This is a genomic window from Hydrogenophaga electricum (assembly GCF_030160815.1).
Classification (GTDB): domain Bacteria; phylum Pseudomonadota; class Gammaproteobacteria; order Burkholderiales; family Burkholderiaceae_C; genus Hydrogenophaga; species Hydrogenophaga electricum.
Genome location: NZ_BSPB01000012.1, coordinates 1 through 57,075 on the forward strand (window position 1 = coordinate 1; position 57,075 = coordinate 57,075).

The window sequence follows — 57,075 nt, forward strand, 5'->3', positions numbered from 1 at the left end:
CGCCGCCGCCTCGAAGCGCTGGATCACCCCGGCGGCGCCCTGGCGGGCCTGGGCGATGCGGCGCTCGCGCATGCCCTGGGCGTGCCAGCCCGCGCCGATGGGCACGGGGCCGACGTTCTGCAGGCGGGGCAGGTCGATGAGCGCCATGCCGCAGAGTTCCGCGCCCTGTTCGCGGGCGAGCTGCACCGCCTGTGCGATGGCGTGGTCGGCATGCGGGCCTTCGGCCAGCATCAGCACGACCCGGCGCACCGGCGCGCTGGCCGGGGCGATCGAGGGGGTGGGGCTGGCGCGGCCGAGCAGGCCTTGCAAGGCGTCTTCGTGCGTGCCACGCCACAGCGGTGCGCCGCTCACGTAACCGGCGCGCCCGATCAGGTGCCCAGCCACCGGGGTGGTCAGCAGCAGGAACAGCACGGCCAGGCCGGCCTTGATCCAGGTCGATGCGCTGCCATCGAAGGCCGCCACGCCCAGCAGCACCAGGCCGCTGCCGGCCACGCCGGCCTTGGTGGCGGCGTGCATGCGCATGAAGAAATCGGGCAGGCGCAGCACGCCGATGGCGGCGAACAGGCACAACACGGCGCCGCCGAGCAGCAACAGGGTTCCGATCCAGGTGTTCATGGCGTGTCCTCCTGCGGGGTGCCCTCGGTGGAGCGGATGGCACCGCGGGCGATGAAGCCGGCAAAGGCCACCGTGGCCAGAAAGCCGACCAGGGCCACGCCGAGCGCGATGTCGATGAAGGCCGCCGAGCCCGAAACCAGCGCGGCCAGGCCGGCTGCGGCGACGCCGATCAGGCCGAGCATGTCCAGCGCGATCACGCGGTCGGCGGCGCCGGGGCCGCGCACGATGCGCACAGACGCGGCCAGGGTGGCGGCGGCCAGCAGCAGCGCGGCCGCCACCTGGACCAGGGAGAGCAGGGTGTGGTTCATTCCAGGGCCTCCTTCACGCGGCGTTCAAAACCGTCCTGAATCTGGGCCACGGTGTCGTCGCCCAGATTCATCACATGCACATAGAGCCAGCGGCGGTCGTCGCTGACATGCAGGCTGGTGGTGCCCGGCGTCAGCGTGACCAGGTTGGCCAGCAGGGCGATGCCGGTGTCGGTGCGCAGGCTCAGTGGCACGGCGACGATGCCGCTGCGGCGGATGCACCGGGGGTCCAGCACCGCCTGCAGCACGTCGCGCACCGACAGCACCAGTTCCCGGATGAAGAGGCCGGCCAGCACGAGCCAGGCCGGCAGACGGGTCAGGGGTTTCATGGCGCCACTCCCGGGTCGTTGAAGGGGGCGGCCGGCGCTGCGCTGGGGCGGGTGGCGAGCACGGCCTGCACATAGGGTTCGCGGGCCAGCAGCTGTTCGGCCGCCCGCAGCGAAAAGTCGACGAAGGGTTGGGTCCAGAGGCCGATGGTCAGCGTCACCGCCGCCAGCGCGCCGATGGGCACCAGCATGGCCGCCCGCGCCGCCGGGTTGGCGCGCCACTGGCGCGCGGCTTCCTGCGACAGCGGCGGTGCGGCCTTCCAGAACGCCTCGTTCCAGATCTTGAGCATGGAATACAGCGTGAGCGCGCCCACGGCGAGCGCCGCCACCGCCAGGGCGACGTGGCCGGCGTCCAGGCTGGAGCGGATCACCACGAACTTGGCCCAGAACCCCGACAGCGGCGGCAGGCCGGCCAGCGACAGCGCCGGCACCGCGAACAGCAGCGCCAGCACGGGCGCACTGCGGTGCAGGCCGCCGATGCGCTTGAGGTCGTAGGAGCCGCCCGCCAGGCGCACGGCGCCCGCGATCAGGAACAGGTTGGCCTTGACCACGATGTGGTGCAGCACATACAGAATCGCCCCGGCGATGGCCAGCGGCGTGGCCACGGCCAGCCCGACCAGCATGTAGCCGATCTGGCTGATGATGTGGAACGACAGGATGCGCCGGATGTCGTAGTGGCTGGCGGCGCCCAGCACGCCGGTGACCATGGTCAGCACCGCCAGCACGCCGACGATGGGGCCGATGAAGCCGATGTCGGCCCCGAACAGCAGCGTGAAGCAGCGCAGGATGGCGTAGACCCCGACCTTGGTGAGCAGCGCGGCGAAGATCGCGACCACCGGGGCGCTGGCCGTGTGGTAGGCCGCCGGCAGCCAGAAAAACAGCGGGAACACCGCCGCCTTGGCCCCGAAGGCGAGCAGGAACAGCACCGCCAGCGTGGTCACCAGGCCGGTGTTGCCGACGGTCGGCAGCGTGCGCGCGAGGTCGGCCATGTTCAGCGTGCCGGTCAGGCCGTAGAGAAAGCCCACGCCCATCAGGAACAGCGTGGTCACCAGCAGGTTCAGCACCACGTACTTCACCCCGGCGTCGAGCTGGGCGCGCGTGCCGCCCTGCACCAGCAGACCGAAGGAGGCGATCAGCATCACTTCGAACCAGACGTAGAGGTTGAAGATGTCGCCGGTGAGGAAGGCGCCGGTCACGCCCAGCAGCAGCCCGTGGTAGAGCGGGTGGAACCAGGCGCGCTCGCGTTCGCGGGCGCCGTCGGCCAGCGCGTAGATCGAGATCACCACCGCCATCAGGCCGGTGATCACGACCATGGCGGCGCTGAACAGGTCGGCCACGAAGCTGATGCCGAAGGGGGCGGCCCATTGGCCGAACTGCGTGGCCAGCACGGTGCCGCCGTACACGGCCTGCAGCAGCGCCAGGCTGGCGGCCAGCAGCAGCACACTGCCGGCCAGGCTGGCCCAGCGCTGGGCCCGGGGCCAGGGGTGCAGCAGGGCGCCCAGGGCCACGCTGAGCAGCGGCACCGCGATGGGCAGGGTCAAGAGCAGGTGGGCGTTCATGCGCGCTCCTCGGCCCGGACCGGGTGGCCGGCGGGCGCGGCTTCCGGTTCCGCGGCGCCCATGGCGTCGGGGTCCAGCGTGCCCAGGGCGCGGTGCGAGCGTTCGAACAGCACGACCGCGTAGGCCACGAGCGAAAACGAGATCACGATGGCGGTGAGGATCAGCGCCTGCGGCAGCGGGTTGGCGCTCACCACCAGATCCCGAGCGCCCTCGGGCACCAGCGGGGGCACCGCCGACGAGAGCCGGCCGCCGGTGAAGATGGCCAGGTTGACGGCGTTGCCCATGAGCAGCAACCCCAGCACCATGCGCAGCAGGTTGCGCGACATGAGCAGGTACAGGGCGGCTGCCAGCATGGCGCCGAAGGTCAGGGCGTACAGGGTTTCCATGTCAGGCGGTCTCCTCGTCGAGGTAGTAGCTCACGAAGGCGGTCACCGCACCCAGCACCGCCAGGTAGACGCCAACGTCGAAGATCAGCGCCGTGCCCAGGGCCAGGCCGCCCTCGGTCAGCACCCACTGGTGGGTGAGAAACGGCGCCTGCGCCAGCAGGCCGGTTCCGCCCGCCAGCAGCGCGAGCAGCAGGCCGGTGCCGGCCACCGCCGCCGGCGGCCAGCGCAGGGCGGCCAGCAGCGCGGCGCGGCCGCGGGGCAGGGCGTAGACCGTAAACCCGGCCGCCGCCACCAGGCCGCCGACGAAACCGCCACCGGGTTCGTTGTGTCCGCGCCAGAGCAGGTAGAGCGAGAACAGCAGGGCCATGGGCAGCAGGAAGCGGCCGGCCACACGCAGGATCAGGGCATTCATCGGGGAGGCTCCTCGACCGGGGATGACGAAGCGGGACGGGGGCGTGTGCCCGCCAGCACCGCCGCGGCGGCCAGCGCCGCGAGGGCCAGCACGGTGATCTCGCCCAGGGTGTCGAGCGCGCGGAAGTCCACGATGATCACGTTCACCAGGTTGCGGCCGTGCGCCTCGGGCACGCTGGCCGCGCGGAAGAAGTCGGACAGCCGCTGATCGAAGGGGCTGGCCAGCACCGACAGCAGCACGCCGGTGGCGACCGCGCCGAAGCCGGCGGCGATCAGGGCGTCGGTTCGTCGCTGGCCGGGCGAGCGGGCATCGGTGGTGGCAAAGGGCATGCGCCCGACGATGGCCAGCAGCACCACGATGGCCACGGCCTCGACCGAAAACTGCGTGAACGCCAGGTCCGGTGCGCCGTGGAACAGGAACACCAGGGCCAGGCCGAAACCGGCCATGCCGGCGGCCACGATGCCCGGCATGAAGTTCGGCGCCCGCAGCAGCGCGGCGGTGGCCAGCAGCAGCAGCGCCGGCAGCAGCGCGTGCAGCGACAGCGCGCCGTCCAGTGTCGGCCAGGCCAGTCCACCCCGGGCCCAGAGCGTGGTGCCGACGGCCAGGCCGATGACCACCAGCGTGGCGCCGATGTAGCGGCGCAGGCTGCCCGACTGGATGACCCCGGTCTGCCAGGTGGCCAGGCGCTGCAGCCCACGCATCAGGTGGTCGTAGGCCGCATCGGGGCCGTGCCGGTCGATGGCAGGACGGGCCTTCAGCACCCGGTGCAGCCGGTCCCAGCCCTGGTAGATGCCAGCGCCCAGCGCCAGCGTGAGCACGCTCAGCGCCAGCATGGGGGTGAGGCCGTGCCAGAGGGCGAGCGAGGTGGGCGCTGCGTGGCCGGCCACCGCTTCGGCGGCGGCATTCACCAGGCCGCCGGCCAGGCCGGGCGCGACGCCCAGCATCAGGCCGGCGACGGCCAGCAGCACCGGACCCAGCCACATGGCGGCGGGCGGGTCGTGCGGAGTCTGCGGCGTGGGGCGCAGCGGCCCCCAGAACGTGCGCACGGTGACGACGCCGGCCACGGCCACCATCACGCCGTTGGCCAGGATCGCGATGGCCACCGGCAGCCACGAGGCGGCCGCCTCCAGATGGGCTTCGTACACCAGTTCCTTGGCCACGAAGCCCACGAACGGCGGCAGCCCGGCCATCGACAGCCCAGCCAGCAGCGCCACCGCCGCGGTCAGCGGCATGCGGCGTGCCAGGCCGCCCAGCCGGGTGGTGTCGCGCGTGCCCGCTTCGTGGTCGACGATGCCCGCCACCATGAACAAGCAGGCCTTGTACAGCGCGTGCACGATCAGGAAGGTGGCCATGGCCGTGGCAGCCAGCGGATGGGGCAGGGCCAGCAGCAGCACCAGCGTGCCCAGCGACACGACGGTGGAATAGGCCAGCACGCGCTTGAGGTCGGTCTGGCGCAGCGACAGCACCGCGCCGGTGAGCATGGTGGCCAGCCCGGCCGTCACCAGCAGGCTGGTCCACAGGGCGTGGTCGCCGTACACGGGATTGAGCCGGGCCAGCAGATAGACGCCCAGCTTGACCATGGTCGACGAATGCAGGAAGGCCGACACCGGCGTGGGCGCGACCATGGCGTTGGGCAGCCAGGCGTGCAGCGGGACCTGGGCCGATTTGGCAAAGGCTCCGAGCGCCACCAGGGCGATCACCCAGGGCGCGCTGGCGTGGGCGGCCAGCGCCGGGCCCTGGGTCAGGATTTCCGACACCCGGAAGGTGCCGGCCGCCGATCCCAGCACGATGGCGCCGGCCAGCAGCGACAGCCCGCCGCCCACGGTGATCAGCAGCCCCTGTTGCGCGGCGCGGCGCGAGGCGGGGTCTTCCGGCTTGAACCCGATCAGCATGAACGAGGCCAGGCTGGTCAGCTCCCAGAACACCAGCAGGGTGATCAGGTCGTCGGCCAGCACGGCGCCCAGCATGGCGCCCATGAACACGCTCAGCCGGGCAAAAAAGCGCGGCTGGTCCGGGTGGTCGGCCAGATACCGTGCGGCGTACAGGAAGATGAAGCTGCCGATGCCGGTGATCAGCAGCGCCATCAGCAGCGACAGACCGTCCAGCCGCAGCGCCAGCGTCACGCCCAGGCTGGGAATCCAGTGCCAGGCTTCGGTGGGGTGCTGGCCGCCCAGAACCGCCGGCACCTGGCTCGCCAAACCGGCGAACAGCACCGCCGGCAACAGGGCCACCCAGGGCGTCAGGTGGCGCCTGGGGGCGCGCAGCAGCCAGACCAGCCAGGGGCCGATGGCAAAGCTCGAAAAAGTGATCAGGGTCAGCAGCATGTTCCGCTCCGGTGGGCCACGGAAAGTGCAAGCCATGTGCCCGCCCGGGGCGGGGGGAGCTTCCCTTACAAATCAAAGGTTTGCGAGCGGCGGCGCGGTGGGCGTGTTCACCCCGCTGAACAGCGCGGGGGTTCTCTGTTCAGGAAAGTGGACAGCGCAGCGGTGGGCGCAGTCTCAAAATGCCCACACCGCGTTTGCACCCGTGCGCGCTGGCTAGAATGAATCCATGGCCAACAAACCTGTCAAACCCCCGGTCGCGCCGCCACAAAGTGGCAGCGACGACTCGGTCGTGCTCGAGCGTCGCACGCAGCGGGTCCAGCCTCCGCAGATGTACCAGGTGGTGCTGCTCAACGACGACTTCACCCCCATGGAATTCGTCGTCCAGGTCATTCAGGAATTCTTCAGCAAAGACCGTGAAACTGCCACCCAGATCATGCTGAAGATCCACCTGGAAGGCAAAGGCGTGTGCGGCATCTATTCCCGCGATGTCGCCAACACCAAGGTCGACCAGGTCCTGCAGGCGTCGCGGCAGGCCGGACATCCGCTGCAGTGCGCCAGTGAACCCATTGAATAAGCTGGAATCGAACCCATGTGATGGTCTCTTCCCCCGATCCCACCCGGACTCACCGCGTATCCTGACCCACCACCCAAAAGGAAGTGTCCATGATTGCCCAGGAACTTGAAGTCAGCTTGCATATGGCCTTTGTCGAGGCCCGGCAACAGCGACACGAATTCATCACCGTCGAGCACCTGCTGCTGGCGCTGCTGGACAACCCCAGTGCGGCCGAAGTGTTGCGGGCCTGCTCGGCCAACATCGACGACCTGCGCAAGTCCCTGACGAACTTCATCAAGGACAACACGCCGCAGGTCGCGGGCACCGACGAGGTGGACACCCAGCCCACGCTGGGCTTCCAGCGGGTGATCCAGCGCGCCATCATGCACGTGCAGTCCACCGGCAACGGGAAGAAGGAAGTCACTGGCGCCAACGTGCTGGTGGCGATCTTCGGCGAGAAGGACTCCCACGCGGTCTACTACCTGCACCAGCAGGGCGTGACGCGCCTGGACGTGGTCAATTTCATCGCCCATGGCATCCGCAAGAGCGATCCGCCCGAAGCGTCCAAGCCGGGCGATAGCGCGGCCGAAAACGAAGAGGCGGCCGAGTCGGGCGGCAAGGGCAATGAAAAGCAGTCGCCGCTGGAACAGTTCACGCAGAACCTGAACCAGGCCGCAAAGGACGGCAAGATCGACCCGCTGATCGGTCGCGAGTACGAGGTCGAGCGCACGATCCAGATCCTGTGCCGTCGGCGCAAGAACAACCCGCTGCTCGTGGGCGAAGCCGGCGTCGGCAAGACCGCCATCGCGGAAGGCCTGGCGTGGCGCATCACCCAGGGCGATGTGCCCGAAATCCTGGCCGAAGCCAATGTGTACTCGCTCGACATGGGCGCGCTGCTGGCGGGCACCAAGTACCGCGGCGATTTTGAACAGCGCCTCAAGGCCGTGCTCAAGTCGCTCAAGGACAAGCCGCACGCCATCCTGTTCATCGACGAAATCCACACGCTGATCGGCGCGGGCGCCGCCTCGGGCGGCACGCTGGACGCGTCCAACCTGCTCAAGCCGGCGCTCTCCAGCGGCCAGCTCAAGTGCATCGGGGCAACCACCTTCACCGAGTACCGCGGCATCTTCGAGAAGGACGCGGCGCTGTCGCGGCGCTTCCAGAAGGTCGACGTGGTCGAACCCACGGTGCCCGAAACCATCGAGATCCTCAAGGGGCTCAAGAGCCGTTTTGAAGAGCACCACAGCGTCAAGTACGCGAATGCGGCGCTGCAGGCGGCGGCCGAGCTGTCGGCCAAGTACATCAACGACCGGCACCTGCCCGACAAGGCCATCGACGTGATCGACGAGGCCGGCGCGGCCCAGCGCATCCTGGTGGCCAGCAAGCGCAAGAAGACCATCGGCAAGGCCGAGATCGAGGACATCGTGGCCAAGATCGCGCGCATCCCGCCCGCGAACGTCTCCAACGACGACCGCAGCAAGCTGCAGACGCTGGAGCGCGACCTCAAGAGCGTGGTGTTCGGCCAGGACAAGGCCCTCGAAGTGCTGGCCGCCAGCGTGAAGATGGCGCGTTCCGGCCTGGGCAAGGCCGACAAGCCCATCGGTGCCTTCCTGTTCAGCGGCCCGACCGGCGTCGGCAAGACCGAAGCGGCCAAGCAACTGGCCTACATCATGGGCATCGACCTGATCCGCTTCGACATGTCGGAGTACATGGAGCGCCATGCCGTCAGTCGCCTGATCGGTGCGCCTCCGGGCTATGTCGGTTTCGACCAGGGCGGCCTGCTGACCGAAGCGATTACGAAGAAGCCGCACTGCGTGCTGCTGCTCGACGAAATCGAGAAGGCGCACCCGGACATCTTCAATGTGCTGCTGCAGGTCATGGACCACGGCACGCTGACCGACAACAACGGGCGCAAGGCCGACTTCCGCAACGTCATCATCGTGATGACGACCAACGCGGGGGCCGAGACCATGAACAAGTCGACCATCGGGTTCACCAACCCGCGCGTGGCCGGTGACGAGATGGGCGACATCAAGCGCCTGTTCACGCCCGAGTTCCGCAACCGCCTGGACGCCATCGTCAGCTTCAAGCCGCTGGACGAGCAGATCATCCTGCGCGTGGTCGACAAGTTCCTGCTGCAGCTCGAAACACAACTGGCCGAGAAGAAGGTCGAGGTCACGTTCACCGACACGCTGCGCAAGCACCTGGCCAAGAAGGGCTTTGATCCGCTGATGGGCGCCCGCCCGATGCAGCGCCTGATTCAGGACACCATCCGCAAGGCGCTCGCGGACGAACTGCTGTTCGGCCGCCTGACCGAGGGTGGCCGCCTCACGGTGGACCTGGAAACGGTGACCGGCGAAGATGTCCAGGACAAGCAGGAGGTCAAGCTCGACATCCAGCCACTGCCCAAGAAAGAGGGCAAGGCCAAGCCGGAAGAGGCGACCGCCGACTGAGGGCTATCGCGCCCGCCGCCCATACCGCGGGTGGTGTGATTACCTCCGGGGCCCCTGTTCGCAGGGGCCTTTTTTCTGGGGCATGCTCCGCGTGTCCCGTTCGGAAGGCATTGCCTTCGCCGGAGCCAGCCGCCGGATGGGTCATGGTTCACAATCGGGCGCTTTCCGAACCCTGCCGGGACATGGTGCCCGGCCTCGCGAGAATTCCCATGCTGATTGACGCTTCCGAATCCCAACTCGTCCTGATCGATTACCAAGCCCGCCTGATGCCGGCGTTGCACGACGGCGCTGCCGCCCTGGTCAACGCCTTGCGCCTGGCGCAGGCGGCGCAGCAGTTGCGGGTGCCGGTGTTCGGGACCGAGCAGAACCCCGGGAAGCTCGGGACCAACGACGAGGCGCTGAAAGCCCTGTGCCAGAAGACCTTGGCCAAGATGCACTTCAGCGCCGTGGCAGAAGGCCTGGGCGAGTGGTTGCGTCCGCCGGCGCGGCCGGCCGGCAATGCACGCAGCCTGCCCAAGCACCTGCAGAAACCGGCCGCACCGGCGGTCAGCGAGCGCGGGTCCATCGTGGTGGCCGGTTGCGAAACCCATGTCTGCCTGCTGCAGACGGCACTGGAATTGCTGGAAGAGGAGTTCGAAGTCTGGGTGGTCACCGATGCCTGTGCTTCGCGCACCGAGCGCAACCGCGACGCAGCGTTCGACCGGCTGGCCGGTGCCGGCGCCGAACTGGTGACCACCGAGATGGTGGTGTTCGAATGGTTGCGCACAGCGGAGCATCCAGCTTTTCGCGAGGTGCAGGCGCTCATCAAGTGATGCCGTCGCCCGGCGCGTGATGCGGCGCGCAGGCGGGTGCACAAAGCGCAGCTCGGCCGGGCGCTTTGTCAGACTGTCGCAAGTCTGCGATTCATAATTATGAATTCAGTTTCGAGGTGTGCTGGGGCCACCTCGCCGTGACAGACGCATCCGCCACCGCATTGAGGAGACGACCATGAGCCAGGCGCCGGGTTACGCCGAATTCCACCGCCGTTCCATTGAAGACCGTGACGGTTTCTGGCGTGAGCAAGCCCAACTGATCGACTGGCACCGCCCGTTTGACCAGGTTTGCGACTACAGCCAGCCGCCCTTCGCCCGCTGGTTTGCGGGCGGGCAGACCAACCTGTGCCACAACGCGGTGGACCGGCACCTGAAAGACCGGGCCGATCAGAACGCGCTGATCTTCGTGTCCACCGAAACCGATACCGAAAAGGCCTACAGCTTCCGCGAACTGCATGCGGAGGTGAACCGCATGGCGGCCATCCTCCAGGGGTTGGGGGTGAAAAAGGGCGACCGGGTGCTGATCTACATGCCCATGATCGCCGAGGCCTGTTTTGCGATGCTCGCCTGCGTGCGCATCGGGGCCATCCACTCGGTGGTGTTCGGGGGCTTCGCCAGCCATTCACTGGCCAGCCGCATCGACGACGCCAAACCGGTTGCCATCGTCAGTGCCGACGCCGGCATGCGAGGGGGCAAGGTCGTTCCCTACAAGCACCTGCTGGACGATGCGATCAACCTGGCCGTGCACAAGCCTGCCAAGGTGCTGATGGTCAATCGGGGGCTGGCCGATCTGGCGCCGGTGCCGGGCCGCGACGTCGATTACGCCGCCGAGCGCGCCCGGTTCCTGGACGCCCAGGTGCCGTGCGAGTGGGTGGACAGCACCCACCCCAGCTACATCCTCTACACCAGCGGCACCACCGGCAAGCCCAAGGGCGTGCAGCGCGACACGGCGGGCTACGCGGTGGCGCTGGCCGCGTCCATGAAGCACATCTACATGGGCGAGCCGGGCGAAACCTACTTCTCCACCAGCGATATCGGCTGGGTGGTGGGCCACAGCTACATCATCTACGGCCCGCTCATCAATGGCATGGCCACCATCATGTACGAGGGGCTGCCGATCCGTCCCGATGCCGGCATCTGGTGGAGTCTGGTTGAAAAGTACAAGGTGTCGGTGATGTTCAGCGCACCCACGGCGGCGCGCGTGCTCAAGAAGCAGGATCCGGCCTACCTGAGCAAGTACGACCTTTCCAGCCTCAAGGCCTTGTTCCTGGCCGGCGAGCCGCTGGATGAACCGACCGCCACCTGGATTGCCGGTGCCATCAACAAGCCCATCATCGACAACTACTGGCAGACCGAAACCGGCTGGCCCATCATGGCCATCTGCAATGTTGTGGAGAAAGCGCCGACCAAGTTCGGCTCGCCGGGCAAGGCGGTGTACGGCTACGACGTGCGTCTGATCGACGAGAGCACGGGCGAGGAGATCACCGAGCCGAACAAGAAGGGCGTGATCGCCGTCAACGGTCCATTGCCGCCTGGTTGTCTGCAGACGATCTGGGGCGACGACAAGCGCTACGTCAGCACCTATTGGTCGAGCATCCACAACAAGGTGATGTACTCCACGTTCGACTGGGGCATCAAGGATGCGGACGGCTATTTCTTCATTCTGGGGCGCACCGACGACGTGATCAACGTCGCCGGCCACCGTCTGGGCACACGCGAGATTGAAGAGAGCATTTCCAGCCATCCGAACGTCGCCGAGGTGGCTGTGGTGGGGGTGGCCGACCAGCTCAAGGGCCAAGTCGCCGTGGCCTTTGCCGTGCTCAAGGACCCGGCCCTGGCGGGGACGGAGGCCGAAGCGCTCAAACTGGAGGGTGCCATCATGAAGGTGGTGGACGACCAGCTCGGCGCAGTGGCCCGGCCTGCCCGGGTGCGCTTTGTCTCGGTGCTGCCCAAGACCCGCTCCGGCAAGCTGCTGCGGCGGGCCATCCAGGCGGTCTGCGAGGGGCGTGATCCCGGCGATCTGACCACGATGGAAGACCCCGCCGCGCTCCAGCAAGTCAAGGAGCTGGTCGCGCGTTGACCGCGGTCTTGCATCGCCGCACACCGCTGCACCGGTCGGCGGGATCACGGCCGTGATCGTTTTCCCGGACCCGCGCACGCATCCTGTGGTCGTGCGCGGGTGTTCCCAGTATGATCCATGCTTATATTGACAAAGGTGTGGTCAATCATGGAACAGATGATCGGGACGGAATCCAGTGTCGAAAAAGTCCGGGTGTTCGAGTTGGCCGCCGAGCTGTTCGGGGTGTTGGCCACGCCCATGCGCTTGCGCATCCTCAGTGCCCTGTGCGACAAGGAAAAGTCGGTGTCGCAACTGCTGCAGGAAATCGACACCACGCAGCCAAACCTGTCCCAGCACCTGAACCTGCTGTACCGTGCCGGTGTCCTGGCCAAGCGCAAGGAAGGCACGCAAGTGATCTACCGCGTGCAGAGCGAAAAGGCTGTGACGCTGTGCCGCACGGTGTGCACCCAGATCGCGATCGAGATGGACGAGCCCGGCTCCGTGCCCGCATCCGAACGCCTTTCCCCCCGCATCGTTTCCTGAGCCATCCAACCCCGGTGGCGGTACGGCGGCCTCGCCGTACGTCGTGCCGTCGGTACGTTTGCCCTCCTTTTTGTGTCGACGTGCCCGGAAGGGCTATCGGGCCAGGGTGTCTGGTGGCACAATCTTGGGCTGCAGTCAGTTCCTTCCAGTCACTGTCGCATCCGCCAACCGGTTCAGCCGTGTCGCGGGAGGTTTTCTTAACCAGCTAATGCTTCCCGCAGGGAAGCGGAGGTCAGCGGATCAATGAGCGAAGCACAATCCAGCTCGGGCAGCGTGTACGTTGCTTACAAGGGCAACTCCTATCTCTTCGGGGGCAACGGCCCGTACGTCGAAGAGATGTACGAAAAATACCTGGAAAACCCGGGTAGCGTTCCCGACAACTGGCGCAGCTACTTCGACGCGCTCCAGCACGTTCCCGCCTCTGACGGTTCCGACGCCCGCGACATTCCCCACCTGCCGGTCATCAATGCTTTCGCCGAGCGCGCCAAGCAGGGCGGCACCAAGGTTGTCATCGCCGCCGGCGCAGATTCCGATCTTGGCCGCAAGCGTGTGGCGGTGCAGCAGCTCATCGCCGCCTACCGCAACGTCGGTTCCCGCTGGGCCGACCTTGATCCGCTCAAGCGCACCGAGCGCCCCGTGATCCCCGAACTGGAGCCGTCGTTCTACGGTTTCAGCGACGCCGACATGGAAACGGTGTTCAACACCAGCAACACCTTCTTCGGCAAGGAAACGATGAGTCTGCGCGAGCTCATCAATGCCCTGCGTGAAACGTACTGCACCACCATTGGTGCCGAGTACATGTTCATCACTGACCAGGCCCAGAAGCGCTGGTGGCAGGAGAAGCTGGAGTCGATCCGCTCCAAGCCGGCATTCAATGCCGACAAGAAAAAGCACATTCTCGACCGCCTGACGGCTGCCGAAGGCCTGGAGCGCTTCCTGCACACGAAGTACGTGGGCCAGAAGCGCTTTTCGCTCGAAGGGGGCGAAAGCTTTATCGCCGCCATGGACGAGCTGATCCAGCAGGCCGGCTCGCAAGGTGTGCAGGAAATCGTGATCGGCATGGCCCACCGGGGCCGCCTGAACGTGCTGGTCAACACCCTGGGCAAGATGCCCAAGGACCTGTTTGCCGAGTTCGACCACACCGCGCCCGAAGACCTGCCCGCCGGTGACGTGAAGTACCACCAGGGCTTCAGCTCCGACGTGACCACCGCCGGTGGCCCTGTTCACCTGTCGCTGGCGTTCAACCCCTCGCACCTGGAAATCGTGAACCCGGTGGTCGAAGGTTCGGCCCGCGCCCGCATGGATCGCCGCGGCGACCCGCTGGGCATGCAGGTGCTGCCCGTGCTGGTGCACGGCGACGCGGCCTTTGCCGGCCAGGGCGTGAACCAGGAAACCCTGGCGCTGGCCCAGACCCGTGGCTACACCACAGGCGGCACGGTGCACCTGATCATCAACAACCAGATCGGTTTCACCACCTCCGATCCGCGCGATCTGCGTTCCACGCTGTACTGCACGGACATCGTGAAGGGCGTGGAATCGCCGGTGCTGCACGTCAACGGCGATGACCCCGAAGCCGTGGTGCTCGCGGCCCAGCTCGCGCTGGAATTCCGCATGACCTTCCGCAAGGACGTGGTCGTCGACATCGTCTGCTTCCGCAAGCTGGGCCACAACGAGCAGGACACCCCCAGCCTGACCCAGCCGCTGATGTACAAGAAGATCGCGGCCCATCCCGGCACGCGCCGCCTGTACGCCGACAAGCTGGCCGCGCAAGGCCTGGGTGAGACCCTGGGCGACGACATGGTCAAGGCCTACCGCGCCGCCATGGACGCGGGTAAGCACACGGTCGATCCGGTGCTGACCAACTTCAAGAGCAAGTACGCGGTCGACTGGTCGCCCTTCCTGGGCAAAAAGTGGACCGACTCGGCCGAAACCGCCATTCCGCTGGCCGAGTGGAAGCGTCTGGCCGAGAAGATCACCACCATTCCCGCCAACGTCAACGCCCACCCGCTGGTCAAGAAGGTCCTCGACGACCGTGCCGCCATGGGCCGTGGCGAGATCAACGTGGACTGGGGCATGGGCGAACACATGGCGTTCGCCTCGCTGGTGTCGAGCGGCTATCCGGTGCGCCTGTCGGGCGAGGACAGCGGCCGCGGTACCTTCACCCACCGTCACGCGGTGATCCACGACCAGAACCGCGAGCGTTTCGACGAAGGCACCTATGTGCCGCTGCAGAACGTGGGCGAGGGCCAGGCCCCGTTCGTGGTGATCGACTCGATCCTGTCCGAAGAGGCGGTGCTCGCCTTCGAATACGGCTACGCGTCGAACGACCCGAACACGCTGGTGATCTGGGAAGCCCAGTTCGGCGACTTCGTGAACGGTGCCCAGGTCGTGATCGACCAGTTCATCGCCTCGGGCGAAGTGAAGTGGGGTCGGGTCAACGGCATCACCCTGATGCTGCCGCACGGCTACGAAGGCCAGGGCCCCGAGCACAGCTCGGCCCGCCTGGAGCGCTTCATGCAGCTGGCGGCCGACACCAACATGCAGGTCTGCCAGCCCACCACGGCCAGCCAGATCTTCCACCTGCTGCGCCGCCAGATGATCCGCCACCTGCGCAAGCCGCTGGTGATCATGACGCCCAAGTCGTTGCTGCGCAACAAGGACGCCACCTCGCCGGTGTCCGATTTCACCAAGGGCGCCTTCCAGACGGTGATTCCGGAAAACAAGGAAGCGGTGGTCAAGAAGGCCGACAAGGTCAAGCGTGTGATCTGCTGCTCGGGCAAGGTCTACTACGACCTGGTCAAGAAGCGCGAGGAAAAAGAGTCGGACGACGTGGCCATCATCCGCGTGGAACAGCTCTATCCCTTCCCGCACAAGGCGTTTGCTGCCGAGCTGAAGAAGTACCCCAACGCCACCGACGTGGTGTGGTGCCAGGACGAGCCCCAGAACCAGGGCGCCTGGTTCTTCGTACAGCACCAGATCCACGAAAACATGCTGGATGGCCAGCGCCTGGGTTACGCCGGCCGCGCTGCCTCGGCTTCGCCGGCCGTGGGTTATGCCCATCTCCACCAGGAGCAGCAGAAGGCTTTGATCGAAGGCGCTTTCGGCAAGCTCAAGGGCTTCATCCTCACCAAGTAATCCCCTGAGGCGCCCGCCCCGTGCCCTTTCCCCGGTGATGATCCGGGGCTGCACGGGGCCCGCGCCAACCGCATCACCAAGGTAGAACACACATGGCAATCGTAGAAGTCAAGGTTCCGCAGCTCTCCGAGTCCGTGGCCGAAGCCACCCTGCTGCAATGGAAGAAGAAGGCCGGCGAAGCCGTCGCCGTCGACGAAATCCTGATCGAAATCGAGACCGACAAGGTCGTTCTGGAATGCCCGGCGCCTGCTGGCGGCGTGCTGGTGGAAATTGTGCAGGGCGACGGCGCGACCGTCACCGCCGACCAGGTGATCGCCAAGATTGACACCGAAGCCGTGGCCGGCGCTGCCGCCCCGGCAGCGGCAGCCGCTCCTGCCGCCGTGGCCGCCGCCCCGGCTGTGGCCGCCGCACCGGCGTCCGACAGCAAGGCCGGCGTGGCCATGCCCGCTGCCGCCAAGCTGCTGGCCGACAACAACCTGTCTGCCAGCGCCGTGGCCGGCACCGGCAAGGACGGCCGCATCACCAAGGGCGACGTGCTGGCCGCGGCCGCTGCGCCGAAGGCGCCCGCTGCCGCCGCCATCCCCACCGGTGCGCCGACCAAGGTGCTGCCGCAGGTGGCCGTGGCCACGCCGGATCTGGGCGACCGCCCGGAAGAGCGCGTGCCCATGACCCGCCTGCGCGCCCGTATCGCCGAGCGCCTGCTGCAATCGCAATCGACCAACGCCATCCTGACCACGTTCAACGAAGTGAACATGGCTCCTGTGATGGACCTGCGCAAGAAGTTCCAGGACGCCTTCACCAAGGAACACGGTACGAAGCTGGGCTTCATGAGCTTCTTCGTCAAGGCCGCCGTGCACGCGCTGAAGAAGTACCCGGTGCTCAACGCCTCGGTGGATGGCAACGACATCGTCTACCACGGCTACTTCGACATCGGCATCGCCGTGGGCTCGCCGCGCGGCCTGGTGGTGCCCATCCTGCGCAATGCAGACCAGATGAGCTTCGCCGACATCGAGAAGAAGATCGCCGAGTTCGGCAAGAAGGCGCAGGACGGCAAGCTGGGCATTGAAGAAATGACCGGTGGCACCTTCTCCATCTCCAACGGTGGCACCTTCGGTTCGATGCTGTCGACACCCATCATCAACCCGCCGCAGTCGGCCATCCTGGGCGTGCACGCGACCAAGGACCGTGCCGTGGTGGAAAACGGCCAGATCGTGATCCGCCCGATGAACTACCTGGCCATGAGCTACGACCACCGCATCATCGACGGCCGCGAAGCCGTGCTGGGCCTGGTCGCGATGAAGGACGCGCTGGAAGACCCGTCGCGCCTGCTCTTCGACATCTGATCGACCCGCTCATTGCGAACAACGCCCCTTCGGGGGCGTTTGTCCAACCTCACAGGAAACAACATGTCCCAAGCATTTGACGTCGTCGTCATCGGCGCCGGTCCCGGCGGCTACATCGCGGCCATCCGTGCTGCCCAGCTCGGCTTCAAGGTCGCCTGCATCGACGAATGGAAGAACGCTGCTGGCGGCCCGGCCCCGGGCGGCACCTGCACCAACGTGGGCTGCATTCCCTCCAAGGCGCTGCTGCAGTCGTCCGAACACTTTGATCACGCCAGCCACCACTTCGCCGAACATGGCATCAGCACCGGCACGGTGAAGATGGATGTGGCCAAGATGGTCGCCCGCAAGGACGGCGTCGTGAAGCAGAACAACGACGGCATCCTCTACCTGTTCAAGAAGAACAAGGTGACCTTCTTCCATGGCCGTGGTTCCTTCGTGGCCGCCAAGGACGGTGTCTACGAGATCAAGGTCGCTGGTGCCCAGGAAGAGGTCATCTCCGGCAAGCAGGTTGTGGTGGCCACGGGTTCCAACCCGCGCGCGCTGCCCGGTGTGGCCTTCGATGAAGAGAACATCCTGTCCAACGACGGTGCACTGCGCATCGGCGCCGTGCCCAAGAAACTGGGCGTGATCGGCTCCGGCGTGATCGGCCTCGAAATGGGCTCGGTCTGGCGCCGCCTGGGCGCCGAGGTCACGATTCTGGAAGGCCTGCCCACGTTCCTGGGCGCGGCCGACGAGGGCGTGGCCAAGGAGGCCGCCAAGGTCTTTGCCAAGCAGGGCCTGAAGATCGAGCTGGGCGCCAAGGTGGGCGAGGTCAAGAGCGCCAAGAAGGGCGTGACCGTGGCCTACACCAACGCCAAGGGCGAAGCCCAGGAACTGGCGGTGGACAAGCTCATCGTGTCCATCGGCCGTGTGGCCAACACCATCGGCCTGAACCCCGAAGCGGTGGGCCTGCAGCTCGACGAGCGTGGCGCCATCGTGGTCGATGCCGAGTGCAAGACCAATCTGCCGGGCGTGTGGGCCGTGGGCGACGTGGTCCGGGGTCCGATGCTGGCGCACAAGGCGGAAGAAGAGGGCGTGGCTGTGGCCGAGCGCATCGCCGGCCAGCACGGGCACGTCAACTTCAACACCATCCCCTACGTCATCTACACCAGCCCCGAGATCGCCTGGGTCGGCAAGACCGAGCAGCAGCTCAAGGCCGAAGGCGTGGCCTACAAGGCGGGCCAGTTCCCGTTCCTGGCCAATGGCCGCGCCCGTGCGCTGGGTGACACCACCGGTTTCGTGAAGATCGTGGCCGACGCCAAGACCGACGAAATCCTGGGCGTGCACATCATCGGCCCGATGGCTTCCGAGTTGATCGCCGAAGCCGTGATGGCGATGGAGTTCAAGGCCAGCAGCGAAGACATCGCCCGCATCTGCCATGCGCACCCGTCCCTGAGCGAAAGCACGAAGGAAGCCGCGCTGGCGGTGGACAAGCGCACGCTGAACTTCTGATTGCCGCGCCACGCATGTCCGTCAAGGCGACCTACGAAGCCGCGCTCGCCGAGCGCGGCTTTTCTTCCGACCCGGCCCAGCTGCGGGCCATCGAGGCGCTGGAGCGCTGCGCCGCCGAATGGGCGGTCTACAGGCAGCGCCGCTCCAACGCGCTGAAGAAGCTGTTTGTCAACCCTGACATTCCGCGCGGCGTCTACATGTTCGGGGGAGTTGGGCGCGGCAAGTCCTTCCTGATGGACTGCTTCTACAACGCGGTGCCCATCCGGCGCAAGACGCGCCTGCACTTCCACGAGTTCATGCGCGAGGTGCACCGCGAACTGGCGGCATTGCAAGGCACGGTGAACCCGCTCGATGAACTGGGCGCACGCATCGCCAAGCGCTACAAGCTGATCTGCTTCGATGAGTTCCACGTGGCCGATGTGACCGACGCCATGATCCTGCACCGCCTGCTGGATGCGTTGTTCAAGGCGGGCGTGGGGTTTGTCACCACCTCGAACTTCCACCCGGACGGGCTTTACCCGGACGGGCTGCATCGAGACCGCATCCTGCCGGCCATCGAACTGCTCAAGCAGAAGCTGGAAGTGATCAACGTCGACAACGGCACCGATTACCGCCAGCGCACGCTCACGCACATCCAGCTCTACCACTGCCCGCTCGGTGAAGTGGCCGACGCGGCCATGGCCGAGGCATTCGGGCAACTGGCCGAAATGGCCGATGAGAACCCGGTGATGCAGATCGAATCGCGGGAAATCCAGGCCCTGCGGCGCGCGGGTGGGGTGATCTGGTTCGACTTCCGAACCTTGTGCGGGGGGCCGCGCTCGCAGAACGACTACCTGGAAATCGCCAGCCAGTTCCACACCCTGCTGCTGTCGAACGTGCCGCAGATGGCGGTGCGGCAGGCTTCCGAAGCGCGGCGCTTCACCTGGCTGATCGACGTGCTCTACGACCGCCGGGTCAAGCTCATCATGTCCGCCGAAGTGCCGCCGGAGCAACTCTATCTGGAGGGCCCCATGTCGCACGAGTTTCCGAGAACGGTATCGCGGCTGGGTGAAATGCAATCGGCCGAATACCTGGCGCTGGAACACCGCACCGTCGATACAGGACTGACCTGAAGCCGGGTCTTCAGGGCTCACCGGGGCCCCGCCGTCGCACAGGGTGTGGCGGGGGCGGGTGTCCCGATCACTCCAGCGGATCGAGCCGCACGATGACCAGAGAGAGGTTGTCGCCCATGCCCTTGCCGCGAGCGCGGGCCTTCTGGATCAGGAATTCGCAGGCTTCCCGGGGCGAGAGCATCGACACCGAACTGGCCAATTCTTCCGGGGTGAAGTAGTGCCAGATGCCATCGCTGCAGGCCAGCAGGGCGTCACCAATGGCCAACTGGGGGACCACATGCAGGTCGACCGGCGGATCGTTGTCGGTGCCGAGGCACCCCATCAGGATGTTGGAGTGCGGGTGTTCCAGGGCCTCCTGCTCGCTGATCTCGCCCTGGTTCACCAGGGTCTGCACGTAGGAATGGTCCATGGTGCGGAAGATCATGCGGCCACCCCGGAAATGGTAGATCCGCGAGTCGCCGGCGTGGATCCAGTGGCTGCCGCCATCGGGGTTGAGCACGAAAGCGGCCACTGTGCTGTGGGGTTCCTGCTCGGCCGAGACCGCGGTGAGCTTGATCACCAGATGCGACTCCTCCACGATCTGCCGCAGCAACGCGGAGGCGTCGTCGGTCTCGGGGTCATACCGTTCGAAAAGCTGGCGCGCGGTCAGCATGACCTGATCCGAGGCCTTGCGTCCCCCGCTGCGGCCGCCCATGCCGTCGGCGATCACCGCCAGAAGGCATCCGGACTGGCGCGGGTGATGCAGCAGACAGACCTGGTCCTGCTGGTAGTCACGATCCCCCCGGTGGATGCCGGTGGATGCTTGGATGCGATAGCCTTTGGACATGGTGGCGGAAAAGGTGACAAACGGCAGAGATGTTAACCATTTGTTGACAGCTTTCCGCCCGCGGCGACCAGGTGTCGCCGCTGACCGACAGGGCCGACACCGTTTGCCCCGGGGCCGGACTCTGTCTTAGCCGGTTACCAGAGTTTCCACCAGGAGGTGCTCGGGCGCGCGAAGCCGCTGCTCAGGTAGGTGCTCTGCGGGTAGTTGGCGACCAGCACACGCTGGGCGTCATCGCGCAACTGCGTCATGCCCAGGGCGTCGTAGGAACGCACCAGAATGAACAGCGCCTCTTCCAGCGCGGGCGCATCGGTGTAGTCGGTCAGCGCGGTCTGCGCACGGTTGACGGCGGCCAGATAGGCGCCGCGCTGGTAGTAGTACCGGGCCACATGGACCTCGTACTGCGCCAGGGAGTTGACGATGTACGTCATGCGCGAACGTGAGTCCGCGGCGTACTTGGAGTCCGGGAAGCGGGTGACGAGGTCACGGAACGACTCGAACGACTCCTTGGCTGCTTTCTGATCGCGTTCGGACAGGTCCTGCTGCGACAGCCAACCGAACAGGCCTAGGTTGTCGTTGAAGTTGATCAGGCCTTTGAGGTACAGCGCGTAGTCCAGCGCAGGGCTGGCCGGGTGCAGCCGCATGAAACGGTCTACCGTGGCCAGAGCCTGTGCCTTGTCGCCTGCCCGGAACTGGGTGTAGGCCTTTTCAAGCTGGGCCTGCTGGGCCAGCGGCGTGCCGGCGGCGCGGCCTTCGAGTTTTTCGTACAGGGTGACGGCGGCCTCGAAGTTGCCGGCGGTGCTTTCGTCCTTGGCTTCGCTGTAAAGCCGGTTGGGGCTCCAGCCGGCGGTCTTGTCCACCGGCTTGGACGAGCATCCCTGAAGCGCGGCGGCCAAGGCCAATGCACCCAACGACACCATCGATAATCTGCTTGAAATCGTCACGCGTGCACCTATAGCTGTAGCTTCGGGAATCAGGTTTTGCCAGCAAAAATTATATCGACCGGGGGGGATGCCGACCCGGTCGAGGCCGATGAAGGTCTGACGGGCGGTGAAAGCCTGACCGAGGCGGAGGTGCGCGCCTGCGATGTGCCGGCCGAATTGCATGGCTGGCGTGTCGACAAGGCGCTGGCGACCCTGATCCCGGAGTTCTCCCGATCCTATCTGCAGCAGTTGCTGGCGGAAGGCGAGGTGCAACTGCGTGGCAGCCCGCTGCGCAAGAGCGCGATCAAGGTGTCCGCCGGGGATCGGCTGGAGGTGGTGCTGAGGCCGACGCCCCAGGCCATGGCTTTTGTGGCCCAGCCGATGGCGCTGCAGGTGGTTTACGAGGACGCCCATCTGCTGGTGATCGACAAGCCGGTGGGTTTGGTGGTGCACCCGGCGGCGGGCCACTGGAGCGGGACCTTGCTCAACGGTTTGCTGGCCCACCATGCGGCGGCAGCCCAGTTGCCCCGCGCCGGCATCGTGCACCGGCTGGACAAGGACACCTCCGGCCTGATGCTGGTGGGCAAGAGCCGCCAGGCGATGGAGGCGCTGGTGCGCGCGATCGCTGCGCGCGAGGTGCAGCGCTCCTATGTGGCGCTGGGGCAGGGGGGCTGGCGCGGCAGCGATGAGGTGCAGGTCGACCAGGCGGTCGGGCGCGACCCGGTCAACCGTTTGCGCATGGCCGTGTTGCGGGGCGATGCCACGGGTGCCAAGCCGGCACGGACCACGGTGCTCCGCCTCGATGGTCATGACCAGGCCACACTGGTCATGTGCCGTCTGCACACGGGGCGCACCCATCAGATCCGGGTGCACATGGCCTGGTTGGGGCATCCGCTGGTGGGGGATGTCTTGTACGGAGGCCGGCCGCAGTGGGGGCTGTCCCGCCAGGCCTTGCATGCCACCCGCCTTTGTCTGGCGCACCCGGTGACCGGTGAACCCTTGGCGTTCGAAACGCCGCTGCCCGATGATCTGGCGCAGGCTGTTCAGGCCTCGGGGCTCCATTACAATGGCTTGCCTCCGGCCTGAGCGGCCGGGCGGTTGCCGGCAGGGCGGCCGCTTTCATCAGGGCCGGGCAGTTTGCCGGCCCGGTTTCCAATGATGACCTCAGACCGTGGCAGGCATCGCCGACGCGGCGACCGACAGGCCTGACAGCCGGGTGGACCCCGGTTGGCACGGTGGACCGCCTCCACCCCTTCCGATAGATCGACACCAAGACACATGAACACCACGGATGCGCGCCGTGTGCTCGAAACGGCCTTGATTTGTGCCCAGCAACCGCTGACCGTGCGCGACATGGGGGTGCTGTTCGACGGCGAGGTCGCCGCCGACACCCTCAAGCGGCTGCTGGCCGATCTCCAGTTCGAGTGGGCGGGCAAAGGGGTCGAGCTGGTTCAGGTGGCCAGTGGCTGGCGCTTTCAGAGCCGCCCCGAATTGCGTCCGTACCTGGATCGCCTGCACCCGGAGAAGCCGCCCCGGTACACCCGTGCCACGCTGGAGACGCTGGCCATCATCGCGTACCGGCAGCCCGTGACCCGTGGGGACATGGAAGACATCCGGGGCGTGACCATCAATTCGCTGCTGCTCAAACAGCTGGAGGACCGGGGCTGGATCGAAGTGATCGGACACCGCGAGACCGTGGGCCGTCCGGCGCTGTTTGCCACCACCCGGCAGTTTCTGGATGATCTGGGCCTGGCTTCGCTCGACCAGTTGCCGCCCCTGGAAGACAGTGGCGTGCAGGAGTCTGCGCTGGAGCGCCTGGACTTTGATGCGCTCTCGGCCAGTCTGCCCTTTGGTGATGAGACCGCCGACGCCGTTGAATCTGCCCATCCCGCAGCCCCCTTACCTGAAGCCGGGGTCGAATCACCGTCCGCCCCTGCTGGTGCTGATGACCCTCAGGCCGCCGCCCCCGCGACACCCAACCCGACACCCGAAAACCCCACATGACACCGGAACACACGCCTTCTCCCGCCGATGATGCGGACCAGCCTCAGGCACCCGAGGCCAAGCCGGCGCACGCGGCCGATGCGGCGCTGCAGGCACTGAGCTTTGATGCGGTGGTCAGTGGCGATTTCGACGCCGAACAGGCCTCGGACCTGCCGCTACCGGTCAAACGCGTGCTGGCGCCGGAAACCGAGTCGCCCAAGCTGCACAAGGTGCTCGCTCAGGCCGGTATGGGTTCGCGCCTGGAGATGGAGCAGCTCATCCTGGAAGGGCGCATCTCCGTCAACGGCGAGCCGGCCCATATCGGCCAGCGCATCCGTCATGGCGACAGCATCAAGGTCAATGGCAAGCCGGTGCGGGTGCGTATTGCCCCGCCACCGCCGCGGGTGCTCGCCTATCACAAGCCGGCCGGCGAGGTGGTCACCCACGACGATCCGCAGAACCGCCCGACCGTGTTCCGCCGCCTGCCGCGCCTGCCGCAGGGCAAGTGGCAGTCGGTGGGGCGGCTCGACCTCAACACCGAGGGCTTGTTGTTGCTGACCAATTCGGGCGATCTGGCCAACCGGTTGATGCACCCGCGTTTTGGCCTGGAGCGCGAGTACGCGGTGCGTGTGCTCGGGGCGCTGAGCAATGAAGAAAAGCAGCGCCTGCTCGGGGGCGTGCAGCTTGACGACGGCGTCGCCCAGTTCGGCAGCATCGATGACGGTGGTGGTGATGGGGCCAACTGCTGGTACCGCGTGACCATTGCCGAAGGGCGCAATCGCGAGGTGCGGCGCATGTTCGAGGCGGTGGGACACGCTGTCAGTCGCCTGATCCGCATCCGCTACGGCGCCATGGTGCTGCCGCGCGGTCTGCGCCGCGGTGTCTGGATGGAACTGGATGCACGGGATATCGACCGCCTGATGTCGGTGGCTGGCATGCCCGCGCCCGACGCCACGCCCCGGCCGGCGGGTCGCCACCCGGCGCAACGGGGGCGGCGCGGGACGGGGGGACCCCGTCCTTCCCGTCCGTCGATGCCTGACGAGGCGCCACCGCCAGCAGCCCGTCGGCCTGCCGCTCCGGGCAAGGCGCGGGGGCCGGGCGGGGCAGCGCCCGGCAAGGGTGGCAAGGCGGGGAAAGGCCCTTCCGGCCAGCCCGACCCGATGCGCACGTCCTACGGCTACATCGGTCAGGACGCCATGGGTCGACGCGGCAAGCCTTCTGGTGGGCAAGGGCAAGGGCAAGGGCAAGGGCAAGGGCAAGGGCAAGGGCAAGGGCAGGGGCAAGGGCAGGGGCAGGGGCAGGGGCCGCGGTCCGGTGGGCCACGCCGCCGCAGCGGTCGCTGAGCGACGCCCCCGGCGTTGTAGAATCAAAGGCTTTTCGGAACCGCCCGCGCGCTTTCGAATCCATTCAAAAACCCAAGGAAAATCATGGCCATCGAACGCACCCTGTCCATCATCAAGCCCGACGCCGTCGCCAAGAACGTTATCGGCCAGATCTACGCCCGTTTCGAAGCCGCCGGCCTGAAGATTGCCGCTGCCAAGCTGGTGCAACTCTCGCGCGGCGAAGCCGAGCAGTTCTATGGCGTGCACAAAGAGCGCCCCTTCTTCAAGGATCTGGTCGATTTCATGATCTCCGGCCCCGTGATGATTCAGGTGCTGGAAGGTGAAAACGCCATCGCCAAGAACCGCGAACTGATGGGCGCCACCGATCCGAAGAAGGCCGAAAAGGGCACCATCCGTGCCGACTTCGCCGACAGCATCGATGCCAACGCCGTGCACGGCTCCGACGCTCCCGAAACCGCTGCCGTGGAAGTGGCTTTCTTCTTCCCCGGTCTGAACATCTACACGCGCTGAGCGCGCGTAAGCCGTGACATGACGGTCAACCTGCTCGACTTCGATCTCGAGGGCTTGACCGCCTTTTGCGAACAGCTGGGCGAAAAGCGCTTTCGCGCCGTTCAGCTGTTCCGCTGGATTCATCAGAAGGGCGCTTCCCGGTTCGACGAGATGACCGATCTCGCCAAGAGCCTGCGCGAGAAGCTGCCCTCGGTCTGCACCATCACCCCGCTGCCCGTGTTGTCGCGCCAGGATTCGGCCGATGGCACCATCAAGTGGCTGTTCGATGTGGGCGACGGCAACGCCGTCGAAACCGTTTTCATTCCCGAGGACGACCGCGGCACTTTGTGCGTGTCGTCGCAGGCCGGTTGCGCCGTCGGCTGCCGTTTCTGCTCTACGGGCCATCAGGGTTTTTCGCGCAACCTGTCGACCGGTGAGATCCTGGCGCAGCTGTGGTACGCCGAGCATTTCCTGCGCCGTCATCTGAACAGCCCAGAGAGGGTCATCACCAACGTGGTGATGATGGGCATGGGCGAACCGCTGCAGAACTACGGTGCACTGCTGCCGGCCCTGCGCACCATGCTCGACGACCACGCTTACGGACTGTCGCGACGCCGGCTGACGGTGTCCACCTCCGGGGTGGTGCCCTTCATGGACCGTCTGGCGCAAGATTGTCCGGTGGCGCTGGCCGTGTCGCTGCACGCGCCCAACGACGCGCTGCGTGACAGCCTCGTCCCGCTCAACCGCAAGTACCCGATCGCCGAGTTGCTGGACGCCTGCCTGCGCTACCTGCCGGCGGCCCCGCGTGACTTCATCACTTTCGAGTACTGCATGCTCGATGGGGTCAATGATCAGCCCGAACACGCACAGCAACTGCTCGACCTGGTGCGCCGCCATGGCGGGCGCGGCGTGCCCTGCAAAATCAACCTGATACCCTTCAATCCGTTTCCGGATTCCGGTCTGCGCTGCTCGCCGCGTGCGGCGGTGCTGCGCTTTGGCCAGATGCTCAACGAAGGGGGCGTGGTGACCACGGTGCGCAAGACCCGCGGCGACGATATCGACGCCGCCTGCGGCCAGCTGGCCGGAGACGTGCTGGACCGGACCAACGCCGCCAAGCGGCTGGCGCAGCGCCGCCAGATCATTGAACAACCCGTTCGTGTCGTGGGCCGTGGCCCGGCACCCGTCAAGGAAGGACAGGCATGACATCGACTCCCCTGCACACCGTTTTCCTGACACCATCCGGCGCCGGTCGCCGGATGGTGCCTCGCTGGATCTGGTGTCTGGGGGCCGTGGTGGTGCTGGCGGGGTGCGCTGGTACGCCCTCGGCGCCCGATACCACCGGCAGCGGTGTGGTGCCGATCACGGCATCCGACGAGCCCGAAGCCCGCAAGCGGGCGCGCATCCGCCTTGAACTGGCGTCGGGCTATTTCGAGCAGGGCCAGACCGAGGTGGCGCTGGACGAGGTCAAGCAGTCGCTGGCAACCGATCCCGGTTTCGGGCAGGCCTATGTGCTGCGCGGCCTGATCTTCATGCGGCTCAACGATCCCCGTCTGGCCGAAGAGAGTTTTCAGCGGGCGCTGCAGATCAACCCGCGCGACCCGGATGCGTTGCACAACTACGGTTGGTTTGCGTGCCAGACCGAGCGCTACCGCGAAGCGATCGACATGTTCCAACGCGCGCTGGCCAGCCCGGTCTATGGCGGGCAAGCCCGCACCCTGATGGCCAAGGGCGTCTGCCAGATCCGCATGGGTCAGCTGGCCGAGGCCGAAGGCAGCCTGGTGCGGGCCTACGAACTCGATGCCGGCAATCCCATCACCGGGTTCAACCTGGCGTCGCTGCTGTACCGGCGTGGCGAATACACCAAGGCGCAGTTCTATGCGCGCCGTCTGAACAACTCCGAACTCGCCAACGCCGAAACGCTGTGGCTGGGTATCCGGATCGAACACCAATTGCGCAACACCGAAGCGCAGGAACAACTGGCCCAGCAACTGCAGCGTCGCTATCCGCAGTCGCGGGAATGGGCGGCCTACCAGCGCGGAGCCTTCAATGACTGATTCCCAACCCTTCGAACCCGTGGCACCCCCCGTGGCCCTGCGCCAGGCGCGCGAAGCCGCCGGACTGCACGTGGCTGCGCTGGCCGCGGCCCTGAAGGTGCCGGTCAAGAAGTTGGAAGCCCTGGAGTCCGGACGTTATGAAGAGCTGCCTGACCTGACCTTCGCCCGGGCGCTCGCTTCCAGTGCCTGTCGGCATCTCCGTGTCGACCCGGCCGTGGTGCTGGCCCAGATTCCTCAGGCCCAGCGGCCGGCGCTGGGTGAGTCTTCGCAGGTGATCAACGCCCCGTTCAAGCCGGCCGAAAAACTGGTTTCTTCCAGCCCGGCCGGCTGGTTGTCGCGCACCGCATTGCTCGGAGCCATTGCGCTGCTGCTGGCGGCGCTGGTCCTGGTGTTCATGCCCGATCTCGGGGAGCGGTTTTCGTTTGGCTCGCCGTCGACCGATACCCCCTCCACAGTGATCCAGGAGACACTCGCGCCGGCGGAAGAACCTGCGGGTGTGGCGTCTGCCCCGGCCGAAGCGGTGGCTGCCGCCCCGGCCGCTGCTGAAGCAGTGGCAAGCACGCCCGCTGCTGCGGCGGCCGAGTCGGCGGCCCCTGCCGCAGCACCGGCGCCAGAGGCGGCAGCTCCCGGCGCCGCGATCCTGAGCCTGACGGCTGCAGGCGACTCCTGGATCGAGGTGATCAACGGTTCGGGGTCCGTGGTGGTGCAGCGCATGCTGCGCACGGGCGACGTGCTGGATTTTTCCACCGCACCGCCTTACGCCGTGGTGCTCGGGCGCGCCGATGCCGTCAAGGTCACCGTGCGTGGACAGGCTTTCGACGTGACGCCATTTGCCCGCAACAGCGTGGCCCGTTTCGAGGTGAAGTGAGCATGGACGCGCTGGTGTCTGAACCCTGCCTGGATCACGCGGCCCAACCGATTCCGCTCGGGCATGCGCGTCCTCGCCGCAGCCTGCAAGGCGTGGTGGCCTGGGGTGACCACCGCGTGACGGTGGGCGGGGATGCGCCGGTGCGTGTGCAGTCCATGACCAACACCGACACGGCGGATGCCATCGGCACGGCGATCCAGGTCAAGGAGCTGGCCCAGGCCGGTTCGGAGCTGGTGCGTATCACGGTCAACAACGACGAAGCAGCCAAGGCCGTGCCGCACATCCGCGAACAGCTGGATCGCATGGGGGTGGCCGTGCCGCTCATCGGTGACTTCCACTACAACGGTCACAAGCTGCTGAGCGACCACCCGGCCTGCGCAGAAGCCTTGTCCAAGTACCGCATCAATCCGGGCAATGTGGGCAAAGGCGAAAAGGGTGATCGACAGTTCGCCCAGATGGTGGAGATTGCGGCGCGCTGGAACAAGCCGGTGCGCATCGGGGTCAACTGGGGCAGCCTCGATCAGGAGCTGCTGGCACGGCTGATGGACGAGAACGCCGCGCGCGCCCAGCCCTGGGACACACGCCAGGTCATGTACGAGGCGCTGATCACCTCGGCGCTGGATTCGTCGAACAAGGCCGAGGTCTTGGGCCTGCGGCGTGACCAGATCGTGCTTTCGTGCAAAGTCAGCGGCGTGCAGGACCTGATCGCCGTCTATCAGGAGCTGGCACGTCGCTGCGACAACCCGCTGCACCTGGGGCTGACGGAAGCCGGCATGGGCACCAAGGGCACGGTGGCCTCGACGGCCGCGCTGGCCGTGCTGTTGCAGCAAGGCATCGGGGACACCATCCGGGTGTCACTCACGCCGCAACCCGGTGAGTCGCGCACGCAGGAGGTGGTGATCGCTGCCGAAATCCTGCAGGCGTTGGGGCTGCGGGTGTTTGTTCCCAGCGTCACGGCCTGTCCGGGCTGTGGGCGCACCACCAGCACCACGTTCCAGGAACTGGCCAAACAGATCGACGACTACCTGCGGGCGTCCATGCCGCTGTGGCGCAGCCAGTACCCGGGGGTGGAAGGCCTGAAGGTGGCGGTGATGGGCTGCATCGTCAACGGCCCCGGGGAAAGCAAACACGCCGACATCGGCATCAGCCTGCCGGGGACCGGCGAAGCGCCTGCGGCGCCGGTGTTCATCGACGGCGAAAAGGTCCTGACATTGCGCGGAGAGGGCATCGCCGCCGAGTTCCAGCGCATCGTCGACAACTACATTCAAAAGCGGTTCGGCCCGTCGGCCTGACGCCGCATCCGTCTTCACAGCTATGGCAGAGAAACTGAGCGCCGTCAAAGGCATGAACGACATCGCGCCGCCCGAATCGGCGCACTGGGAGTGGCTGGAGGAGCGCATCCGCGAGCTGATGCGGCGCTATGGCTACCGCAACTTCCGCGCGCCCATTGTGGAGCCGACGGCGCTGTTCGTGCGCGGTCTGGGCGAGGTGACGGACATCGTCGAGAAGGAGATGTATGCCTTCGAGGACAAGCTCAACGGCGAGCACCTGACCCTGCGCCCCGAAGGCACGGCCGGCGTTGTGCGGGCCGCCATCGAACACAACCTGACCTACGACGGCGGCAAGCGGTTGTATTACATCGGGCCGATGTTCCGTCACGAGCGACCGCAGCGCGGGCGCTACCGCCAGTTCCATCAGGTCGGCGTGGAAGCCCTGGGGTTTCACGGCCCGGATGTGGATGCCGAGCTGATCCTCCTGGCCAGCGACCTCTGGGCCGAGCTGGGTTTGCAGGACATCGCGCTGGAGATCAACAGCCTGGGCCAGCCGGCCGAACGCCTGGCCCACCGGCAGGCGCTGATCGCCCACCTGGAGGCTCACGCCGACCAGTTGGACGAGGAGGCGAAGCGGCGCCTGCACAGCAACCCGCTGCGCATTCTGGATACGAAGAACCCGGCCATGCAGGCCCTCGTCGAGGCTGCGCCCAAGCTGATGGATTTTCTGGGGGCCGAATCGTTGCGCCACTTCGATACGTGGCGCAGCCTGCTGGACAAACAAGGCATCACCTACCGCATCAATCCGCGCCTGGTGCGCGGTATGGATTACTACAACCTGAGCGTGTTCGAGTTCGTCACCACGGAACTGGGGGCGCAGGGCACGGTCTGTGCGGGCGGTCGCTACGACGGTCTGTTCGCCCAGATCGGCGGCAAGCCGACACCGGCGGTGGGTTGGGCGCTCGGGGTGGAGCGCATTCTGGAACTGCTCAAGGCGCAGCATCGTCTGCCCGAAGCGCCGGTACCGGATGCCTACGCCATCATTCCCGAGGCGACCGCCACCGAGACCGCTCTGGGCGTGCTCCGGGCGCTGCGCCAGGCTGGTGTGAGCGTGACCATGCACACAGCGGGTGCCGAGGGCATGGGCAGCATGAAGTCGCAATTCAAAAAGGCCGACGCGAGCGGTGCCCGGTATGCGCTGATCTTCGGTGCCGACGAACTGGCCCAAGGCACGGTGGGTGTGAAGACCCTGCGTGCGGCGCCTTCGGGTGAAGTGCCGGTCCAGGTGCTGCGCCCGCTGGCTCGGCCGGCCGAATGGGCTGCCAGCCTGCGCGCCTGACATGTTGTGTCGGCCGTCCCGGCCAGCCACCTACAATCTTCCGATTCCCGAGCGATACCCGAAACATGGCCAAACATCTCGACCTCGAAGAGCAGGAACAGCTCGACCAGATCAAGCACTTCTGGAACCAGTATGGCAATGCCATCACATGGGTGCTGATCGTCGTTTTTGGGGGCGTTGCCGCCTGGAACGGCTGGAACTACTGGCAGCGTTCCCAGGGCGCCAAAGCCGCCGCCATGTACGACGAGGTCGAGCGGGCGGTGCTGGCCAGTGACGCGGCCCGCCTCGAACAGGTGCTGGGCGATCTCCAGAAAGGCTACGGACGCAGCACCTATGCCGCGCAAGGAGCACTGCTGGCTGCGCAGTCGCTGGAATCGGCAGGCAAGGCCGACGCCGCCCGCGCCGCGCTGACCTGGGTGGCCACCGATGCCGGCGACGCATCGCTCAAAGCCGTGGCCCGTTTGCGGCTGGCGGCGCTGGATCTGGAGGCCAAAGCCTACGACCAGGCGCTCAAAACGCTGTCCGAATCCATGCCCAAGGCGTTTGAGCCGTTGGCAGCCGATCGCCGCGGTGACGTTTTGTTGGCCCAGCAGAAGCTCGATGAAGCCAAGGCGCAGTACCAGGCGGCCTGGCGTGGGCTGTCCGACCGTACGGAGTACCGGCAACTGGTGGAAGTGAAACTGGCGGCCCTGGGGGTGGATGCCTCCGCTGTCGCAGCCTCGGGAGTGGCGCAATGACCCCAAAAACCGTTCTGCAGCGTGGGCTCCAAGGGGCATGCACGTTGGCGCTGGCGGCGGTGCTGGCGGCCTGTTCGTCCGGGCCGGAGAAACCCAAGCCCACCCCCCTTTCGCCGGCGGCTTCGGTGGTCGGTACGCGGCTGATCTGGTCGGCCCAGGTGGGCAAAGGGCCAGCCCAGGCCTTTCCGCTCGCGGTGGGGCGGCAGGTGCTTGTGGCCGGAGGCGACGCCGTGGTGGCGCTGGATGCCGACAAAGGCCAGGTGCTCTGGCGCGTTGCCGTGGACCGGCCTGCCACGGGGGTGGGCTCGGACGGGCAGACAGCGGCGGTGATCACCGAGAGCAACCATCTGGTGGCCATGGAAGCGGGCAAGGAAATCTGGCGCACACGTCTGCCAGCCGCTTCGTTCACGGCGCCGCTCGTCGCGGGCCGTCGCGTCTTTGTATTGGCGGCGGATCGCTCCGTGTCCGCCTATGACGCGGGCACCGGTGCGCGCCTGTGGACCCAGACCCGGGCGGGCGAGCCGCTGGTGCTGCGCCAGAGCGGCGTGCTGCTGGCCGTGGGCGATACGCTGGTGGTCGGCCTGTCGGGGCGCCTGGCGGGGCTGGATCCACTTAGCGGTGCCCTGCGCTGGGACGCTCCGATCACGACCGCCCGAGGGACCAATGAGGTGGAACGCCTGGTCGACCTGGTGGCGCCGGTCAGCCGCGTGGGCAACCAGGTTTGCGCACGGGCCTATTCGGCGGCCGTGGGCTGTGTCGACGCCAGCCGCGGGCAGGTGCTGTGGAGCAAACCCGCCAACGGCAGCACGGGGGTGCATGGTGACGACAATCTGGTTGTAGGTACCGAGGTCGACGGGCGCGTGCGTGCCTGGAAGCGTGCGCAGGGTGACGAGGCCTGGTCGGTGGATCGCTTCAAATTCCGCGGTCTCACCGCGCCGCTGGCGGTGGGTCGTGTGGTGGCCTTTGGTGACAGCACGGGGCTCGTGCACCTGATCTCCCGCGAGGACGGCAGCGATCTCGCCCGCCTGAGTACCGACGGATCGGCCGTGCAGGGAGCGCCCGTGGTGCTGGGGCAGACGCTGGTGGTCCAGACCCGTAACGGCGGCGTCTTCGCCTGGCTGCCACAGTGAACGCGGGCGCTCCGTCGCCCGCCAACAGAGAATCTTTCGCGTGAAACCTGTCATCGCCCTTGTGGGCCGCCCCAATGTCGGCAAGTCCACCCTGTTCAATCGGCTGACGGGGACGCGCGATGCCATCGTGGCCGACTTCGCCGGTCTCACGCGCGATCGCCACTATGGCAATGGCCGTGTCGGTGCCCGCGAATTCATCGTCATCGATACCGGTGGTTTTGAGCCCACGGCCGAGTCTGGCATCTACCGCGAAATGGCCAAACAGACCCGGCAGGCGGTGGCCGAATCGGACGTGGTCATCTTTGTGGTGGATGCCCGTGCCGGCCTGAGCGCTCAGGACCACGACATCGCCAATTACCTGCGCCGACTGGGCAAGCCCACCCTGCTGGTGGCCAACAAGGCCGAAGGCATGCAGCAGGGCCTGCAACTGGTCGAGTTTTTTGAACTGGGGCTGGGCGAGGTGTTGCCGGTGTCGAGCGCGCACGGCCAAGGGGTGCGTTCGATGGTCGAGACCGCGCTCGATCTGCTGCCTCCGCCGCCGGAAGACGCGGAGGACCCGGATGGTGCAGACGATGGGGTGATCCGGCTGGCGGTCGCCGGGCGTCCGAACGTGGGCAAATCCACGCTGATCAACGCCTGGTTGGGCGAGGAGCGGCTGGTGGCCTTCGACATGCCGGGAACGACGCGCGATGCGATCACCGTGCCGTTCGAGCGTGAAGGACGCCGATTTGAGCTGGTGGATACCGCCGGGTTGCGCCGCAAGGGCCGGGTGTTCGAGGCGATCGAGAAGTTTTCGGTGGTCAAGACCTTGCAGGCCATCGAGCGCGCGCATGTGGTGGTGCTGCTGCTGGATGCCACGCAGGGCGTGACCGACCAGGATGCGCACATTGCCGGCTACATCCTGGAAAGTGGCCGCGCCGTGGTGCTGGCCATGAACAAGTGGGATGCGGTGGACAGCTACCAACGGGAACAGGTTGAGCGGCAGATGGAAAACCGCCTCTCGTTCCTGAAATTTGCGCCTTTGCACCTGATCTCGGCCAAAAAGCGGCAAGGGCTCGGCCCGCTCTGGAAGTCCATTGCGCAGGCCCATGCATCGGCCATGCGCAAGATGCCCACGCCACAGCTCACGCGACTGCTGCAGGAGTCGGTGGCGTTCCAGGCGCCGCCCAAGACCGGCATGTACCGGTCGAAGATGCGTTATGCCCACCAGGGGGGCATGAACCCCCCCGTGATCGTGATCCACGGCAACTCTCTCGAGCAGGTGCCCGAGGTGTACCGGCGCTTTCTGGAAGGGCGGTTCCGCAAGGCGTTCAATCTAATCGGCACGCCGCTGCGCATCGAGTTCCGCACCGCGAGCAACCCTTTCGACGAATGAGTTGCCCGAAGGGGTGTTGCGCCAGCGTGGGCTGTGTGTGGTAAGGTGCTTCCCTTATCAACTTTTTTTGAACACGGAGCATATCGTGAGCAATAACAAAGGCCAACTTTTGCAAGACCCTTTCCTGAACCAGCTGCGCCGGGAACATGTGCCGGTGTCGATCTATCTGGTCAACGGCATCAAACTGCAGGGTCAGATCGAGTCCTTCGATCAGTACGTCGTGTTGCTACGCAACACCGTGACCCAGATGGTCTACAAGCACGCCATCTCCACCATCGTTCCGGGCCGCCCCGTCCAGTTCTCGGTGCACAACCCTGACGACGCGGCATCCTGACCGCAGTTCCACCCCCTGGCCGGGCCTCCCAACGGTCCCGGTCGGTCCCGGCGGATCGTGCAGACACCTTGAACCCATCCGCCCGCTCTGATTCTGCCCCTCCCTCGGTTGTTCTGGTGGGCGTCGATTTCGGCTTGCCGCATTTCGACGCTGAGCTGGAAGAACTTGGCCTGCTGGCCCAGACGGCGGGATATGCCGTGGCCGAGCGGGTGAGCTGCAAGCGCCGAGCGCCCGACCCGGCGCTGTTTGTCGGTTCCGGCAAGGCCGACGAGATCCGGATGCTCGCGGACGCAACCGGTGCCAGCGAAGTGCTGTTTGACCAGGCCTTGAGCCCGGCCCAGCAGCGCAACTTGGAGCGCCACCTTGGCCGCCCGGTCAACGACCGCACGCTGCTGATTCTCGAAATTTTTGCGCAGCGTGCGGGAAGCCACGAAGGCAAGCTGCAGGTCGAACTGGCCCGGCTGCAGTACCTGTCTACCCGGTTGGTGCGGCGCTGGTCGCATCTGGAGCGGCAAAGCGGGGGCATCGGCATGCGCGGTGGTCCGGGTGAAACGCAGATCGAGCTGGACCGCCGCATGATTGGCGAGGCCATCAAGCGCACGCGTGATCGGCTGGAGAAGGTCAAGCGTCAGCGGGCGACCCAGCGGCGCCAGCGGGAGCGGCGCGAGGCGTTCAACATCTCGCTGGTCGGCTACACCAACGCGGGCAAATCGTCGCTGTTCAATGCCTTGGTCAAGGCCCGGGCCTATGCGGCCGACCAGCTCTTCGCGACGCTGGACACCACCACGCGCCAGCTCTATCTCGGCGAAGCGCAGCGCTCGGTGTCGCTGTCCGACACGGTCGGGTTCATCCGCGACCTGCCGCATGGCCTTGTCGATGCCTTCGCCGCCACCTTGCAGGAAGCTGCCGACGCGGATCTGTTGCTGCACGTGGTCGATGCGTCCAACCCCGGGCACCTGGAGCAGATCACCTCGGTGCTGTCGGTCCTGCGCGAAATCGGTGCCGACGAAGTACCGCAATTGCTGGTGTTCAACAAGCTGGACGCGATGGATCCGGCCACGCTGCCGCTCTCGCGGGTCGATACCGTGGAACTCGACGGGGTGTCCGTACCTCGTATCTTCGTTAGTGCACGCACGGGCGAGGGTTTGCCTGAGCTCCGTGGGTTGCTGGCACAGCGTGCGATGGCACGCGATGCCGCATTCGCGGCGGAAACACTGGCGTCGGCAGCGTCCGGCGACGGTTCTCCCGAGGGCCCGATGTGATTGGGCACAATGTGATGGTTTTCGTTTGAATCGAGAAGAGAACTCATGGACCTGAAGCTGCAAACCCCTGGGACGGCCTTGTCCGCGCTGGCCGCTGGCCTGCGCCGGATCGGGAGCCGCCTGCCGGGCGTTTTCAACCTCAACGATCCGCGCTGGGGGCGGGGCGATGACAACGCGGGCGGCGATCAGCGTCCCTCTGGCGAGGACCCGCCGCGCCCGGGGGGCAACCGGCCTCAGGGCCCGAATCAGGGGCCGCCGGATCTGGACGAACTCTGGCGCGACTTCAACCGCAAGCTTGGGGGGCTCTTTGGTGGTGGCAACGGGGGCGGTGGCCGCCGTGGTGGGCAGGGCGGAGGCTCGGGCCCGTCCGGCTTCACGCCCGACCCCAAGACCACCGGCATCGGCGTCGGGCTCATTGCGGGGGTGGCGGCGCTGATCTGGCTCGGTACGGGCTTTTTCATCGTGCAGGAAGGCCAGCAGGCGGTGATCACCCAGTTCGGGCGTTACCACAGCACCGTCGGAGCAGGCTTCAATTGGCGCTTGCCGTATCCGATCCAGGGGCACGAGACCGTTTCGGTGACGCAGTTGCGCTCGGTCGATGTCGGGCGCGACACGATCGTGCCGGCCACCGGCATCCGTGAGTCGTCGATGCTGACCGAGGACGAGAACATCGTCGACATCAAGTTTGTGGTGCAGTACCGCCTGAGCGACGCCCGAGCTTTCCTGTTCGAGAGCCGCGATCCGGACGCCGCCGTCGTCAAGGCGGCCGAAACGGCGGTGCGCGAGGTGGTGGGCAAGATGAAGATGGATGCTGTGCTCGCCGAAGAGCGCGATCAGATCGCACCGCGCGTGCGCAATCTGATGCAGACCATTCTGGATCGCTACAACGTCGGGATCGAGATCGCCGGCGTGAACCTGCAGCAAGGTGGGGTGCGCCCACCCGAACAGGTGCAGGCCGCATTTGACGATGTGCTCAAGGCCAGCCAGGAGCGGGATCGTGCCAAGAATGAAGCCGAAGCCTATGCCAACGATGTGGTACCGCGGGCCCGCGGTACGGCATCGCGCCTGAAGGAGGAGTCCGAAGGTTATCGCGCCCGTATCGTGGCGCAGGCCGAGGGTGATGCGCAACGCTTCAAGTCGGTGTTGGCCGAGTACCAGAAGGCCCCGCAGGTGACGCGCGACCGCATGTATGTCGATACGATGCAGGAGATCTACGCGAATGTCACCAAGGTTCTGGTCGACAGCAAGTCGGGCTCCAACCTGCTGTATCTGCCGCTGGACAAGATCCTGCAGCAGAGCCAACAAGCCAGCCCGTCGGCCGCTGCAGCCGCCACGAGCTCTTCGACACCCGTGACGACATCGCCCTCGCTGCCTTCAAGCAACAGCAACGCCGGTGCCCGCTCGCGCGAGCGCGAAAGCCGCTGAGGAAGGGCCAACACCATGAACAAATTGGGTTTTTTCATCACTTCCGTGCTGGTGGCGTTGGCCATCGGCAGTTCCATGCTCTTCGTCGTGGACCAGCGCCAGTTCGGCGTGCTGTTCCAGCTCGGCCAGATCAAGCAGGTGGTTACCGAGCCGGGGCTGAACTTCAAGCTGCCGCCGCCGTTCCAGAACGTGTCCTACATCGACAAGCGCCTGCTCACCCTGGAAAGCAACGATACCGAGCCGACGCTGACCGCCGAGAAGCAGCGGGTGGTGATCGACTGGTACGTACGCTGGCGCATCAGCGATCCGCAGGCCTACATCCGCAACGTCGGCCTGAACGAAGCCGCTGGCGCGCTGCAGCTCAACCGCGTGGTGCGCAACTCCTTCCAGCAAGAGGTCAACAAACGCACGCTCAAAGAGCTGCTGAACACGCAGCGTGAGCAGCTCATGGCCGACGTCAAGAAGGAAGTGCTGGAGTCCGTGCGTGGTGCCGACAAGCCCTGGGGCATGGACGTGGTCGACGTGCGCATTACCCGCGTGGATTACGCGGACACCATCACGCGTTCCGTCTACGACCGCATGGAGGCCGAGCGCAAGCGCGTGGCCAACGAGCTGCGGTCCACCGGTTTTGCCGAGGGCGAGAAGATCCGCGCCGAGGCCGATCGCCAGCGCGAAACCATCGTGGCCGAGGCCTATCGCGACGCCCAGGCCATCAAGGGTGATGGCGATGCCAAAGCCAACGCCGCCTACGCCGAGGCCTTCGGCCGCGACCCGGCATTTGCCCAGTTCTACCGCAGCCTGGACGCCTACAAGGCCAGCTTCGCGGGCAAGTCCGACGTGATGGTGATCGACCCGTCGTCCGACTTCTTCCGCGCCATGCGCACGCCGGCACCGGCTCGCTGAGCCTGCTGCACGGTGGGCGACCTGCTCTGGCCTGCTCTGGCTCTGATGCTGGTGTTCGAGGGGCTATTGCCCCTCATCGCACCCCAGGCCTGGCGCCGCGTGTTCTCGGAGATGTTGCGCTTGCAGGACGGGCAGATCCGTTTTTTCGGTCTGCTCAGCGTGGGAGGCGGCCTGCTTCTGTGGTGGTTCTTGCAGCCCTGAGTGCCGAGGGTCGCTTGACTTTCGTCGGCGGCCCTCGATCGTCTGGTCAGCAGGGATTGGCCAACGGGTTCAAGGTCGCTGCATCTTGCATTCCGTGCCCTGCGCCAGTTCGTTGCCGCTGTAGGCCGCTTCGGTACGGAAACCGTACCGCGTACCTTCCCAGCCGACGCGCACCGACTTGCCATCCACCGGGGCAATGGTGTTGACCACCTGGGGCAGCAGCAACTGGTGGTCTTCCGCCCGCATGCGCACCGGGCCCACGGTGGAATCGAAGGTCAGATCTTCCAGTGCACGCGCCACCTTGACGGTTTCCGTGCTGCCGGCCTTGTCGATGGCGGCCACCAGCATGCGGGGCGTGAGATCCATGCGCGGCGAGAGGAAGTCCTTGCCCGTGCGCGCTTTGTAGGCCTTTGCGAGGGCGTCGACCTGGGGTGTGCCGGCCTGGCCCGGATGCCATTCGGCCACCCAGGTCAGCTGGCCGGTGCCGGTGGCGGCCACCGCGGCAACGGTGCCGGGCATCGAGCCCGCACTGTGGTTGAAAAAGCGCAGATTTTCCCCGGCTTCGGCAGACGCTTTGAGCAACAGGGTCATGTCCTGGCCCCAGTTGCCGGTGATGACGGAGTCCGCGCCGGCAGCCTTGATGTTGGCCACATAGGGCGCGAAGTCCTTGACGCGACCGATCGGGTGCAAGGCCTCACCCACGAACTGGATGTCCGGTCGCGCGAGTGCAAACAACTGTTTGCCGTAGCTGGCCCACTGCCGGCCGTGGGCGTAGTCCTGGTTGAGCAGGTAGGTCTTCCGGATCTCGGGCGTTTTCTTGACGAAGTTGGCGATGGCCTTCATCTTCATCGCGGTGTTGGCTTCGGTCTGGAAATGCCAGAAGCTGCAGGCTTTGCCCGTCAGTTCGGGGTCGATGGACGAGTGGTTGAGGATCAGAACCTCTTTGCCGGGGTTGCGCTGGTTCCAGCGGTTGGCGGCCTGGATCAGGGCGGCCACGACCGATGAGCCCGAGCCACCGGTGACGATGGCTTTGGCGCCCTGGTCGACCGCTGACTGGAAGGCACTCTGGCTTTCCTGGGCAGAGAGCTTGCTGTCGAACTGCAGCAGCTGCAGCTTGATCTGGCCCTTGAGGGCTCCGCCCTGGTTGTTGAGGTCGTCCACCGCGTACGCGACGTGGGTCAGCATGATCTCGCCCACGTTGCCGAAAGGCCCGGACAGCGGGTCGATGTAGGCGAGCTTGTAGGTTTCCTGGGCGTGGGCGCCGCCGCAGGTCATGAGGGTGGCCAGGGCCAGGGGGGTGAAGGTGCGCCGGATGGGCATGTTGTCTCCTGTTGGGGTGATGGTGGCCGCGCGGTGGCGCGGCGGGGAAACGGTGGACCCGATTTCAGGGCGAGCTGGAGCCGGACGGTGGGTTCGCGGTGGGGGGCGTCCTCGCGGCCACGCCAAGCAGGCGCATCGCCAGTTCGGTCAGTTCGTCGGTGACCGCTTCCGGCGAAAGGCGGCCATCGGTTCGGTACCAGCTGTAGAGAAAGCCGGGCAGGCTGCACGCGGCCAGTGCGGCCAGCTTGGCATCGCGGAAATCGAGGTCGCCGTCCCGGCGCGCCTGTTCCAGCAGCGGCACCAGCCGGTCGTAGAAGTGGTTGGCCAGGCGTTTGACCGCGGCGAGGTATTCGGCGCGGTAGACCTGCGGTTCCCGGTAAGGGAAAAACGCCGCGGGGTGGTTGGCAATGGTTGCCCGGATCAGGCGTTGCAGGCCTTCGCGCACCTTCTCGCTGGCGCGACGGTCGTCGAGGTCGGCAAAGTCCAGTGCGGTGAAACATTCCACCGAGGGACGCCAGGACAGCGTCTCGAAGATTTCCTGCTTGTCCTTGAAGTAGTAGTAGACGAACGGCTTGGTCACGCCCAGCGCACGCACGATCTGCTCGATGGTGGTTTGCGCGTAGCCCTGCGCGGCGAACAAGGTCTCTGCCACACGCAGGATCCGTTCGCGCTGCACGTCCGTGCCGGCGGTGGTGGCCCGTTGCCGGCCACGCTTGGCGGCGGCTTGGGGTTTGCGAGCTGTCTCCAAAGTTCTACCCATCGGTAGGATTGTTCCGTCAAGATGGCTCCCACGCAAGAGCCCGACCGCCGGACCAGGCTAGCGCTAACCCTGAAAGACGACACCATGGAGACACCCCAAAACCTTGCGCCGCGCCCCCAGAAGCCGCTGCACGAGTACCTGCGCCAGCACGCACGCGAGCGCCCTGACCACCCAGCGTGCATCTGGTACGGCCAGGCCATTTCCTGGGCCGAACTGGATCGGGCCAGTGATGCCTTTGCCGCGCACCTGCAGGCTCTGGGTGTGGCCAAGGGCGAGCCGGTGGTGCTGTTCCTCAACAACTGCCCGCAATACCTGGTGGCCCATTTCGGCATCCAGAAGATCGGGGCCATCGTCTGCCCCAGCGGACCGCTGAACAAGGAGCACGAGCTGGCGTACCAGGTCAACGATCTCCAGGCACGGGTGATCGTGGCGGCCGACAACCTGCTGCCGGTGGTGGAGAAGGTGCGTGGACAGAGCGCGTTGCAACACGTCTTCGGCGTGCGCTACACCGACTGGCTGCCCGAGCAGCCCACGCTGGACCTGCCACCCGAGCTGGCGGCAACTGCCCAGACGCCCGTTGCCTGGCCTGCCGGCGTGGAAGACTTCTGGCGTGTGATGCACGAGGACGCCCGGCCACAGGCGGTGGACATGGCGCTGGACGACGTCGCGCTCATGACTTACACCTCGGGCACCACCGGCCTGCCCAAAGGCGCGATGCTCAGCTACGGCAATGCGCTGTTCAAGACCACGGTCTGCGCCGACTGCAACGGCGTGGGCGGTGACGACGTGCTGCTGTCGGTGGCGCCGCTCTATCACATTGCTGGCATGCTCATGGGCGTGAACGTGCCGGTGATCACCGGGGCCAGCAGCGTGCTGCTGCACCGTTTCGACCCCAATGCTGTGCTGCAGGCCATTGCCACGTACCGCGTGAGCTGGTGGTACAGCATCGCGCCGATGAACGTCGCCTGCATGCAGGTGCTGCAGGCAGCGGGGCCTGGCGCATTTGATCTGGGCAGCCTGAAGAGGAATCCGGTCACCAGCTTCGGCATCGCGTTCACCGAATCGCTGGCCACGCAGTGGCAGTCCTTCGCGCCCCACTGCCTGTCGCAAGAGGCGGCGTATGGCCTGAGCGAGACCCACACCTGCGACACCTACACCCCGGCGGGCAAGGCCAAATGGGGCACGCAGGGCATCGTCGCGCCGGGCGTGACGATCCGCATTCTCGACCCGGACTCGGGCCAGGAGCTGCCCGTGGGTGAAGTGGGTGAAATCGTGCTGACCAGCCCGGGGGTGTTCAAGGGGTACTGGAACAAGCCGGAAGCCACGGCGGCGACGCTGCGCGACGGCTGGGTCCACACGGGCGACATGGGCAAGATGGACGCCGAGGGCTATCTCAGCTTCATCGGCCGCTTCAAGGAAATGATCAAAGTCTCGGGCTACAGCGTCTTCCCGGAAGAGGTCGAGACCATCCTCATCAAGCACCCGGCCGTGGCGCAGGCAGCGGTCATTGCCGAGCCCGACGCCGAGAAGGGTGAGGTGGTCAAGGCCTTCATCGTCAAGAAGGCTGGCGCCGAAGTGTCGGCCGAGGCGCTCGTGGCCTGGTCGCGCGAGAACATGGCGCTCTACAAGGCGCCGCGCCATGTGCGTTTCATCGATGCGCTGCCGGCCACGGGCGCCGGCAAGGTGCTGCGTCGTCTGCTGAAGGATCTGGCGTGAGCGAAGCACTGTTTTTTCGCAAGGTGTTGATCGCCAACCGGGGCGAGATCGCGGTGCGCCTGGTGCGGGCGTTGCAGGACCTGGGCATCGCGAGCGTGGCCGTGTACGCGCGCGACGATGCGCAGGCCCTGCACGTGCGGCTGGCCGACACGGCGGTGGCGCTGGACGCAACCGGTCCTTCGGCCTATCTCGACATCGAGGCGCTGCTGAAAGTGGCGCGGGAGCAGGGCTGTGACGCGGTGCATCCGGGTTACGGCTTTCTGAGCGAACGGGCCGACTTCGCACAGGCATGCGCCGCCGCAGGACGGGTGTTCATCGGCCCGACGCCGGAACAGCTCGCGCTTTTTGGCGACAAGGCGCGGGCCCGCGCGCTGGCTGCGCAGTGCGCGGTGCCGGTGATGCCCGGCAGCGAGGGTGCGGTGACGCTGGCGCAGGCGCAGGCCTTCTTCGCGCAGCAGGCGACCGAAGGCGCGGGCATGATGATCAAGGCCATCGGTGGCGGCGGCGGCCGGGGCATGCGCGCGGTGCTGGATGCTGGCGAGGTGGCCGAAGCCCACGCGCGCTGCACCTCCGAGGCGCGCGCCGCGTTCGGCGTCGACGGTGTGTACGTCGAGCGCCTCATGACCCGCGCGCGCCACATCGAGATCCAGGTGCTGGGCGACGGCCAGGCGGTGGCGAGCCTGGGCGAACGCGAATGCACGCTGCAGCGGCGCTTCCAGAAATTGGTCGAGATCGCGCCCAGCCCCATGCTGTCGGCCGACCTGTGCGAGCGCATCACGCAGGCCGCGCTGTCCATGGCGCAGACCGTGGGCTACCGGGGCCTGGGCACCTTCGAGTTCCTGGTCGACGAGACGGCCATCGAGCCGCCGCCGGGCCACCCCAAGGCGGCGAGCGTGGGGGCCACATCCCTGCCGTTCGTGTTCATCGAGGCCAATCCGCGTCTGCAGGTCGAACACACCGTGACCGAGGCCGTGACCGGGCTGGATCTGGTGCAACTGCAACTGGGCGTGGCGGCGGGCCGCACGCTGGCCGATCTGGGCGTGGCCCCCGGTCGCACCGCGCCCCAGAAGGGCTTCGCGATCCAGTGGCGCATCAATGCCGAGACGCTGGACACCCAGGGCCAGGCCCGTCCTTCGGGCGGGGCACTGGCCCGCTTTGACCTGCCCAGCGGGCCGGGCGTGCGGGTCGATACGCACGGTTATCTGGGTCTGGCGCCGTCGCCCCACTACGACACCCTGCTGGCCAAGCTCATCGTGGCCAGTCCTTCGCCGAGTTTCGGCGACGCCTTGCGGCGCTCGCAGCGCGCGCTGGCCGAATGCCGCATCGAAGGCATGGCCAGCAACCTCGGGCTGCTGAGGGCGCTGGCCGAGCAGCCCGAATTCGCCGCCCAGGCGGTGCACACGCGTTTTGTCGAAGAGCGGTTGCCGCCGCTGCTGGCGCGGGCCGCGTCGCTGGCAACGCCGGAGCCGCCGTCGCTCGCGGCGCAGCCGGTCGCCGGCGGGGACGGGCACCCTGTCGAAGACGATGGCCGCCATGTCCGCGCCCCCATGCCGGCGCGCCTGGTGCAGTTCGAGGTCGCGGTGGGCGACCTGTTGCCCGCCGGCGCGCAGGTGGGCGTGCTCGAAGCGATGAAGATGGAGCACCTGATCCACACGCCGCACGCCGGCCGCGTGATGGCGCTGCTGGCCCAGCCGGGCGACTATGTGACCGAAGGCCAGCGTCTGCTGGCGCTGGAGCCGGTCGAGGCCGGCGAGGTGCAGGCGGTGACAGCGGTCGCGCTCGACCCCGACGCCATCCGCGGCGATCTGCAGCGGGTGATCCACCGCCATGCGCCCACGCTCGACGCCCACCGGCCGGTCGCCGTGGCCAAGCGCCACGCGCAGGGCGGGCGCACGGCGCGCGAGAACGTGGCCGACCTGTGTGACCTGGCCGACGATCCGGGCAATTTCCTGGAGTACGGGCAACTGGCCATTGCCGCCCAGACGCGGCGCCGCAGCCTGGAGGACCTGGTGGCCAACACCCCGGCCGACGGCATCGTCACCGGCATCGGGTGTGTCAATGCGCGCGATTTCGGCCCCGAGCGCTCGCGCGCGGTGGTGATGGCCTACGACTACACCGTGCTGGCCGGTACCCAGGGCATGCGTAACCACCACAAGCAGGACCGCATGCTGGCCATTGCGCACCAGTTGCGGCTGCCGGTGGTGCTGTTTGCTGAGGGCGGGGGCGGGCGGCCGGGCGATACCGACATGCCCATCGTTGCCGGGCTCAACAACCACACCTTCAGCCAGTTCGCGGCCCTGTCCGGCAAGGTGCCGGTGGTCGGTATCGTGCACGGGCGCTGTTTCGCGGGCAACGCGGCGCTGCTGGGCTGCAGCGACGTGATCATCGCCACGCGCGCCAGCAACATCGGCATGAGCGGGCCGGCCATGATCGAGGGCGGTGGTCTGGGGACTTTCCGTCCCGAGGAGATCGGGCCCAGCCACGTGCAGTCGGCCAACGGCGTGATCGACGTGCTGGTCGAGGACGAAGCCGAAGCGGTGGCGGTCGCCAAGCGCTACCTGGGCTACTTCCAGGGGGCTCTGCCGCACTGGGACTGCCCCGACCAGCGCCTGCTGCGCCACGCTGTACCGGAAAACCGGCTGCGGGTTTACGACGTGCGCGCCGTGCTGGAAGGGCTGTTCGACAGCGGCTCCGTGCTGGAACTGCGCGCCGGCTTCGGCGCCGGCATGATCACGGCGCTGGCCCGCATCGAAGGGCGGCCGGTGGCGGTGATGACCAACAACCCGCACCACCTGGGTGGCGCGATCGATGTCGAGGCGGCCGACAAGGCCGCGCGCTTCATGCAACTGGCCAATGTGCACGGTCTGCCCATCGTTGCGCTGGTTGATACCCCGGGTTTCATGGTCGGCCCCGACATCGAGGCGCAGGCGCAGGTGCGCCACGTCTGCCGCATGTTCGCCGTCGCCTCGCACCTGCGGGTGCCGTTTTTCTCGGTGGTGCTGCGCAAGGGCTACGGCCTGGGCGCGCAGGCGATGACGGCGGGCGGCTTCGATGCGCCGGTGTTCAACGTGTCCTGGCCCAGCGGCGAGTTCGGTGCCATGGGGTTGGAGGGGGCGGTGCGCCTGGGCTTCCGCAAAGAGCTGGAAGCGGTGCCGGCCGGGCCGCAGCGCGACGCCCTGTTCCAGTCCCTGGTGGCCCAGCAATACGCCAACGGCGAGGCCATCAACATGGCGCAGACGCTGGAGATCGACGCCGTGATCGACCCGGCGGAAACCCGCGCCTGGCTGGTGCGCGGTCTGGCTTCGGCGCACCGGGTGACCGCCGGGCAGGGCGCCCCCGCCGCCTATGTCGACACCTGGTGATTTCGGGGGGCGTTGTCCGAATAACGGCAGGGGCCCCACGGGGTCGGTAAAATGCCGTTTTTAACAGCGCCCCACCATGCCCATGTCTGCCTGGGTCCTGCCGGACCACATTGCCGATGTCCTGCCTTCCGAGGCGCGGCACATCGAGGAACTTCGCCGGGGATTGCTGGACACCGCCCGTGGCTACGGCTACGAGCTGGTCATGCCCCCGCTGATCGAACACCTGGAATCGCTGCTCACCGGAACGGGCGAGGCGATGGGCCTGCACACCTTCAAGCTGGTGGACCAGCTCTCCGGCCGCTCGCTCGGCCTGCGGGCCGACAGCACCCCCCAGGTGGCCCGCATCGACGCCCATTTGCTCAATCGCCAGGGGGTGACCCGCCTGAGCTATTGCGGCCCGGTGGTGCACACACGCATCGACCGGCCCACCGCGAGCCGCGAACCGCTGCAATTCGGCGCTGAAATCTACGGTCACGCCGGTCTTGAGGCCGATCTGGAAGCGCTCGAACTGGTGCAGGCCTGCCTGCGCAGCGCCGGTGTGCAGCCGCTCTGGCTGGATCTGGCCGATGTGCGCGTGATCGATGCGGTGCTGGCGCCGGTGGCGCTTGACGCTGGCCGCACCAGCGCCATTCACGCTGCGCTCGCGGTCAAGGACGTTGCCGCCCTGCGCGAGCTCTCCCGTGATCTGCCGGCGGCGGTGCAGCGCGATCTGTGCACGCTGCCGCAGCTGTTCGGTGATGCGGGCGTGATCGAGGAAGCCCGGCGCGTGCTGCAGCCCTCGGCCGCGCTGGCCCAGGCGCTGGACAGCCTGGCCTGGTTGACGGCCCAATTGCAGACGCAGCCCGCGCTGCGCCTGTCGGTCGACCTGGCTGACCTGCGTGGCTACGCGTACTACACCGGCATGCGTTTCGCCGTGTTCGCACAGAACCCCAAGGGCGAGCCGGTGGAACTGGCGCGCGGTGGCCGGTACGACGAAGTCGGCGCCGTTTTCGGGCGCAACCGCCCGGCCGTGGGCTTCAGCCTGGACCTCAAGGAAATCGTGGCCGCCGTGCCGCCGCGCCCGCTGGTGGCTGCCGTGCGCGCGCCCTGGGGCATGGATGCCGGCCTGCGCCAAGCCATTGCCGACCTGCGCCGTCAGGGCCAGACGGTGGTGTGTGTGCTGCCCGGCCATGAGCACGAAGTCGATGAATTCCATTGCGATCGCGAGCTGGTCCAGGACCCTGCCAGCGGCGCCTGGACTGTGAAAACCCTTTAACCGGAATCTGCAACAGATGATGAACAACAGCCGCGCCGTGCAACCCGGGCGCAACGTGGTCGTGGTCGGCACCCAATGGGGCGACGAAGGCAAGGGCAAGCTGGTCGACTGGCTCACCGAAACCGCCACCGGTGTGGTGCGCTTCCAGGGCGGGCACAACGCCGGCCACACGCTGGTGATCAATGGCGTGAAGACCGCGCTGCACCTCATTCCCAGCGGCATCATGCGCGCCGGGGTCAAGTGCTACATCGGCAACGGGGTGGTGCTGTCGGTGTCCAAGCTGTTCGAGGAGATCGCCGGGCTGGAAAAAGCCGGCGTCGAAGTGCGTTCGCGCCTGCGCGTGAGCGAAGGCTGCCCGCTGATCCTGCCGTTCCACGCCGCGATCGACGTGGCGCGGGAGGCGGCCAAGGTCAAGGCCGGCGCCGAGAAGATCGGCACCACCGGGCGCGGCATCGGTCCGGCCTACGAAGACAAGATTGCCCGCCGCGCCCTGCGCGTGCAGGACCTGAAATACCCCGAGCGCTTCGCCAGCAAACTGCGTGAACTGCTGGCGCTGCACAACCACGTGCTCAAGACCTTCCTGCATTCGGCCGACATGGCCTGGGACGAAAAGACCCTGTCGTACATGCAGGACGGCGAGATCCAGTTCGAGCCGGTGTACGCCGAAGCGATGCAGCAGGCCGAACTGCTCAAGCCCATGATCGCCGACGTGTCGCGCGAACTCAACGAGGCTCACAAGGCTGGCGCCAACCTGCTGTTCGAAGGCGCACAGGGCACGCTGCTGGACATCGACCACGGCACCTATCCGTTCGTCACGTCGAGCAACTGCGTGGCGGGCAACGCCGCCGCCGGTGCCGGCGTCGGCCCCCAACTGCTGCACTACGTGCTCGGCATCACCAAGGCCTATTGCACCCGCGTGGGCGGTGGTCCTTTCCCGACCGAACTGGAATGGGAAAAGGAAGGCACGCCGGGCTGGCACATGAGCACCGTGGGGGCCGAAAAGGGCGTCACCACCGGCCGTTCGCGCCGCTGCGGCTGGTTCGACGCTGCGCTGCTCAAGCGCTCGGCCCAGGTCAACGGCCTGTCGGGTCTGTGCATCACCAAGCTGGACGTGCTCGATGGCCTGTCGGAGCTGAAGCTGTGCACCGGCTACCAGCTCGACGGCGAGGTGGTCGACATCCTGCCCATGGGCGCCGACGACATCGCTCGCTGCCAGCCGATCTACGAAACGCTGCCGGGCTGGACCGAGTCCAGTGTGGGCGTGACCCGCTATGAAGACCTGCCGGTCAACGCCCAGCGCTACCTGAGCCGCATCGAGGCCACCACGGGCGTGCCCATCCACGTGGTGTCCACCAGCCCCGATCGCGACCACACCATCCTCATCCACCACCCCTACGAAGTCTGAGGCGCGCCGGCGCGTTCCGGCCGGCGGTATTCACCGTGCCGGAGCGTGCCGAGTTCGTGCAGAATCGGCCTTCCCCACACCCCCAAGCGGAGCCCCCATGCTGACCGAAGACGGCAAGCACCTCTACGTCTCCTACGACGAGTACCACAACCTCATCGAGAAACTGGCGATCAAGGTCTACCAGTCGGGCTGGCAGTTCGACACCATCCTGTGCCTGGCCCGTGGTGGCATGCGTCCGGGGGACATCCTCTCGCGCATCTTCGACGTGCCGCTGGCCATCATGTCCACCAGCTCCTACCGCTCCGACGCCGGCACGGTGCAGGGCAAGCTGGACATTGCCCGCTACATCACCACGCCCAAGGGTGAAATCGCCGGCAAGGTGCTTCTGGTCGACGATCTGGCCGATTCGGGCCACACCCTCAAGGTGGTGATCGACACGCTCAAAAACCAGTACGCGCCCATCACCGAACTGCGCAGCGCGGTCATCTGGACCAAGGCCGTCTCGGTGTTCTCGCCCGATTATTCGGTCGAATTCCTGCCGACGAACCCCTGGATCCACCAGCCCTTCGAGGGTTACGACAGCCTGCGCCCGGCGCAACTGCTGGAGAAGTGGAAAGTCTGACGCGGCCGGGGCCCTTCGCGGCCTCTGGCTTCCGTGTCTGCGGCCCGATGAGGGCCGCTGTCGTTTTCAGCCCGGTCTTTCTTGTAGGGAGCCTGCCATGTCCGCCGACGCGCATCTGTCCACCCGCCTGATCCACCACCCGTACCGCCCGCCCGAGGGCTTCGAAGCCGTGGCACCCGGCGTGCACAAGGCCTCGACGGTGATCTTTCCCGACGTGCAGGCGCTGCACACGCGCGACTGGAAAGACAAAAGCGGCTACACCTACGGCCTGCACGGCACGCCCACCACCTTCACGCTCGAAGAGCGCATCGCCACGCTGGAAGGTGGGCAGCACTGCATGCTGGTGCCCAGTGGCCTGGCGGGTATTTCGCTGGTGGACATGGCCCTGCTCAAGCAGGGCGACGAAGTGCTATTGCCCGACAACGTGTACGGCCCAAGCAAACACTTCGCCCAGGTGGAGTTGGCGCACTGGGGCATCGGCCACCGCTTCTACGATCCGATGGACCCGGCCGACCTGGCCGCCCAGCTCACGCCCGCCACGCGCCTGGTCTGGCTGGAGGCCGCCGGGTCGGTGACGCTGGAATTTCCCGATCTGCCGGCGCTCACGGCCGTGATCCGCGCGGCCAACGCGGGGCGCGAGCGGCCCATCGTGACCGCGCTGGACAACACCTGGGGTGCGGGCGTGGCGTTCTCGCCCTTCGATCTGGGTGTGGACGTTTCCATGCAGGCGCTGACCAAGTACCCCAGCGGTGGTGCCGACGTGCTCATGGGCTCGGTGGTGACGCGCGATGAGGCCTTGCACCGCCAGATTTTGCTGACACGCATGCGCCTGGGGCTGGGTGTGGGCGCCAACGACGTCGAACTGGTGCTGCGCGGCCTGCCGTCCATCGCGGTGCGCTACGCCGCCCAGGACGCGGTCACGCGCGAACTGGCCCGTTGGATGGTGGGGCAGCCCGGCGTGGTGCGCGTTTTGCACCCGGCCTTGCCGGATTCACCGGGCCATGCGGCCTGGCTGCGCGATGCGACGGGGGCGGCCTGCCTGTTCAGCGCGGTGTTCGATGAGCGCCGCACGCCGGCGCAGATCGACGCCTTCTGTGACAGCCTGCGCCTGTTCCGGCCGGGCTGGAGCTGGGCTGGGCCGATCAGCCTGTGCGCGCCTTACCAGGTGGCCGGCATGCGGCCGGCTTCGCGCTGGCCTTACCGCGGCACGCTGGTGCGGTTTGCAATCGGGCTCGAAGCGGTGGAGGATCTGCGCGCCGATCTGGCGCAGGGGCTGGCGACGCTGGCCGCCGCCTGATTCACGCCGGGCGGTGCTGCGGGCGGAAAGCCCGCGTTTCGGCCAGCGTGGTCACGTGGACGCACACTTCCAGGCCGGCATCTTCGCCAAAGCAGGGGCGCCCATCGGCGAGGGTGCCGACCCAGTAGGAAATCACGGTGCCGGTTTCGGTCGGGGCCGTGAAACCCATCGAGAGCTCGACGACCCCGCCCGGCGGGGTGGCGGGAACCAGCAGTTCGGTCCGGTCCGGGCGCAGCCGCTGGCCAATCGGCAGTCGGCGGCTGCCGGCGCGCAGGAAGGCTTCAATCTGCTCGTCCCAGCACACCAGCTTGCGCTGGCGCCAGGGCGTGTTGCCGAGGTTCTGCACGCGCCAGACCTTGGTGAAGTGGCTGCCGGGCGCCACCATGGCGCCGCCGGGGTAGGTCACGTCGCGCACAAGACCGGCGCGGTCGCCTTGTTGCGGCTGAGCCAGTGCGGCATCCACCACCACGTTGGCGAACAGGCCGTCGACGAGCCAGAACGGGTGGACCCGCAAGGCTTCGGCCAGGGCCACCAGGGTGTTCACGCGCGGCATGCGGTCGTCGCCGTCACGGCCCATGTCCAGGATGGTGTAGAGCGTCTGACGGGCAATGCCCGCCCGCGCGGCCAGCGCCTTTTTGCTCAGGCCCAGCGCCAGCATGCGGGTTTCAATGCGGCGGGCCAGCTCCGAGACTGGCTCCCGTCCGGCCGGTGCATCGTTGGGCACCGGCCGCTTCGGAGGCAGGGCAGTGGGGTTCACAGGCGGTTCGTTGTGCGGCTGAAGAATCGCGAAAATTTTAATTCTAAAGAATTAAAAATTGTCCGAAGCCCGACCCGGACTTCGTGCGGATTGTCTCGATTGCCGCGATCAGGCGGGGCCAGCACCCTGCCGAATGGCGTCAGCGCGGCAGCAAAGGGCGCAGTTCGGCCCAGACATTGGCCATCATCTGGGGCTGGGCCGTCTCGTTGGGGTGGATGCGGTCGTTCTGGAACAGCTGGAGCGGATCGGCCGTGTCGGCCACGCCCTTGAGCAGGAAGGGCACCAGCCCGGTCTTTTCGGTGCGCGCCACGGTGGCGAACACCTCGCGGAAATCCTGCGCGTATCGGGCGCCGAAGTTGGGCGGGATCTCCATGCCGACGATCAGCACCTTGGCGCCCGATTCGCGCGCGGCGCGGGCCATCGCGCTCAGGTTGTCGCGCGTCATGTTCAGTGGCAGGCCGCGCAGCGCATCGTTGGCACCCAGCTCCAGAATCACCAGGGCGGGCTGGTGCTGCTTCAGCAGCGTGGGCAGGCGCGATCGGCCGCCAGCGGTGGTGTCGCCGCTGATGCTGGCGTTGACCACCTGGCCTTTGAACTTTTCCCGTGCCAGCCGCTCCTGCAAGAGGGCGACCCAGCCGCTGCCCCGCTTGAGGCCGTATTCGGCGCTCAGGGAGTCGCCGACCACCAGCACCGTGGTGCCCTGTGGGCGGGTCTGGGCCAGCGCCGGCATTCCCCAGGGGCACAAGGCCAGCGTCAGGGCGCCGGCCAGCCGGGCGTTAAAGTGACGTCGTTCCAAATCCCATCCTTTCATGGCATGAATCCTTCTTCCCTCACGACCACCGACCCGATGATCGCCGTGCAGCACGTGTCCAAGTCGGTGACCGATGCCACCGGCACGCTGGACATTCTGCGCGATGTCAGTTTCGAGCTGCTGCGCGGTGAAACGGCTGCCATCGTGGGGGCTTCCGGGTCGGGCAAGAGCACCTTGCTGTCCATCGTTGCGGGGTTGGATACGCCTTCGCGCGGAACGGTTCACATCGACGGCACCGATCTGTTCGCCCTGGACGAAGACCAGCGCGCCGCGCTGCGCGCCCAGAAAGTGGGCTTCGTGTTCCAGAGCTTCCAGCTGCTGGGCAACCTCACCGCGCTGGAAAACGTGATGCTGCCGCTGGAGCTGGCCGGCCGGCGCGACGCGCGCACGGCCGCGGCGGCCATGCTGGAGCGTGTGGGCCTGGGGCAGCGGCTGGGGCACTATCCCAAGGTGCTGTCCGGTGGCGAGCAGCAGCGGGTGGCGCTGGCACGCGCTTTTGTCGTGCGCCCGGCCGTGCTGCTGGCCGATGAACCCACGGGCAGCCTGGATTTCGCCACCGGCGAGCGGGTGATGGCGCTGATGTTCGAACTCAACCGCGAGCTGGGCACGACGCTGGTACTGGTCACGCACGACCGCGGTATCGCCGCGCGCTGCGAGCGCCGCATCACCATCGAAGCCGGGTGCGCCACGGAAGCGGCCGAGGCGGCCGCCTGAAAGATGTGCTGAACGTGTCCGCGACGGGATTCCCGCCTTCGCGGGAATGACAGACGCGGGACCCCGCGACCCGCGCAGCGGCGGAGCGTGGGGGCAAACGATCCGGTGCCGGGCCGCCCCCAGCCGGATCGGCCCCCTCGGGGGCAGCGACCCGCGCAGCGGCGGAGCGTGGGGGCGAACGATCCGGTGCCGGGCCGCCCCCAGCCGGATCAGCCCCCTCGGGGGGCAGCGACCCGCGCAGCGGCGGAGCGTGGGGGCAAACGATCCGGTGCCGGGCCGCCCCCAGCCGGATCAGCCCCCTCGGGGGGCAGCGACCCGCGCAGCGGCGGAGCGTGGGGGCAACGATAATCCGCGCATGTCTACCCCCAAAGTCCTGTTCGGCTTCCACGCGGTGGGCGTGCGCCTGAAAACCGCGCCCCAGTCCATCATCGAGGTCTACTTCGAACCCACGCGCCGCGACGCGCGCATGCGCCAGTTCCTGGACCGTGCCCGCGAAGCCGGTGTGCGCCTGATCGAGGCCGATGGGCTGCGCATCGCCAAGCTGGCCGGCAGCCATGGCCACCAGGGCGTGGCCGCGCGGGTCCAGGCGCTGGAGCAGGCGCATTCGCTCGACGATCTGCTGGAACAGCTGGAGGCCGCCGGTCAGGCGCCGCTGCTGCTGGTGCTCGACGGCATCACCGATCCACACAACCTGGGGGCTTGCCTGCGTGTGGCCGACGGTGCCGGTGCGCACGCGGTGATCGCGCCCAAGGACCATGCCGCCGGCATCAACGCCACCGTGGCCAAAGTGGCCAGCGGGGCGGCCGAAACCATGCCGTACTTCATGGTCACCAACCTGGCGCGCACGCTGGGCGAGCTGAAGGAGCGCAACATCTGGATCACCGGCACCAGCGACGACGCGCCCAAAACGCTCTACCAGGTCGATCTCAAAGGCCCGACGGCCCTGGTGCTGGGCGCCGAAGGGCAGGGCATGCGCCAGCTCACGCGCAAGACCTGCGACGAGCTCGTGAGCATTCCCATGCGCGGCGCGGTTGAGAGCCTGAACGTGTCGGTGGCTTCGGGCGTGTGCCTGTACGAGGCGCTGCGCCAGCGCGGCTGAAAGGCCCACGCCCGCCATGACCGCCACGCTTGAGACGCTGCGCCAGTGGGTGCAACAGGCGCGGCATCTGGCGGTGCTGACCGGGGCTGGCATGAGCGCCGAGTCGGGCGTGCCCACATTTCGCGATGCCCAGAGTGGCCTGTGGGCGCAGTTCAACCCGAAGGAACTGGCCACCGAAGCCGCGTTTCGCGCCGATCCCCAGCGCGTGTGGGACTGGTACCAATACCGGCGAGCGCTGATTGCCCGGGTCCAACCCAATGCCGGCCACCGGGCGCTGGCGGCGTGGGCGCAGCGGCATCCGGGACGCCTGACGCTGATCACCCAGAACGTGGACGGCCTGCACGAGCGGGCCGGTCTCGGCGAGACCATCGCCCTGCATGGTCGCATCGACGCCGACCAGTGGCTGGACCGCCCGCGCCCGTGCTGCCAGCCCGATTTTCTGGAAGACGGTCGCCCGCCACGCTGTTCCGTGTGCGGCAACCTGCGGCGGCCTGCCGTGGTCTGGTTCGGCGAGATGCTGCCAACCGAGGCCCTGGCGGCCGCCGAAACCGCTGCCCAGGCCTGCGATCTGATGCTGGTGATCGGCACCTCGGGCCTGGTGTACCCGGCTGCCGGGCTGGCCCACACGGCGCACCGCAGCGGGGCGCAGGTGGTGGTCATCAATCCCGAACCGACCGAGCTCGATACCGTGGCCCAGACCTGTTGGCGCGAACGCGCCGCACAAAGCCTGCCGGCCCTGCTGGCCGACTGAAGGCCGGCCGGCTTGCGGGGATTCACCGGATCGTCACGTCGGCACCCATAATGGCCGGGCCCGATCGGGGCTTTGTCCAGCGAGGAGTGACACATGAATCTGGTGCAGCGCGTGCAGGACATCCTGCTCAAACCCAAGTCCACCTGGCCCGTGATCGACACGGAAACCGAGGACGTGGCCACGATCTACAAGACCTACCTGGTCTACCTGGCGGCGGTTTCGGCCATCGCGACCTTCATCGGGTTCAGCGTGGTCGGCACCCACGTGATGGGTGTCAGCTTCCGGGTGCCCTTCCTGGCCGGGATCGCCAACATGGTGGTCGGGTTCGTGCTGTCGCTGGCCGTGATCTACGTGCTGGCCCTGATCGCCGATGCCCTGGCGCCCACTTTTGGCGGCCGCAAAGACCTGCTGAGCGCTTTCAAGCTGGTGGCCTACGCGTCCACGGCCGGTCTGCTCGGGGGCATCTTCAACCTCGTTCCGGCGCTGAGCATGCTCAGCCTGCTGGCCTCGCTGTATTCGATCTACCTGCTCTACACCGGCATTCCGGTGCTGATGAAGACCCCACCCGAAAAAGCGCTGGGCTACACCGCCGTGCTGGTGGTGTGCGGCATCGTGGCCGGCATCGTTCTGGGCGCGATCGGGTCTGTGTTCTCGGGCGGACCGGGGATGGCCTTCGGCTGAAACCGTCCGCCGGTCAGACCCAGCCCAGGGCGCCCAGCAGGGCGCCGGTGCCGATCAGCCACAGCAGGTGGATGCGCGTGCGCCACACCAGCACGATCGACACGGCGGTCAGCAACCACAGGCGCCAGTCCCGCGCCGGCTGGTTGTGGGTCGCGCTGAGCAGCCAGCCGGTGGCGATCAGCAGGGCGATCACGATCGGTGCCATGCCGGTCTTGAAGGCGCGCACCGAGCGCAGTTCGCGGTTGCGGTGGGCCCAGCGGGTGGCGGTGTAGGTCAGCACCGAAGACGGCAGCATGATCGCCACCAGGCTCAGTGCCACGCCCATCAGGGCCAGGCCCCAGGCGGGCCAGCCGGCGGCCGGACCCCCGCCCGCGTTGAGGCCGAGGTTCCAGCCGAGCAGGGCGACGAACAGCACGTTCGGACCCGGGGCGGCCTGCGAGATCGCGATCGACGAGGTGAACTGCGCGTCGGTCAACCAGCCTTGCTGGCCGACCAGGTAACGGTGCATGTCGGGGGCCGTGGTGATGGCGCCGCCCACGGCCAGCAGCGAGAGCGAGGCCAGGTGCTGGCACAGGGCCAGCCAGTCGCCGGGGGTCAGGGTGATCGTCATGAGCGGGGCTCCGGCTGGCGCCCGAGCACGCGATAAGCCCACAGGCAGGCCACGCCGCCGATGCCCAGCAGGACCCAGATCAGGGGCCAGCGCAGCAGCGCAATGGCCACGAAGGTCAGGGCGGCCAGGGCGATGCACGTGGCCAGGCCCAGCGCATTCTTGTCCAGGGCCGCGATGAGCTTGATGCCGGTGGCGGTCACCAGGCCGGCGGCCACGGCGCCCATGCCGCGCAGCGCGCCCTGGGCGGCGGCGGTGTCGGCCACGCTGCCGTAGAGCGCGGCCATCAGCAGCACCAGACACAGGGGGGCAGCCAGCATGCCGGCCAGTGCGGCCAGTGCGCCCGAAAGGCCGAAGAACCGGTCACCGATCATGAGCGAGAGATTCACCACATTCGGGCCGGGCATGATCTGGGCCACGGCCCAGTCCTCCAGGAACTGCTCGCGCGTGAGCCAGCGTTTCTTCTCGACCAGCTCGCGCTGCACGATCGCCAGCACCCCGCCGAATCCCTGCAGGGCCAGCCAGGTGAAGGACAGAAACAGGTCGGAGCGGGAGCGGGGAACCAAGGGGCCGGAATCGGCGTGGGGGGCGGTGGGCTGGCGAGGGGGCATGGTGCGGTGGCGGGGTCGCAGCGGATTATCGCGGTGCCACGGATGCGCTGGTGGGCGGTTGCGCAATGGCACCACAGCCTGTGGGTGCCTGCACGGGCAGCCCGGAAGCGCCGGGCCGGACCGCGTTGCGGCATACCCGGACCGAAGGCTGCCGCTCGCCCACCGATCCGGCACAGGCCCTGCGGATGAAGGAATCCTGGAGGCGATGCGCGAGCCCGGGGCGCGTGGCGGGCTCGCGTCGGTGGGCGTCCGGGCCGGTCTCAGACCGACATGCCGCCCGAGACTTCGATCACCGCGCCGTTGATGTAGCTGGCCTCGTCGCTGGCGAGGAATGCGTAGACGTTGGCGATCTCTTCGGGCTGGCCAAGGCGCTTGAGCGGCACGCGGTGCTCCATCTCCTGGATCACCTTCTCGGGGATGGTGCTCAGGATGGGCGTGCTGATGAAGCCAGGGGCGACTGCGTTGACGCGCACGCCCTTGGGGCCGAGTTCGCGGCTCCAGGTCTTGGTGAAACCGATCACGCCGAACTTGGTGGCGGCGTAGTTGGTCTGGCCGAAGTTGCCGTAGATGCCGACCACCGACGAGGCGTTGAGGATCACGCCGCTGCCCTGCGCGGTCATGGTGTCGGCCACGGCCTGCGCGCAGTGGAAGACCCCGCGCAGGTTGACGTCGATCACCTTGTCGAACTGTTCCAGCGTCATCTTCTGCAGGCGCGCGTCCTGCGTGATGCCGGCGTTGTTGACCAGCACATCGATGCGGCCAAAGCGCTCTTTCACCTGCGCGACCACGGCGTCGACCATCTCGCGCTGGGTCACGTCCATCACGAAGCCCACGGCGGTGGCGCCTTCGGCCTGGCATTGTTTGACGGCCTCGTCGACCGCCGCCTGCTTCACATCGCAGACGACGACGGTGGCGCCTTCGCGCGCGAACTTCAGGGCCGTGGCCAGGCCGATGCCTTGAGCGGCGCCGGTGATGAGGGCGATTTTTCCTTCGAGTCGTTTCATGAGTCAGTACTGGGGTTGGTGTTGACGCAACGCGGCTTTCACCGCGTCCGCGAGTATGAAGCCGCTGCCATGGCGGGCGGCCAGCGCGGCGCAGCGCGCCTCGAAGGCCTCGATACCCTGGCCATAGATGAACTGCAGCGCACCGCCGGTCCAGGCTGGGAAGCCGATGCCGAAGATGGAGCCGATGTTGCCGTCGTGCACGCTGGTGAGCACACCTTCGGCCAGGCAGCGTGCGGTTTCGACGGCCTGGCGGTAGAGCAGGCGGTCTTTCACGTCTTGCAGGTTCCATTCGACGCCCGGCTTTTCGTAGAGCGCCTGGAGCTGCGGCCACAGATGTTTCTTGCCGCCTTCGGGGTAGTCGTAGAAGCCGCCGCCGCCCGCACGGCCCGGGCGGCGGTGCTGCTTGACCATCTGC

Annotated in this window: 53 protein-coding genes (1 of these 53 only partly in view); 36 read left to right on the top strand and 17 right to left on the bottom strand. The window is 67.1% G+C overall.

The window, feature by feature from the left end; all coding sequences use genetic code 11:
- The 7 genes from mnhG to mbhE all read right to left on the bottom strand — a co-directional run.
- On the bottom strand, window positions 1-615 hold a 615-nt coding region (gene mnhG, locus QQK43_RS09470; RefSeq protein WP_284307567.1), incomplete at its 3' end, for a monovalent cation/H(+) antiporter subunit G.
- Complete coding sequence (locus QQK43_RS09475) at window positions 612-923, bottom strand: MrpF/PhaF family protein (protein WP_284307569.1); 312 nt, start codon at window positions 921-923, stop codon at window positions 612-614. The genes mnhG and QQK43_RS09475, both read right to left, overlap by 4 nt.
- The gene (locus tag QQK43_RS09480) at window positions 920-1,249 is read right to left on the bottom strand and encodes a Na+/H+ antiporter subunit E (RefSeq protein WP_234262790.1); all 330 of its coding nucleotides are present in this window, start codon (window positions 1,247-1,249) and stop codon (window positions 920-922) included. Before QQK43_RS09480 ends, QQK43_RS09475 begins: the two co-directional genes overlap by 4 nt.
- Window positions 1,246-2,805: a Na+/H+ antiporter subunit D gene (locus tag QQK43_RS09485; RefSeq protein WP_284307570.1), complete on the bottom strand. Its 1,560-nt coding sequence runs from the start codon at window positions 2,803-2,805 to the stop codon at window positions 1,246-1,248. The genes QQK43_RS09480 and QQK43_RS09485 overlap by 4 nt, the downstream gene beginning before the upstream one ends.
- Entirely contained in the window at window positions 2,802-3,191 is a 390-nt protein-coding gene (locus QQK43_RS09490; RefSeq protein ID WP_284307571.1) for an NADH-quinone oxidoreductase subunit K, read from the bottom strand. The genes QQK43_RS09485 and QQK43_RS09490 overlap by 4 nt, the downstream gene beginning before the upstream one ends.
- A gap of 1 nt (window position 3,192) precedes the next feature.
- Entirely contained in the window at window positions 3,193-3,603 is a 411-nt protein-coding gene (locus tag QQK43_RS09495; protein ID WP_284307572.1) for an MnhB domain-containing protein, read from the bottom strand.
- Entirely contained in the window at window positions 3,600-5,927 is a 2,328-nt protein-coding gene (mbhE, locus tag QQK43_RS09500) for a hydrogen gas-evolving membrane-bound hydrogenase subunit E (protein ID WP_284307573.1), read from the bottom strand. The genes QQK43_RS09495 and mbhE overlap by 4 nt, the downstream gene beginning before the upstream one ends.
- 226 nt (window positions 5,928-6,153) lie before the next feature.
- On the opposite strand from mbhE, the gene clpS reads away from it, so the two are divergent.
- The 9 genes from clpS (at window position 6,154) to zapE (ending at window position 19,428) form a co-directional block, all read left to right on the top strand.
- Window positions 6,154-6,501 (top strand): ATP-dependent Clp protease adapter ClpS, encoded by a 348-nt coding sequence (clpS, locus tag QQK43_RS09505; protein ID WP_234262795.1) that lies wholly within the window; start codon window positions 6,154-6,156, stop codon window positions 6,499-6,501.
- A gap of 89 nt (window positions 6,502-6,590) precedes the next feature.
- Entirely contained in the window at window positions 6,591-8,933 is a 2,343-nt protein-coding gene (gene clpA / locus QQK43_RS09510) for an ATP-dependent Clp protease ATP-binding subunit ClpA (protein WP_284307574.1), read from the top strand.
- A 209-nt stretch (window positions 8,934-9,142) separates the two neighbouring features.
- Window positions 9,143-9,745 carry an isochorismatase family protein gene (locus tag QQK43_RS09515; protein WP_284307575.1) on the top strand — a complete coding sequence of 201 codons (603 nt, stop codon included), beginning with the start codon at window positions 9,143-9,145 and terminating at the stop codon, window positions 9,743-9,745.
- Between the two features lie 160 nt (window positions 9,746-9,905).
- Complete coding sequence (locus QQK43_RS09520; RefSeq protein ID WP_284307633.1) at window positions 9,906-11,825, top strand: propionate--CoA ligase; 1,920 nt, start codon at window positions 9,906-9,908, stop codon at window positions 11,823-11,825.
- 147 nt (window positions 11,826-11,972) lie between these two features.
- The gene (locus tag QQK43_RS09525) at window positions 11,973-12,347 is read left to right on the top strand and encodes an ArsR/SmtB family transcription factor (protein ID WP_234262799.1); all 375 of its coding nucleotides are present in this window, start codon (window positions 11,973-11,975) and stop codon (window positions 12,345-12,347) included.
- Between the two features lie 243 nt (window positions 12,348-12,590).
- Window positions 12,591-15,482 (top strand): 2-oxoglutarate dehydrogenase E1 component, encoded by a 2,892-nt coding sequence (locus QQK43_RS09530; protein ID WP_284307576.1) that lies wholly within the window; start codon window positions 12,591-12,593, stop codon window positions 15,480-15,482.
- A 92-nt stretch (window positions 15,483-15,574) separates the two neighbouring features.
- Complete coding sequence (gene odhB, locus QQK43_RS09535) at window positions 15,575-16,825, top strand: 2-oxoglutarate dehydrogenase complex dihydrolipoyllysine-residue succinyltransferase (protein ID WP_284307577.1); 1,251 nt, start codon at window positions 15,575-15,577, stop codon at window positions 16,823-16,825.
- A 63-nt stretch (window positions 16,826-16,888) separates the two neighbouring features.
- Entirely contained in the window at window positions 16,889-18,316 is a 1,428-nt protein-coding gene (lpdA, locus tag QQK43_RS09540) for a dihydrolipoyl dehydrogenase (RefSeq protein ID WP_234262802.1), read from the top strand.
- A gap of 14 nt (window positions 18,317-18,330) precedes the next feature.
- Window positions 18,331-19,428 carry a cell division protein ZapE gene (zapE, locus tag QQK43_RS09545; RefSeq protein WP_234262803.1) on the top strand — a complete coding sequence of 366 codons (1,098 nt, stop codon included), beginning with the start codon at window positions 18,331-18,333 and terminating at the stop codon, window positions 19,426-19,428.
- 67 nt (window positions 19,429-19,495) lie between these two features.
- Here zapE and QQK43_RS09550 read toward each other — a convergent pair whose 3' ends face one another.
- Entirely contained in the window at window positions 19,496-20,254 is a 759-nt protein-coding gene (locus QQK43_RS09550; RefSeq protein ID WP_284307578.1) for a PP2C family protein-serine/threonine phosphatase, read from the bottom strand.
- 134 nt (window positions 20,255-20,388) lie between these two features.
- Window positions 20,389-21,171, bottom strand: a complete 783-nt coding sequence (locus tag QQK43_RS09555; protein ID WP_234262953.1) for an outer membrane protein assembly factor BamD — start codon at window positions 21,169-21,171, stop codon at window positions 20,389-20,391.
- Window positions 21,172-21,231: 60 nt separating this feature from the next.
- Between QQK43_RS09555 and QQK43_RS09560 the strand changes: the two genes are divergently transcribed.
- The 17 genes from QQK43_RS09560 to QQK43_RS09640 all read left to right on the top strand — a co-directional run bounded on the left by QQK43_RS09560 (window position 21,232) and on the right by QQK43_RS09640 (window position 37,888).
- Window positions 21,232-22,260, top strand: coding sequence for an RluA family pseudouridine synthase (locus QQK43_RS09560; protein ID WP_370465250.1), 1,029 nt, complete (start codon window positions 21,232-21,234; stop codon window positions 22,258-22,260).
- Between the two features lie 192 nt (window positions 22,261-22,452).
- Entirely contained in the window at window positions 22,453-23,178 is a 726-nt protein-coding gene (gene scpB / locus QQK43_RS09565; RefSeq protein ID WP_234262805.1) for an SMC-Scp complex subunit ScpB, read from the top strand.
- Window positions 23,175-24,500: a pseudouridine synthase gene (locus QQK43_RS09570; RefSeq protein ID WP_284307580.1), complete on the top strand. Its 1,326-nt coding sequence runs from the start codon at window positions 23,175-23,177 to the stop codon at window positions 24,498-24,500. Before scpB ends, QQK43_RS09570 begins: the two co-directional genes overlap by 4 nt.
- A gap of 84 nt (window positions 24,501-24,584) precedes the next feature.
- The gene (ndk, locus tag QQK43_RS09575; protein ID WP_234262807.1) at window positions 24,585-25,010 is read left to right on the top strand and encodes a nucleoside-diphosphate kinase; all 426 of its coding nucleotides are present in this window, start codon (window positions 24,585-24,587) and stop codon (window positions 25,008-25,010) included.
- 18 nt (window positions 25,011-25,028) lie between these two features.
- Window positions 25,029-26,192, top strand: a complete 1,164-nt coding sequence (gene rlmN / locus QQK43_RS09580; RefSeq protein ID WP_284307581.1) for a dual-specificity RNA methyltransferase RlmN — start codon at window positions 25,029-25,031, stop codon at window positions 26,190-26,192.
- A gap of 53 nt (window positions 26,193-26,245) precedes the next feature.
- On the top strand, window positions 26,246-27,043 hold the full coding sequence (gene pilW / locus QQK43_RS09585) for a type IV pilus biogenesis/stability protein PilW (RefSeq protein WP_370465252.1): 798 nt from the start codon (window positions 26,246-26,248) through the stop codon (window positions 27,041-27,043).
- Window positions 27,036-27,911 carry a helix-turn-helix domain-containing protein gene (locus QQK43_RS09590; protein WP_284307584.1) on the top strand — a complete coding sequence of 292 codons (876 nt, stop codon included), beginning with the start codon at window positions 27,036-27,038 and terminating at the stop codon, window positions 27,909-27,911. The genes pilW and QQK43_RS09590 overlap by 8 nt, the downstream gene beginning before the upstream one ends.
- A gap of 2 nt (window positions 27,912-27,913) precedes the next feature.
- Complete coding sequence (ispG, locus tag QQK43_RS09595) at window positions 27,914-29,203, top strand: flavodoxin-dependent (E)-4-hydroxy-3-methylbut-2-enyl-diphosphate synthase (RefSeq protein ID WP_284307585.1); 1,290 nt, start codon at window positions 27,914-27,916, stop codon at window positions 29,201-29,203.
- A 22-nt stretch (window positions 29,204-29,225) separates the two neighbouring features.
- Entirely contained in the window at window positions 29,226-30,521 is a 1,296-nt protein-coding gene (gene hisS / locus QQK43_RS09600) for a histidine--tRNA ligase (protein ID WP_284307586.1), read from the top strand.
- Window positions 30,522-30,586: 65 nt separating this feature from the next.
- Window positions 30,587-31,258 carry a YfgM family protein gene (locus QQK43_RS09605; RefSeq protein WP_234262813.1) on the top strand — a complete coding sequence of 224 codons (672 nt, stop codon included), beginning with the start codon at window positions 30,587-30,589 and terminating at the stop codon, window positions 31,256-31,258.
- Window positions 31,255-32,388: an outer membrane protein assembly factor BamB gene (bamB, locus tag QQK43_RS09610; RefSeq protein ID WP_284307587.1), complete on the top strand. Its 1,134-nt coding sequence runs from the start codon at window positions 31,255-31,257 to the stop codon at window positions 32,386-32,388. Before QQK43_RS09605 ends, bamB begins: the two co-directional genes overlap by 4 nt.
- Before the next feature lie 40 nt (window positions 32,389-32,428).
- Entirely contained in the window at window positions 32,429-33,763 is a 1,335-nt protein-coding gene (gene der / locus QQK43_RS09615; protein WP_284307588.1) for a ribosome biogenesis GTPase Der, read from the top strand.
- Between the two features lie 85 nt (window positions 33,764-33,848).
- Window positions 33,849-34,097: an RNA chaperone Hfq gene (hfq, locus tag QQK43_RS09620; RefSeq protein ID WP_440589173.1), complete on the top strand. Its 249-nt coding sequence runs from the start codon at window positions 33,849-33,851 to the stop codon at window positions 34,095-34,097.
- Window positions 34,098-34,165: 68 nt separating this feature from the next.
- Complete coding sequence (gene hflX / locus QQK43_RS09625) at window positions 34,166-35,359, top strand: GTPase HflX (protein WP_284307590.1); 1,194 nt, start codon at window positions 34,166-34,168, stop codon at window positions 35,357-35,359.
- A 45-nt stretch (window positions 35,360-35,404) separates the two neighbouring features.
- On the top strand, window positions 35,405-36,784 hold the full coding sequence (hflK, locus tag QQK43_RS09630) for an FtsH protease activity modulator HflK (protein ID WP_284307591.1): 1,380 nt from the start codon (window positions 35,405-35,407) through the stop codon (window positions 36,782-36,784).
- A 15-nt stretch (window positions 36,785-36,799) separates the two neighbouring features.
- Entirely contained in the window at window positions 36,800-37,687 is an 888-nt protein-coding gene (gene hflC, locus QQK43_RS09635; protein WP_234262819.1) for a protease modulator HflC, read from the top strand.
- Between the two features lie 12 nt (window positions 37,688-37,699).
- Window positions 37,700-37,888 (top strand): DUF2065 domain-containing protein, encoded by a 189-nt coding sequence (locus QQK43_RS09640; protein ID WP_234262820.1) that lies wholly within the window; start codon window positions 37,700-37,702, stop codon window positions 37,886-37,888.
- A 69-nt stretch (window positions 37,889-37,957) separates the two neighbouring features.
- Here QQK43_RS09640 and QQK43_RS09645 read toward each other — a convergent pair whose 3' ends face one another.
- Window positions 37,958-39,208 carry a branched-chain amino acid ABC transporter substrate-binding protein gene (locus tag QQK43_RS09645; RefSeq protein WP_234262821.1) on the bottom strand — a complete coding sequence of 417 codons (1,251 nt, stop codon included), beginning with the start codon at window positions 39,206-39,208 and terminating at the stop codon, window positions 37,958-37,960.
- Between the two features lie 64 nt (window positions 39,209-39,272).
- Window positions 39,273-39,968, bottom strand: a complete 696-nt coding sequence (locus tag QQK43_RS09650; protein ID WP_284307592.1) for a TetR/AcrR family transcriptional regulator — start codon at window positions 39,966-39,968, stop codon at window positions 39,273-39,275.
- An 84-nt stretch (window positions 39,969-40,052) separates the two neighbouring features.
- Here QQK43_RS09650 and QQK43_RS09655 point away from each other — a divergent pair, with 84 nt between their 5' ends.
- The 6 genes from QQK43_RS09655 to QQK43_RS09680 all read left to right on the top strand — a co-directional run bounded on the left by QQK43_RS09655 (window position 40,053) and on the right by QQK43_RS09680 (window position 49,625).
- Window positions 40,053-41,684: an AMP-binding protein gene (locus QQK43_RS09655; RefSeq protein WP_234262823.1), complete on the top strand. Its 1,632-nt coding sequence runs from the start codon at window positions 40,053-40,055 to the stop codon at window positions 41,682-41,684.
- On the top strand, window positions 41,681-45,046 hold the full coding sequence (locus QQK43_RS09660; RefSeq protein WP_284307593.1) for an acetyl-CoA carboxylase family protein: 3,366 nt from the start codon (window positions 41,681-41,683) through the stop codon (window positions 45,044-45,046). Before QQK43_RS09655 ends, QQK43_RS09660 begins: the two co-directional genes overlap by 4 nt.
- A gap of 82 nt (window positions 45,047-45,128) precedes the next feature.
- Complete coding sequence (locus QQK43_RS09665; RefSeq protein WP_234262825.1) at window positions 45,129-46,301, top strand: ATP phosphoribosyltransferase regulatory subunit; 1,173 nt, start codon at window positions 45,129-45,131, stop codon at window positions 46,299-46,301.
- Between the two features lie 19 nt (window positions 46,302-46,320).
- Window positions 46,321-47,706: an adenylosuccinate synthase gene (locus tag QQK43_RS09670; protein ID WP_234262826.1), complete on the top strand. Its 1,386-nt coding sequence runs from the start codon at window positions 46,321-46,323 to the stop codon at window positions 47,704-47,706.
- Window positions 47,707-47,803: 97 nt separating this feature from the next.
- Window positions 47,804-48,328 carry a phosphoribosyltransferase gene (locus QQK43_RS09675; RefSeq protein WP_284307594.1) on the top strand — a complete coding sequence of 175 codons (525 nt, stop codon included), beginning with the start codon at window positions 47,804-47,806 and terminating at the stop codon, window positions 48,326-48,328.
- Between the two features lie 97 nt (window positions 48,329-48,425).
- A complete protein-coding gene (locus tag QQK43_RS09680; protein ID WP_284307595.1) occupies window positions 48,426-49,625 on the top strand; it encodes a cystathionine beta-lyase in 1,200 nt (399 codons plus the stop codon).
- A gap of 1 nt (window position 49,626) precedes the next feature.
- Here the strand turns inward: QQK43_RS09680 and QQK43_RS09685 are convergent, their stop codons facing one another.
- Complete coding sequence (locus QQK43_RS09685; protein WP_284307596.1) at window positions 49,627-50,382, bottom strand: NBR1-Ig-like domain-containing protein; 756 nt, start codon at window positions 50,380-50,382, stop codon at window positions 49,627-49,629.
- A 139-nt stretch (window positions 50,383-50,521) separates the two neighbouring features.
- Entirely contained in the window at window positions 50,522-51,193 is a 672-nt protein-coding gene (locus tag QQK43_RS09690) for an arylesterase (RefSeq protein ID WP_370465251.1), read from the bottom strand.
- A 3-nt stretch (window positions 51,194-51,196) separates the two neighbouring features.
- Between QQK43_RS09690 and QQK43_RS09695 the strand changes: the two genes are divergently transcribed.
- The 4 genes from QQK43_RS09695 (at window position 51,197) to QQK43_RS09710 (ending at window position 54,438) form a co-directional block, all read left to right on the top strand.
- Window positions 51,197-51,907 carry an ABC transporter ATP-binding protein gene (locus tag QQK43_RS09695; protein ID WP_234262830.1) on the top strand — a complete coding sequence of 237 codons (711 nt, stop codon included), beginning with the start codon at window positions 51,197-51,199 and terminating at the stop codon, window positions 51,905-51,907.
- Window positions 51,908-52,262: 355 nt separating this feature from the next.
- The gene (rlmB, locus tag QQK43_RS09700; RefSeq protein WP_284307597.1) at window positions 52,263-53,006 is read left to right on the top strand and encodes a 23S rRNA (guanosine(2251)-2'-O)-methyltransferase RlmB; all 744 of its coding nucleotides are present in this window, start codon (window positions 52,263-52,265) and stop codon (window positions 53,004-53,006) included.
- Between the two features lie 16 nt (window positions 53,007-53,022).
- Window positions 53,023-53,757, top strand: coding sequence for an SIR2 family NAD-dependent protein deacylase (locus tag QQK43_RS09705; protein WP_284307598.1), 735 nt, complete (start codon window positions 53,023-53,025; stop codon window positions 53,755-53,757).
- Between the two features lie 93 nt (window positions 53,758-53,850).
- Window positions 53,851-54,438 carry a Yip1 family protein gene (locus tag QQK43_RS09710; protein ID WP_234262833.1) on the top strand — a complete coding sequence of 196 codons (588 nt, stop codon included), beginning with the start codon at window positions 53,851-53,853 and terminating at the stop codon, window positions 54,436-54,438.
- A gap of 13 nt (window positions 54,439-54,451) precedes the next feature.
- Here the strand turns inward: QQK43_RS09710 and QQK43_RS09715 are convergent, their stop codons facing one another.
- From QQK43_RS09715 to QQK43_RS09730, 4 genes are all read right to left on the bottom strand, one after another.
- Window positions 54,452-55,048 carry a chromate transporter gene (locus QQK43_RS09715; protein WP_234262834.1) on the bottom strand — a complete coding sequence of 199 codons (597 nt, stop codon included), beginning with the start codon at window positions 55,046-55,048 and terminating at the stop codon, window positions 54,452-54,454.
- Window positions 55,045-55,656: a chromate transporter gene (locus QQK43_RS09720; protein WP_284307599.1), complete on the bottom strand. Its 612-nt coding sequence runs from the start codon at window positions 55,654-55,656 to the stop codon at window positions 55,045-55,047. Before QQK43_RS09720 ends, QQK43_RS09715 begins: the two co-directional genes overlap by 4 nt.
- Window positions 55,657-55,916: 260 nt before the next feature.
- Window positions 55,917-56,660: a 3-oxoacyl-ACP reductase FabG gene (gene fabG / locus QQK43_RS09725; RefSeq protein ID WP_234262836.1), complete on the bottom strand. Its 744-nt coding sequence runs from the start codon at window positions 56,658-56,660 to the stop codon at window positions 55,917-55,919.
- A gap of 3 nt (window positions 56,661-56,663) precedes the next feature.
- Window positions 56,664-57,075, bottom strand: the 3' portion of a protein-coding gene (locus tag QQK43_RS09730) for a 3-hydroxyacyl-CoA dehydrogenase NAD-binding domain-containing protein (RefSeq protein WP_284307600.1). It continues 1,748 nt past the right edge of the window; 412 of the gene's 2,160 nt are visible here — the last part of the coding sequence; its start codon lies off the right edge, out of view; the stop codon is at window positions 56,664-56,666.

Coding starts and splice junctions, on each gene's coding strand:
- QQK43_RS09490 (WP_284307571.1), bottom strand. CDS start 3,191: ATGGAAACCCTGTACGCCCTGACCTTCGGCGCCATGCTGGCAGCCGCC.
- QQK43_RS09695 (WP_234262830.1), top strand. CDS start 51,197: ATGAATCCTTCTTCCCTCACGACCACCGACCCGATGATCGCCGTGCAG.
- QQK43_RS09485 (WP_284307570.1), bottom strand. CDS start 2,805: ATGAACGCCCACCTGCTCTTGACCCTGCCCATCGCGGTGCCGCTGCTC.
- hisS (WP_284307586.1), top strand. CDS start 29,226: ATGGCAGAGAAACTGAGCGCCGTCAAAGGCATGAACGACATCGCGCCG.
- QQK43_RS09705 (WP_284307598.1), top strand. CDS start 53,023: ATGACCGCCACGCTTGAGACGCTGCGCCAGTGGGTGCAACAGGCGCGG.
- QQK43_RS09475 (WP_284307569.1), bottom strand. CDS start 923: ATGAACCACACCCTGCTCTCCCTGGTCCAGGTGGCGGCCGCGCTGCTG.
- bamB (WP_284307587.1), top strand. CDS start 31,255: ATGACCCCAAAAACCGTTCTGCAGCGTGGGCTCCAAGGGGCATGCACG.
- zapE (WP_234262803.1), top strand. CDS start 18,331: ATGTCCGTCAAGGCGACCTACGAAGCCGCGCTCGCCGAGCGCGGCTTT.
- clpA (WP_284307574.1), top strand. CDS start 6,591: ATGATTGCCCAGGAACTTGAAGTCAGCTTGCATATGGCCTTTGTCGAG.
- QQK43_RS09670 (WP_234262826.1), top strand. CDS start 46,321: ATGAACAACAGCCGCGCCGTGCAACCCGGGCGCAACGTGGTCGTGGTC.
- QQK43_RS09555 (WP_234262953.1), bottom strand. CDS start 21,171: ATGGTGTCGTTGGGTGCATTGGCCTTGGCCGCCGCGCTTCAGGGATGC.
- clpS (WP_234262795.1), top strand. CDS start 6,154: ATGGCCAACAAACCTGTCAAACCCCCGGTCGCGCCGCCACAAAGTGGC.
- hflC (WP_234262819.1), top strand. CDS start 36,800: ATGAACAAATTGGGTTTTTTCATCACTTCCGTGCTGGTGGCGTTGGCC.
- rlmN (WP_284307581.1), top strand. CDS start 25,029: ATGACGGTCAACCTGCTCGACTTCGATCTCGAGGGCTTGACCGCCTTT.
- QQK43_RS09715 (WP_234262834.1), bottom strand. CDS start 55,048: ATGACGATCACCCTGACCCCCGGCGACTGGCTGGCCCTGTGCCAGCAC.
- QQK43_RS09605 (WP_234262813.1), top strand. CDS start 30,587: ATGGCCAAACATCTCGACCTCGAAGAGCAGGAACAGCTCGACCAGATC.
- QQK43_RS09530 (WP_284307576.1), top strand. CDS start 12,591: ATGAGCGAAGCACAATCCAGCTCGGGCAGCGTGTACGTTGCTTACAAG.
- mbhE (WP_284307573.1), bottom strand. CDS start 5,927: ATGCTGCTGACCCTGATCACTTTTTCGAGCTTTGCCATCGGCCCCTGG.
- QQK43_RS09665 (WP_234262825.1), top strand. CDS start 45,129: ATGTCTGCCTGGGTCCTGCCGGACCACATTGCCGATGTCCTGCCTTCC.
- QQK43_RS09495 (WP_284307572.1), bottom strand. CDS start 3,603: ATGAATGCCCTGATCCTGCGTGTGGCCGGCCGCTTCCTGCTGCCCATG.
- QQK43_RS09675 (WP_284307594.1), top strand. CDS start 47,804: ATGCTGACCGAAGACGGCAAGCACCTCTACGTCTCCTACGACGAGTAC.
- QQK43_RS09655 (WP_234262823.1), top strand. CDS start 40,053: ATGGAGACACCCCAAAACCTTGCGCCGCGCCCCCAGAAGCCGCTGCAC.
- QQK43_RS09550 (WP_284307578.1), bottom strand. CDS start 20,254: ATGTCCAAAGGCTATCGCATCCAAGCATCCACCGGCATCCACCGGGGG.
- QQK43_RS09480 (WP_234262790.1), bottom strand. CDS start 1,249: ATGAAACCCCTGACCCGTCTGCCGGCCTGGCTCGTGCTGGCCGGCCTC.
- scpB (WP_234262805.1), top strand. CDS start 22,453: ATGAACACCACGGATGCGCGCCGTGTGCTCGAAACGGCCTTGATTTGT.
- lpdA (WP_234262802.1), top strand. CDS start 16,889: ATGTCCCAAGCATTTGACGTCGTCGTCATCGGCGCCGGTCCCGGCGGC.
- QQK43_RS09720 (WP_284307599.1), bottom strand. CDS start 55,656: ATGCCCCCTCGCCAGCCCACCGCCCCCCACGCCGATTCCGGCCCCTTG.
- QQK43_RS09650 (WP_284307592.1), bottom strand. CDS start 39,968: ATGGGTAGAACTTTGGAGACAGCTCGCAAACCCCAAGCCGCCGCCAAG.
- odhB (WP_284307577.1), top strand. CDS start 15,575: ATGGCAATCGTAGAAGTCAAGGTTCCGCAGCTCTCCGAGTCCGTGGCC.
- QQK43_RS09645 (WP_234262821.1), bottom strand. CDS start 39,208: ATGCCCATCCGGCGCACCTTCACCCCCCTGGCCCTGGCCACCCTCATG.
- ispG (WP_284307585.1), top strand. CDS start 27,914: ATGGACGCGCTGGTGTCTGAACCCTGCCTGGATCACGCGGCCCAACCG.
- rlmB (WP_284307597.1), top strand. CDS start 52,263: ATGTCTACCCCCAAAGTCCTGTTCGGCTTCCACGCGGTGGGCGTGCGC.
- QQK43_RS09690 (WP_370465251.1), bottom strand. CDS start 51,193: ATGAAAGGATGGGATTTGGAACGACGTCACTTTAACGCCCGGCTGGCC.
- QQK43_RS09515 (WP_284307575.1), top strand. CDS start 9,143: ATGCTGATTGACGCTTCCGAATCCCAACTCGTCCTGATCGATTACCAA.
- pilW (WP_370465252.1), top strand. CDS start 26,246: ATGGTGCCTCGCTGGATCTGGTGTCTGGGGGCCGTGGTGGTGCTGGCG.
- fabG (WP_234262836.1), bottom strand. CDS start 56,660: ATGAAACGACTCGAAGGAAAAATCGCCCTCATCACCGGCGCCGCTCAA.
- ndk (WP_234262807.1), top strand. CDS start 24,585: ATGGCCATCGAACGCACCCTGTCCATCATCAAGCCCGACGCCGTCGCC.
- hflK (WP_284307591.1), top strand. CDS start 35,405: ATGGACCTGAAGCTGCAAACCCCTGGGACGGCCTTGTCCGCGCTGGCC.
- QQK43_RS09680 (WP_284307595.1), top strand. CDS start 48,426: ATGTCCGCCGACGCGCATCTGTCCACCCGCCTGATCCACCACCCGTAC.
- QQK43_RS09590 (WP_284307584.1), top strand. CDS start 27,036: ATGACTGATTCCCAACCCTTCGAACCCGTGGCACCCCCCGTGGCCCTG.
- QQK43_RS09570 (WP_284307580.1), top strand. CDS start 23,175: ATGACACCGGAACACACGCCTTCTCCCGCCGATGATGCGGACCAGCCT.
- QQK43_RS09525 (WP_234262799.1), top strand. CDS start 11,973: ATGGAACAGATGATCGGGACGGAATCCAGTGTCGAAAAAGTCCGGGTG.
- QQK43_RS09710 (WP_234262833.1), top strand. CDS start 53,851: ATGAATCTGGTGCAGCGCGTGCAGGACATCCTGCTCAAACCCAAGTCC.